Here is a 45,850-nt window from a genome sequence, read left to right as displayed (position 1 = left end):
TGCGGCGACGGCACCAACGATGCGCCAGCACTCGCCCAGGCGGATGTCGGCGTCGCGATGAACACCGGCACCCAGGCCGCGCGCGAGGCGGCAACATGGTCGATCTGGACAGCGATCCGACCAAGCTGATCGAGGTCGTCGGCCTCGGCAAGCAGTTGCTGATGACGCGCGGGGCACTGACGACCTTCTCGGTCGCCAATGACGTGGCGAAGTATTTCGCGATCATCCCGGCGATGTTCGTGGCGCTCTACCCTGGCCTCGGCGTGCTGAACGTCATGGGTCTTGCGACGCCGCAATCGGCGATCCTGAGCGCGATCATCTTCAACGCGCTCATCATCCCGCTGCTCGTGCCGCTGGCGCTGAAGGGTGTCGCCTACAAGCCGATGGGGGCGGGGCCGCTGCTGGCGCGCAACCTCGCCGTCTATGGCCTGGGCGGCCTGATCGCGCCATTCGTCGGTATCAAGATCATCGACCTGGTGGTCGGTGGCCTCGGCTTGGCGTGAGCTGACGATCATAGCCCCTCCCCTTCAGGGGAGGGGTAGGAGGTGGGGCGTCGCCGCGAACGAAGCGCGTGTGGAAAGGCCCCACCCCAACCCCTCCCCTGAAGGGGAGGGGCTTGAGGAAGGAAATATCATGAACACGGACATTACCTCCGCTTTACGGCCCGCGATCGTCATGACGATCCTGTTCGCGATCCTGCTCGGCTTGGTCTATCCTCTGGCGATGACCGGCATCGGACAGACGATCTTCCCGCATCAGGCCAATGGCAGTTTGGTGCGGGCTGGCGGCCGCGTAATCGGCTCCGAAGTCGTCGGCCAGGCATTCGTCAGCGACCGCTATTTCCAGACGCGCCTCTCGGCGGCGGGCAAGGGCTATGACGGGCTCGCCTCATCGGGCTCGAACCTGGGGCCGACGTCGCAGGCGCTGGCCGACCGGGTCAAGGCCGATGTCGCCAAGCGTCGTGCCGAGGGCGTGACGGGGCCGGTCCCCGCCGATCTCGTCACCGCCAGCGGATCGGGGCTCGACCCCGATCTGTCGCCCGAAGCCGCACTGGCGCAGATCGCCCGTATCGCCCGCGTCCGTGGCCTGGGCGTCGAGCAGGTTCGCGCGCTGGTCGTTGCGCATAGCGAGGACTCGGTCCTGGGCGACCCGCATGTCAACGTCCTCGCCCTCAACCGCGCGCTGGACGCCATACCCGCGCGATGACGGCAGGCGAGCCGCGCCCCGACCCCGACGCCCTGCTGCGCGCCGCCGAGCGCGAGGGACGCGGCCGCCTGAAAATCTTCCTCGGGGCAGCACCGGGTGTCGGCAAGACGTTCGAGATGTTGTCGGAGGGCGCGGCCCGCCGCCGCGACGGCGTCGATGTCGTCGTCGCGGTCGTGGAAACGCACGGCCGCGTCGAGACCGAGGCGCTCTTGCGGGGGCAGGAAGTGATGCCCCGCCGCGCCGTCCCTTATGAGGGGCGCACGCTGCACGAGATGGACCTGGACGCGGTCCTGGCTCGCGCGCCCCGCCTCGCGCTGGTCGACGAACTGGCGCACACCAACGCGCCGGGCAGCCGCCATCCCAAACGCTATCAAGATGTCGAGGAACTGCTGGCGGCTGGGATAGACGTCTATTCGACGGTCAACATTCAGCACATCGAGAGCCTGAACGACGTCGTCGCCAGCTTCACCCGCGTCCGCGTACGCGAGACGGTGCCCGACCGCATATTAGAGGCCGCCGAGATCGAGGTGGTCGACATTCCCCCCGACGAGCTGATCGAGCGGTTGAAGGCGGGCAAGGTCTATCTTCCGCAGGAAGCGACGCGGGCGTTGTCGCACTTCTTTTCCAAATCCAACCTGTCGGCCTTGCGCGAACTGGCGCTGCGGCGTGCGGCGCAGGCGGTCGATGCGCAGATGCTGGACCATGTCCGCAGCCTTGGCGTCGGCGGACAATGGGCGGCGGGTGAGCGGCTGGTCGTCGCGGTCAGCGAATTGCCCGGCGCCGACGAACTGGTCCGCGCGGCCAAGCGCACCGCCGACGCGCTGCGTGCACCCTGGACCGCGCTGTTCATCGACACCCCGCGCACCGCGACTTTGGGCGAGGGGGAGCATCGCCGGCTGGCGGCGACCATGACGCTGGCGACGCAACTCGGCGCGGCGGTCGCCACCGTACCCGCACCGAGCGTGGTCGAGGGCATCCGCGCCTTCCTGACCGACGCACGCGCCACGCAGCTGGTCGTCGGCAAGGCCAAGCGCTCGCGCTGGTTCGAGCTGCGCCATGGCTCGGTGGTCGACCGGCTGGTGCGCGAGACGCCGGGCGTCACCGTCCACGTCCTGCCCGTCGCCGAAGCGCCGCCGCGCCGCGAACGCGTCCGGCGTCGCGGCCAATGGGGGGCGCCCATCGGCTATGCCCTGACGCTGGCGGGCGTCACGGGCGTAACGGCGCTGGCGAGCGCGCTGTTTCATTTTCTCAATCTCGGCAATGTCGCGCTGCTCTACCTCCTTCCGGTCATGGCGGCGGCGAGCCTGTATGGCCTGCGCACCGGTCTGTTCGCCGGGATCGCATCGAGCCTGGCCTACAACTTCTTCTTTCTCCCCCCGGTGGGAACGCTGACCGTCAGCAATCCCGAGAATATCGTCTCGCTCTTCGTCCTGTTGGGCGTCGCCATCGCGACCGGCCAGCTGACCTCGCGGGTGCGGGCGCAGGCCGACCTGGCGGCGGCGAGCGCGCGCGACAATGCGACGCTGGCGGGCTTCCTCCACCGGTTGAGCGGCCTGGCCGACCCGGCCGGGGCGGCGCGGGTGATCTGCGAGGATATCGCCCGGTTGTTCGACGTGCAGGCCGTCCTGCTCACCCCGTCGCCCGCCGGGCTCGCCGTGCAGGCGGCGACCAGACCCGATTACCGGCTCGAGACGATGGAGATGGCCGCCGCCCATTGGGCGTTCGACACCGGCTCACCCGCCGGCCGGGGGTCGGCGACGCTGGCGGCGTCCGAATGGCTGTTCCAGCCGCTCAAGGCGGGCGACCGCACACTCGCCGTGCTGGGGCTGGCGCGCGAGACGGCGGGCGAGCCGGTGCGCGCCGACCGCCTGCCGCTGCTGACCGGGCTGATCGATCAGGCCGCGCTCGTGCTGGAGCGGCTGCGGCTGGAGGCCGAGGTGCGCGACGTCGATTCGGTGCGCACGCGCGACCGCCTGCGCGCCGCGCTGCTGTCCTCGGTCAGCCATGATCTGCGCACGCCGTTGACCGCCGTGATGGCCGCGACGGCGCAGCTGCGACAGGGGGCCACGCCGGAACTCATCTCGACGATCGAGGGGGAGGCGGTGCGGCTCAACCGCTTCGTCGCCAATCTGCTCGATATGGCGCGGGTGGAGGCGGGAGCCCTGAAGCTGAAGATCGAGGCGATCGACCTGAGCGACGCGGTGACCGGCGCGGCGCACGACGCCCGCCGCGCGCTGGAGGGGCATGCCGTGCGGCTCGACGTGCCGCCCGACCTGCCGCTTGTCCGGGCCGACCCGCAACTGCTCCATCACTGTCTGCTCAACCTGCTCGACAATGCCGGACGCTATGGTGATCCGGGGACCGAAATCGTGATCGAGGGGCGGCATCGGCACGGCAGTTTGCGGCTGTCGGTCCTCGACCGGGGGCCGGGCTTGCCACCGGGCCGCGAGGCGGAGGTGTTCGAGACGTTCCGGCGGCTGGAAGGCTCGGACCGGGCGGTCGGCGGCACCGGACTGGGCCTCGCCATCGTCAAGGCCTTTGCGGAGGCCATGGGGTTGAGCGTAGAGGCGGGCAATCGGGAGGATGAACCGGGCGCGGCCTTCACGCTCTGCTTCCCGCGCGATCATATCATGCGCGACCTCTTCATGTGTGATGGGGCGCCGGAGGGAACGGCCTGATGCCCACGACGATCCTGGTGGTGGATGACGAGGTCGCGATCCGCCGCCTGCTGCGCAATACGCTGGAACAGGCGGGGCATCTGGTGATCGAGGCGCGCGACGGACGCGAGGCGCTGGCGCGGGCGGCGGCGGAGCATCCCGACGCGGTGCTGCTCGACCTGGGCCTGCCCGACCGCGACGGGTTGAGCCTGATCCCGCTGCTGCTCGGGACCGAGCGGGTGATCCTGGTCGTCTCCGCGCGCGAGGCGACCGAGGAGAAGGTCGCCGCGCTCGATCTGGGGGCGGACGATTATGTCACCAAGCCGTTCGACAGCGAGGAGCTGCTGGCGCGGCTACGCGTGGCGCTGCGCCACCGACGCTCGGCGGGGGCGGCGCCGAGCGTGGTGCGGACCGGCGATCTCGTCATCGATCTCGACCGGCGGCTGGTGACGCGCGGCGGCGTGGAGCAGCATCTGACGCGCAAGGAACATGACGTGCTGGCGGTGCTGGCCCGACATCCCGGTCGCGTGGTGACGCATGACAGGATCATCGACGCGGCCTGGGGCGGGGACGAGGATCCGCGCATCGATTACCTGCGCATCGTGGTCCGCAACCTGCGCCAGAAGCTGGAAGCGCCGCAGCCGGTGGGCAGCGTCATCGCCAACGAACTGGGTGTCGGGTATCGGTTGCGGGTGGAAGCCTGAAATTCCTCCCCTGCAAGGGGAGGAATATACGTCAGCCGGGCTTCTCGCCGGTCCGCAGGGTCAGCACTTCGACTCCGGTCTTCGTCACCGCGACCGTATGTTCGAATTGCGCCGACAATTTTCCGTCATTGGTCACCACCGTCCAGCCATCCTCGGCGGTCGACACGCGGTGGGTGCCGGCATTGATCATCGGCTCGATCGTGAAGGTCATCCCCTCGCGCAGCGCGGGGCCGGTGCCCGGGCGGCCGAAATGGAGGATGTTGGGCTCCTCGTGCATCTCGCGGCCGATGCCATGGCCGCAATAGTCGCGGACCACCGAACAGCCATGCGCCTTTGCGTGCCGCTCGATCGCCGCACCGATATCGCCCAGCCGTGCGCCGGGGCGGACCTGTCCGATCCCCTTCCACATCGCGCCTTGCGCGACGCGCACGATCTTGCGCGCGGCCGGTGAAACCTCGCCGACCATGTAGGTCTTGCTAGAATCGGCGATGAAGCCGTTCTTCTCCAGGGTGATGTCGAGGTTCACGATGTCGCCGTCGCGGATGATGTCGTCGGCGCTCGGCACGCCGTGGCACACGACCTGGTTGATCGAACTGTTGAGCACATAGGCGAAACCATATTGCCCCTTGCTGGCGGGGCGCGCGGCCAGGTCGTGGGTGATATGGCACTCGACCAGGTCGTTGACCGCCAGCGTCGACATACCCGACAGGTTCACCCCGTCCAGCATCTCGAACACCTGCGCGAGCAAGCGCCCGGAAACGCGCATCAGCGCCAGCTCATCGGCCGTCTTGACCATGTCAGGCGACCAGTGGCTGTGGCAGGCGCGTGTCGGCGGCGGCCATCTGGGCCTTCACGATCTCATGAAAGCTCAAGGTCGGATTGGCCTCGGCCAGCATGCCCATCTTCATCCAGAACTCGGCCTGCGCGTTGATCGATCGGCACATGACCGTGCTGGCGCGGCGGATGTCCTCGTGAAGCTGATCGTCGATTTTCACAATGCCCATATATGAAGCGTATATGCTTCATATATGGATGGCGCAAGGGCGATCAGGCGGCGGGCCGGGTCAGGACGAAGGCGGCACAGCCGGCCATCGCGACGGCGACCAGCAACGCCAGTGGCCAATGCGGCCGGGCGGTGAGCAGGAACAGGCCATAGCCCAGCGCCATGCCGCCGCACGCCATGGCCTTGGCGCGCGGGCCGATCGCGCCGCTGTCGCGCCAGGCGCGCAAGGTCGGGCCGAAGCGCGGATGGTTCAGCAGCCATGCCTCCAGCCGGGGCGAGGAGCGGGCGAAGCATCCCGCCGCCAGGATCAGGAAGATGGTCGTCGGCATCAGCGGCAGAACGGCGCCGATCATGCCGAGCCCGACGAACAGGCATCCCAAAGTGAGCCAGCCGAGCCGTATCATCCCCGATGCCTATCGCGTCGCCACGCCCATGGCAAAGCCAAAGCCCGTGCGGCGGATCGGGCCGGTATCGCCCGTCAATCGCTCTTGCCCGCATGATGCCCGCTCATGGCGGCACCGGCATCGGCGGCGAACCGCCGGTTCCAAACGATCGCGGCGGCCGAAATCGTCGCGACGACGACGAAGGCGACCGAGAAGTCGGCAAGCGCAGGCTGGACCCGGCCGCCCGCCCAGCTTCCGAGCTGCAGGATGGTCGCCGCCGTGCAGATGCCGAGCGACAGGGTCAATTGCTGGAAGGTCGCGTAGAAGCTCGTCGCCGCGCTCATCCGATCCTTCTCGATATCGGCATAGGCGATCGCGTTATAGCCGGTGAACTGGAACGAGGTGAAGAAGCCCGACACGGCCAGCACCACCATGATCGCCGGGATCGACCAGTCGGGGCGGAACAGCGCGCAGGTGGCGTAGCCCGCGCTGCTGACCAGCCCCGAGACGATCAGACTGCGACGAAAGCCCCAGCGGCGCAGGACGCGCGGCGCCAGCGCCTTCATCCCCAATGCTCCGATCGCCCCCGCGATGGTGATGGTGCCCGTCTTCGCCGCGCTCAGCCCGAAGCCGATCTGAAACATCAACGGCAGGAGAAAGGGCTGTGCACCCTGGGTTATCCGGGTCAGCGAGCCGCCGATCACCGACAGGCGAAAGGTCGGCACCCGCATCAGGTCGGGGTCGAGGATCGGATCGCGGGTCCGGCGGGCGTGGCGGATATAGGCAATGCCCAGCAGGATGCCGACGATCAACAGGCCAAGGGCGACACGCCCCGCGCCCGGCCGGCTTGCCAGCTCGAACCCGAACAACAGGCAGCCCAGTGCCGCGCCCGACAGCAGGAAGCCGGATACGTCGAACCGGGCGCGGGGGTCGCCGCGCACATCGGGGATCAGAAAGATCGATCCCAATACGCCCAGGATCCCGAAGGGGATGTTGAGGTAGAAGATCCACCGCCAGTCGAGCCAGGTGACGATGAACCCGCCCAGCGGCGGACCGAGTATCGGCCCGGCGAGCGCCGGCATCACCAGCCAGGACAGCGCCTGGACCATGTCCTCCTTGGCGACGCTGCGCAGCAGGACGAGGCGGCCGACGGGGACCATCATCGCACCGCCCATCCCCTGGACGAAGCGGGCGGCCACCAGCACGGGCAGCGAACCGGCCTGCGCGCACGCCACCGATCCGAGCAGGAAGACCCCGATCGCCGAACAGAAGACGGTCCGCGATCCATATCGATCGGCCAATGTTCCGCTCGCCGGGATGAAGAGCGCGAGCGCCAGCAGATAGCTGGTCAGGGCGAGGCTCAACCCCGTCGCCGGCGTGCCCAGATCGCGCGCCATGGTGGGCAGCGCGACGGTCAGGACCGTACCGTCCAGCTGCTGCATGAACAGCGCCGACGCGACGACCAGCGCGATGACGCGGTATCCCCGCGACCGCGCCGGCTCGACCTTGCCGGACTGGCTGGTAACCGCCTCGACACCCGGTGCCAAACCATCGCTCACATCGGCGCTCATCGAGGCCAGATTACGCCGCCGCCACCGCATTCGCGTTTCGTCTTCCCATTATTCCCGCCCCTCAACGCCAAAAGGACGCGAGCGATCAATAACGCCGTCAATAAGTTGGCGGATCATCGTCGGACCAGTCCGCGTCGGAGGCGGACAGGTCGCCCGCCGGAAACGTCAGGCATGGCTTTTCAATGAACCAAGACTAGGCTAATGATAATCAGTCGCATGAATGGCGTGCGACGGAAGTTAAAGCAGGACGATCGAAATGAGCCCCACGTCATTCGATCCCAAGGCCGTTTCGCCCGGCATGACGCGCTTGGTCCGCGCGGCGATGTGGATATGGCGCGCGGCGCGTGACGAACACGCGCCGGTACAGCAGCGGCTCCACGCCATGCTCGCGCCGATCGGGTGCGACATATTGGCGCCGGTCTTCGACAGCCTGATGACGTTGTGCGAGGCCGCCTTGGCGCGACCGATCGTGGTCGGACATGGTGGACTTTCAAAGGATGAGCGGTTGTTGATCGGACTGCTGGATGGCAGCCGCTCACGCAAGGCGTGCGTCGACTGCCCGCGTGCCACGGCCTCGGCTCTCGACTGTGCGCTCTGCTCGACCCGCATCATGCTGGCGCTCGCCCCCTGACCGCCGGTGGGACATTCCCGCCGGTCGCGCGTTGGTGTCGGGTCATAAGGAGAGCGAGATGCGCGACGACCCCACCACCCCCGCCGAACCCCAGATCTTCGAGGATCTGCCCATCCAGCCCACCGGTTCGGGCGTGCAGGACCTGGAGATCGCCTATGAGCAGATGCGCCTTGCGGAAGGCCGGGGTACGACGGACGCGGCGACCATAACCCTCGACGGCAGCGACGCCGTCGCAGAGTCCGAAGCGCACCCCAGCTGACGGATCGATTATCGGCTTTCGTGGAAGCAGGTGCCGGGGCCGTCCCGACTTGGTCGGTTCCCCGGCACCGGATGGCATCCTGCCCCCGGACATCGGCGTTTTACCGAGACGTGCGACGGTAGGCATTCCGATCGTCATGCCGGATCATGTGCGGTCCAGGCTGCGCTCGACGAAGCGCTTTGCCGCAGCGGATCGGGGCTATACGTCACCACAGCGGGTTCTGCGGCACACGGCGGCCCTTGCCCCTTTCAAGGCAATGCCATTGCCGCCAGCATCCAACGACCCGGCCAAGGCCGGCACCCATGTTGTCAGCCGCTTCCGGCCACCCGGTATTTGACGGACTAAATGCCGCCGCCGTGACGACGGTTGACGTGGAATGACCACGTCGAAGGTGATCGTCCAGGCGCTGAAAAGCCAAACCTGATCGGCTTTCATGGGAGCGTTACCGTCGCTCGCCGCCAGAAAATTGCCAGTTGCGCACCGATTTAAGTGATAAGTGTCTGTTTTATAAGTCTAATTCCTGGTGCCCATTCGAAATGGCCCCGTCGGGAAAGCGGGAACCCGAACCCGCATCTCATGAAAATCTTTGCCTTCTGCGGCAGGCTATATAGACTGACAAAATAGCAAAAGGCGGGAGAGTTGGGTATGAAGACGACACGACGTGAGATGATCGGCGGGGGTATGGCGGCGGCCGCATTGGCACCGGCCGCGGTTTCGGCGGTGACGACCGCGCCGACGCCGAAGGGAGCGGGCCGTGCGCTGAAGGTGCCGGCACCGGCCCGTTTCACGCCTGATTGGGAGTCGCTGACGTCCGGCTACAGCGTGCCCGACTGGTTCCGCGATGCCAAGTTCGGCATCTGGGCGCACTGGACGGCGCAGTGCGTACCCGAGGCGGGCGACTGGTATGCGCGCGAGATGTATATGCCGGGCAGCCGTGCGTATAACCATCACCTGAAGCATTACGGCCATCCCGCCGATGTCGGCTTCATGGAAATCCAGAATTTGTGGAAGGCCGAGCGCTGGGACCCGGCGCGGCTGCTCGATCTCTACAAGCGCGCGGGCGCCAAATATTTCATGGCGCTCGCCAACCACCACGACAATCTCGACACCTATGCCTCGCCCCACCACCCCTGGAACACGACCCGGGTCGGGCCGCGCAAGGACATTGTCGGCACCTGGGCGAAGCTGGCACGCGAGCGTGGCCTGCGCTTCGCGGTGTCGAACCACTCGGCGCACGCCTGGCACTGGAACCAGCCGGCCTATGGTTACGATCCAGAGGGGCCGCGCGCGGGCGAGCGTTATGATGCCTACAAGCTGACCGCCGCGCAGGGTCGCGGCAAATGGTGGCAGGGTCTGGATCCGCAACAGCTCTATACGGGCCGCCACATGCCGATGCCCGACGGCATCCGCACGCTCGACGCGGCGAATATGTGGCATGAGTCGACCGATCGCCTGTGGAACGAAGGCGTGCCCGCCGGAAGCGACTTCGCCAAGAACTGGCTGCTGCGCTGTCAGGACCTGATCCAGCAATACCGGCCGGACATGGTCTATTTCGACAATTTCGACCTTCCGCTCGAGCAATATGGTCTCGATTTCACCGCCTGGTATTACAACCAGTCGATGAAATGGCACAACGGCAGTCTCGAAGCGGTCGTCACCGCCAAGATGACCCCGCCACAGCGGCGCATGGGTATTGTCGACGATGTCGAGCGCGGCGGCAAAAGCTATATCGAGCATTTCCCCTGGCAGACCGATACCTGCCTGGGCGCTTGGCATTACGATGCCGATCTCTATCGGCGCGACGGCTACAAGTCGGCGGCGACGGTGATCCACACGCTGTGCGATGTCGTGTCGAAGAACGGCAATCTCATGGTGTCGGTGCCCATGCGCGGCGACGGGACGATCGACGACAAGGAGGAGAAGATCGTCACGGAGATCGGCGACTGGATGGGCCGTTTCGGCGAGGCCATCTATGCCACGCGTCCCTGGAAGCTGAACGGCGAAGGGCCCACCCGTGGCAATTCGGGCCTGTTTTCCGAAGGCGGGCCACGATCGCCCTATAATGCGCGCGACATTCGCTATGCGACGCGCGACGGCAATCTGCATGCCTTCGTCCTGGGCTGGCCGGAAGACAACGTCGTTCGCATGGAATTGCTGGGACGCAACAATCCCACCCTGGTGGGGGACGTCCGCCGCGTCACCATGCCGGGGGATTCGACGCCGCTTGCCTTCCGCCGCACGGGCGAAGCGCTGGAGGTCACGCTGCCCGCCGGGGCGCGTCACCCGATCGGTGTCGCGCTGATCCTGTCGGGCGAAGGGCTGAACGCCTGACGGTGACGCCGCAGCTTCGACATTGACCGACGGACCCACGTGGCGGTCCCGCTCTGGCGGGGCCGCCATGTTTTTTGGGGAAGCGCGACCTGTTGCCCCTGACCAAGCGAGGCGGGTCGCATTAAAAAAAAGGCCCCGACTTGCGCCGGGGCCATAGTTCTTCGCGGCAGGAGGGGGATTAGAAAGTGCCGCGTAGACCGATCAGGAACTGACGACCCGGCTTGTACTGGTTGAAGGTCGCGTTCTCGAACTGGAAATAGGAGCGCAGCGTCGCGTTGGTGAAATTGGCGACGTTGATGGTCAATTGCGGCGCCCCCGGGATGCCCAGGATCTTGTCGAGATCGAACGCCGACGAGAAATCATAGGTGGTATAGTCGGTACCGAACAGCGCCGCCGCCGGGATGCCGTTCTGCGCCGCGCCGCTGTTCTGCGCGCCCTGACGCGAGGTGGTGGCGACACGCAGCATCACGCCGTTCTTCTCGTAATAGGCGGTGATGTTGTAGGTGAAGGGCGCCACGCCGAACGCGACGGCGGGACCGTCGCTGCGCTGGTCGACGATGGTGGCGTTGGCATTGAAGCCGAAGCCCGTGACGCCGATCGCGCGGGTCAGGAAATCGAGCGGCTGAACCCACTGGAACTCCAGGCCGTTGATGGTCAGCTTGTTGGCCACATTGACCTGCGACGTCACCTGCACCTGCGCGGCACTTGGCCCGCCACGCGCGTTGATCGCGATCTGCTGCGTGGGGTTCAGCGTGTCATAGGTGATGCCGTACTGCGCCAGGTTGGAGAACGGCACCGTGCTGATCGCGGTGGTGGTGAAGCCTTCGAGCGACTTGCGGAAGGCGTTGAAGCTGATCACGCCCTCGCGTCCGGTATAATATTCGAAGCCCAGGTCGAGATTGGTCGACAGATAGGGCGCGAGCGCCGGGTTGCCGATCGACGCCTGGTCGGCCGAGGGCGCGCCGAAGTTGATGCCGGGCAGCTGGGCCGAGGGATCGGGGCGGGTCATCGTCCGCGATCCGGCGACGCGCACCACCGCGTGTTCGCCGATGTCATAGGCGAAGGTCGCCGCCGGCAGCCATTCGGAATAGACGTTACGCGTCTCGGCGATGTTGATGATGCTGGGATAGCGGGCGCCATCGGGCAGCGTCCCGCCCGACGCGGTGGTGTTGCGCGGATCGGGCAGCGAGACGCGGCCAGCGATCGTCTGGATCGTGTTGACGTAGCGCAGGCCGACATTGAAGCGCAGCGTGTTGCCGCCCAGTTCCTGGGCGCCGTTGACGGTCGCGAAGGCCGACTTGACGATCTCGCGGATGAAGCCCGCGCTGGCGCCGGTGTTCGCGCCGCCATTCTCCGGCGCGTTGTCGTGGTAGAACTGGTAGTTGCTCGCCTTGGCGAAGGCCGGCCAGTTGACCGTCACGAACCCGGCGGGTCCAGGCGACAGGTAGCTGGGCGCTGCGCTGTTGGGGATCAGCGAGCCGCCATAGCTGACTGGGCCGCTCATGCCCGCGGTGAAGCCGGTGCCATAGCCCGGATAGGTGGGATAGCCTGCCGGTGCCGCACCGGGTGCGTTCAGCCCTTCGCACGGCGGCTGCAGATTGGGCGAGGGGACCGCAACATTGGGGTTGTTGCCGCAGACCGCATTCTGCCAGAACTGGCTGTTGTCGAAACCACGGATCTGGCGCGAGGTGTTGTCATAGGCGCCGCCAACCTTGACGTTCAGCGCGGTGTCGCCCCAGGTCAGGTCGCCGCGCAGCCCCTTGTTGATGTTCAGGCGCCGCTCGTCGGAGATGTTGACGCGGCTGCCCGCATACCAGCCGAAGTTCTTCGGATCGTTCAGGTCCAGCGCGCTGGTGATCGTCGGAATGCCGCCGGTGTTCGAATAGGTGACGGTGTTGCCGACGCCCAGCGGCGTGGTCATGCCCACGGTCGGGCTTTCGCGGTGGAAGGTCGACCGGGCGTAATTGCCCTGGAAGTTCAGCTTCAGCTTGTCGTTGATCTCCCACTCGCCGCCGGGATTGACGCTCCACAGATGCGTCGTTTCGGTATAGGGGCGGAATTCGTTGAAGAACTGCGCATTGGCGAAGGTGCCGCCGGTGACCGTGCAGCCCGCGCTGCAATCCGCCTTGTCGAAGGTCAGGTTGGTCGGGATGATCGCGCCGTTGCGCACGATCCAGGCCATGTTCTCGCGGGTCAGCTCGTTCTGCTTATAGCCGTACAGGCCGTCGACATAGAAATGCAGCGTATCGGTCGGGCGATATTCCGCGCTGACGATCGCGTTCACGCGGTCGCGCGGGCCGCGGATGCTGGTGAAGCGGCCCAGGCGCGGCAGCAGGCCGTTGTCGATCTGCTGGATGGTGGCGCCGGGATTGTTGGCGAGCAGGAAGTTGCGGTCGATGACGGTGCCGGGGACCAGGCCGGCGCCGGCGCCGACCGGTACGGTGGCCGGGATCGTCCAGTTGCCGCCGCCGGTGCCCGTGTTGCAGACGGTCCCCGTGCCGCACTGTGCGGCGGTCAGCGCCGGATTGGTGTAGCCGATCGTCTCATAGCCGCGCGTATCGGTGAACAGCCGCTGCGCCGACACGCCCGCCAGGATGCCGAAGGTATCGTTGCGCCAGCTGCCGATCAGCGAGCCGCGCGCGCCGATACGGTCCTCGGGCGTCTGGTTCGACCCCTGGATATTATAGGCGACGAACGACGTCTGGCGATCGAAGGGCCGGGCCGAGCGCAGGTCGATATTGCCCGCCGCGCCACCTTCGAGGAGGTCGGCGGTATAGCTTTTGTTGACGGTCAGCTTGGTGAACAGATCGGTGGGGAAGAAGCTGAGGTCGACCGACCGGTCGGTGCCCTGCGCATCGGTCGCGCCCGAGGACGCCACGGCGATCGGCGCGCCGTTCAGCGTGACGTTGGTGAAGTTGGACCCCAGGCCGCGAATGGCGACGTTGGTGCCTTCGCCGGTCACGTCACGGGTGATCGTCACGCCCGGGATGCGATTGAACGACTCCGCGATATTGGTGTCGGGGAACTTGCCGATATCCTCGGCGAAGATCGAGTCGGTGAAACCGGTCGAGGCGCGCTTGGCATTGGTCGATTTCGCCAGGCTCGAACGATAGCCGGTGACGACGATGTCCTCGCTCGGCGTGCCCTGGGTCTGATCGGTCTGGGGCGCGGGCGGTACGGACGGGCCATTGTCCTGCCCATCGGCGGGGGTCTGTTCCTGGGGCGGGGGAACCGCCTGCGCCAGCGCGGTGGATGCGCTCATCGCACCGGCCGCCGTGGCGCAGAGCAGGGCGATGCGGCAAAGGCGGAGTTTGGGCACGGTCGTCATGTCAGGTCCTCTCTGTCGGCCCGCTGCCGTTCGTCGCGGCATGCGGGAGCATTCGAATGTCGGGGAGAAGGAAGGCGGTTCAGGTCCGGGCGTCGTGGCGGTCGGCATGGTGGCAGGGTCGCCACCGCACCGGCCGAACGGGCGCACGACGGCGCGGCGCAATGCCGACCGGTACCCGATATGTCATAGCCATGGAGACCATTCCGCTTCCCCTCGTAACCGTCTGGTGCGGCTCGATGATAGCGTTATCTCCTGCGTATTGGTCAGCAAGTCAACTATAATTGGTTAGGCCGAAATTAAATGATCGTCATGAGGGATCTTCCGGCCACGCCTTGATCAATCCTCAGGAAAGCGGCCATATCGGCCCGACCAATATGCGGCACCCGCCATTTCGTCATCGGCCGCGCGCCCGGTTGCCGGTGCGCGGGCGCGACTTCGATATGGGGACGATCAGTGCGCTTGACCGGGGGCGTAGGGGAATTGCCGCGCCTTGTACCAGGACAGGTCGTGATCGGGCGGGCGCACGCCGGCGGGCAGGGGGCGGTGGTTGACCGACATCCAATAGGCCAGGCTGGCATCACGCCACCAGCGCGCTTCCTTCTCCTGGATGGTCAGATAGGTCGCGGTCTTCTGCCAGCGCTCGGCATCGATCTTCGGGCGCAGCGTGTCCCACAGGCGCTGCATGCCGGCCACATAGTCGACGCCGCGATCATAATGGGCCACCAGCTCCTCCCATAGGGTGTGGCCGCTTGCCATGCGGTGATCCCAGGGCAGGTGGTGGAACCACAGCAGCATCGATTCCGGCGTCGTCTCCGGCTTGGCGAAGGTTCGCGCGACGGAGGGCGCATATTGGTCGACCGCATCGCTTCCCCTGGCCGTCCGGTCGAAGCCGATGCCGGACGCGTCGGCGCGGTGGTAATAGGTCGGGTTCCATTCGGGTCGTGCCAGGTCGGACACCCACGGCCCCGGCCCGTAATGATGGCTGGTCGCCATCAGATGGGCGAGGCCCAGTGGACCGGTATAATCCACCACCGCCTCGCGCGAGCCCATCATCATCGCGGTCACCGTGTCGATCACCTGCGGGTCGGTGCCGAAGGTCTGCGCGGCCCAGGCGCGCGCGATCGATGCTGCCGACAGGTCGGGATCCCAGGCGAGCCGACCGAAGGCGTACCAATTGGCCTGGTTGAACGTCGATCCGCTCCAGTCGCGGTCACGGCCGATATTGGCGACACCCGCCATGCCGGTCAGCGCGTGATGCTCCGCCGAGCCGTCGACCACATCGGCGACCGTCTCGCCGGGCTTCCAGCCGGTCTTGGCGTCCAGTGTTTCGGTGAACAGCGGGCCGAGATAGGCGAGGTGGGTGGCGAAGCCCAGATATTCCTTGGTAATCTGGAACTCGATCATCAGGGGCGTGCGCGGCATCGCGCCGAATAGTGGATGAAAGGGTTCGCGCGGCTGGAAATCGATGGCGCCGTTCTTCACCTGCACCAGGACATTGTCGGCGAATGTGCCGTCGAGCGGCTTGAATTCGGTATAGGCCTGTTTGGCGCGGTCTTCGGGATCGGTTTCGGCATAGACGAAGGCGCGCCACATCACGATGCCGCCATGATCGCGCACGGCGGCGGCGAGCATGTTGGCGCCATCGGCATGGCTGGCGCCATAATCGCGCGGGCCCGGCTGGCCTTCGCTATTGGCCTTGACCAGGAAGCCGCCGAAATCGGGGATGGCGCGGTAGATTTCGTCGGCCTTGGCCTTCCACCAGGCGGCGACCGCCGGATTGCGTGGATCGGCGGTCTTCAGGCCGCCCAGTTCGATCGGTGCGGAAAAACGCACCGACAGATAGACCTTGATGCCCCACGGACGAAAGACATCCGCCAGCGCCGCCGCCTTGGCGATATAGGGCGCGGTCAGGCTGTCGGCCTTGGCGTTGACGTTGTTGAGGACGGTGCCGTTGATGCCGATCGACGCGTTGGCACGGGCATAATCGGTGTAGCGGGGGTCGCGAAAGTCGGGAAGGGTCCACCAGTCCCATAGGGACTGGCCCGCATAGCCACGCTCGATCGAGCCATCGAGATTGTCCCAATGGTTCAGCACGCGCAGCTTCACCTTCGGTGCCGAGCGTAACGAGATCGCATCCATGCGGCCCCCCGTCGCCAGTTTGCGCAGCAGCGCGAACGTGCCGTACAATACGCCCCGGTCGCCATTGCCGGCGATCAGCAAGGTGCGTCGGCCGTTCAGAGTGACGGTGCGGACCAGGTAGCCTTCATCCCCCAGCCCTTCGACATCCCGGCGAAACGCAGCGATCGCGGGAGCGGCGGCGGTCGCCAGCATGACCGGCATCGTGCCGGCCGGCAGCGACCGTCGCAATTCCCCCTCCGCCAGCATCAGGGTCGGGGAGTCACCTGACCGCGTAATATTGACCTGCCTGACCGATTGCGCTGAGGGGCGAAGCCAGAGTGCATAGCCGTCATCCGCCATGGCATGCGTCGGCAACCCGGCCAGGGATAGACCAATCGCGCTGACCAGTGCTCGCCAATTTCGCATGCTGCTTCCTCTCCACGACCCGACGATTGACAAGCGGGGCTTGGCTTATAATGGTAATGCTGTCAGACCAATTGGCAAGTCGATTGAACGGCTGTCTAACCAGGAGAGGCCGTCATGGCGAACAGCGCCACCCCCTCACGCCGCGCGCTTCTGCGCTGGACCGCCGGAGCCTCGCTGCTGGCGTTTCTGCCCGCCGCGCGGACGCCCGATCCCGTCTATCGCGATCCGCGCGCACCGATCGACCTGCGCGTCCGCGACCTTCTGGGCCGGATGACGCTGGACGAGAAGGTCGCCCAGCTCATCACCCTGTCGACCACCAAGCGTGACGTGATGGATGCCAGCGGTGCGTTCGACGCCGCACGCGCATCGGCGGCCTATGCCCATGGCGTCGGACAGATCGCGCGCCCCTCTGATCGCGGGGGTGCGGCGACGGCCAGCAATACCGGGATGGATGTCACGGGGCGCTGGCGGAACCCCGCCGATACCATCGCCTTCGTCAACGCCACGCAGGATTGGGCCCGCCGTCGCACCCGGCTGGGCATCCCGGTGCTGTTCCACGAAGAGTCGCTGCACGGCTATATGGCCCCAGGTGCGACCAGCTTTCCGCAGGCGATCGCGCTGGCAAGCAGTTTCGACCCCGCGCTGATGACGCGCGTACAGTCGGTGATCGGCCGCGAGGTGCGCGCGCACGGCACGGTGCTGGCGCTATCGCCGGTGGTCGACATCGCGCGCGATCCCCGCTGGGGCCGGATCGAGGAGACGTTTGGCGAAGACCCCTATCTTTGCGGCGAGATGGGGGTGGCGGCGGTGCTGGGCCTGCAAGGGCCGGGACGCGAACTGGCGCCGGGCAAGGTGCTGGCGACGCTCAAGCACATGACGGGGCATGGCCAGCCCCAGGCGGGCAACAATGTCGCCCCCGCGCAACTGGGCGAGCGCGAATTGCGCGAAAGCTATTTCCCGCCGTTCCGCGCGGTGGTCGAGCGGACGGGGATCGGGGCGGTCATGCCGTCCTATAACGAGATCGACGGGGTGCCGAGCCACGCCAATCGCTGGCTGCTGGGCGATGTGCTGCGCGGCGAATGGGGTTTCGACGGCGCGGTCGTCAGCGACTATGCGGCGATCCCCGAGCTTGCCACCTTCCACCACGTCGCCGCCGATCTGGGCGAGGCGGCGGGCGCGGCGCTGGCGGCGGGCGTCGACGGCGACCTGCCCGACGGTGTCGCCTATCGCACGCTGGCCGATGGCGTACGGCAGGGGCGCGTGCCCTTGGCGCTGGTCGACGCCGCATGCGCGCGGATGCTGACGCTGAAATTCCGCGCCGGACTGTTCGAGGAGGGGCCGGTCGATCCGCGCGCCGCCGCCCGTCTGACCGCCGATGCCGAGGCGCTGTCGCTGGCGCGCGAGGCGGCGGCGAAGTCGATCGTACTGCTGAAGAACGACGGCACCCTGCCGCTGTCGAGCGAACGGCATCGCCGCATCGCGGTGATCGGCCCGAACGCGGCTATTGCGCGGCTGGGCGGCTATTCCTCGATCCCGACCGCGCCCGTCTCGCTGCTCGACGGCATTCGCGCCAGGCTGAAGGGGCGGGCGGAGGTCGTCCATGCGCAGGGCGTGTTCATCACCCGCAGCGAGGATCGCTCCGCCAACGAGGTCCTGCTCGCCGATCCCGAGCGGAACCGCGCGCTGATCGCCGAGGCGGTCGAGGTGGCCAAGACCGCCGACGTCATCGTGCTGGCGATTGGCGATACCGAGCAGACCAGCCGCGAGGGTTATGCGAAAAACCATCTGGGCGACCGCACCGACCTGGACCTGCTGGGCGAACAGAATGCGCTGTTCGCGGCGATGAAGGCGACCGGCAAGCCGGTGGTCGTCGTCGCGATCAACGGCCGCCCGCCCAGCTGGCCCATGGTGGTGGCCGGCGCCAACGCGATGCTGGAATGCTGGTATATGGGTCAGCAGGGCGGTCATGCCATGGCCGACGCGCTGTGGGGCGACGTCAATCCCGGTGGCAAGATGCCGGTGACGGTGGTGCGCGATGTCGGGCAGCTGCCATTCTATTACGATCATCAGCCCTCGGCACGGCGCGGCTATCTGTTCGACGACGACCGGCCGCTGTTCCCGTTCGGCTTCGGCCTGAGCTACACCCGCTTCCGCCTGTCGCCGCCGCGTCTGTCCGCGACGCGGATCGGGGTGGCGGGCCAGATCTCTGTCGAGGTCGATGTCACCAATATCGGCGATCGCGCGGGGGACGAGGTCGTGCAGCTCTATGTGCGTGACGAGGTGTCCTCGGTCGCGCGACCCGTCAAGGCGCTGAAGGGGTTCGTGCGGGTCACGCTGAAGCCGGGGGAGAGCCGGACGGTCCGCCTGACGCTGGGCCCCGACGCCTTTCGCCTGTGGAATCGCGAGATGCGCGAAGTGGTCGAGCCCGGACGCTTTACCATCATGACCGGCCCCAACAGCCAGGACGTCCAGTCCGTCGCGCTCGATATCGTTTGAAGGACCCGCCGATGCCCAAGATCATAGCCGCCCGCCTGATCGTCACCTGTCCGGGGCGCAATTTCGTCACGCTGAAGATCGAGTGCGATGACGGCACCACCGGCCTGGGCGACGCGACGCTCAACGGTCGCGAATTGAGTGTCGCCAGCTATCTGCAGGACCATGTCATTCCCTGCCTGATCGGCCGCGACGCGCACCGGATCGAGGATATCTGGCAATATCTGTACAAGGGCGCCTATTGGCGGCGCGGGCCGGTGACGATGACCGCGATCGCGGCGGTCGACATGGCGTTGTGGGATATCAAGGGCAAGATCGCGGGGCTGCCGGTCTATCAGCTGCTGGGCGGGGCGGCGCGCGATGCCTGTCTGGTCTACTGCCATGCCAACGGCACGACCATCGAGGACACGATCGCCACCGCGATCCGCCATCGCGACGAAGGCTATCGCGCGATCCGCCTGCAATGCGGCGTGCCGGGGCTTGCCTCCACATACGGCGTCGCCAAGGCCGGGCAGCGTTACGAGCCCGCCGATGCCGACCTGCCCAGCGAAAGCGTCTGGTCGACCGAGAAATATCTGCGCATCGTGCCCGAACTGTTCGCGGCGGCGCGTGAGGCGCTGGGCTGGGACGTGCATCTGCTCCATGACGTCCATCACCGCCTGACCCCGATCGAGGCCGGCCGGCTGGGCAAGGATCTGGAGCCCTATCGCCCCTTCTGGATCGAAGATGCGACCCCGGCGGAGAACCAGGACGCGTTCCGCCTGATCCGCCAGCACACCACCACCCCGATCGCGGTGGGCGAGGTGTTCAATTCGATCTGGGATGCCAAGCATCTGATCGAGAACCAGCTGATCGATTATATCCGCGCCACCGTCGTCCATGCCGGGGGCCTCACCCATTTGCGGCGGATCGCGTCGCTCGCCGATCTCTATCAGGTGCGCACCGGTTGCCACGGCGCGACCGACCTGTCGCCGGTCACCATGGCGGCGGCGCTGCATTTCGGCCTGTCGGTACCCAATTTCGGTATCCAGGAGCATATGCCGCATACCGAGGAAACGGATGCGGTCTTCCCCCATCATTACCGGTTCGAGGACGGCATGATGCATCCGGGCGACGCCCCCGGCCTGGGTGTCGAGATCGACGAGGCGCTGGCGGCGGATTATCCGTACAAACGCGCCTATCTGCCGGTAAACCGTCTGGAAGACGGCACTTTGTGGAGCTGGTGATATGAGCGATCTGACCCAGGCCGCCGCGACCGCGCCCGAAACCGCCGCCCATGCCGTGCCGCCGCCCAGGGGGCGGATACGCTGGGTCATTTGCGGCCTGTTGTTCGCGGCCGTGGTCCTCAGCTATATCGACCGGCTGGTGCTGGGCGTGCTCAAGCCGCAGCTGACCGCGCTCTATGGCTGGACCAATAGCGGTTACGGCGACATCACCGGCTATTTCCAGGTCGCCTATGGCATCGGTTTCCTGTTGTTCGGTTGGTTGATCGACCGGATCGGGCCGCGCGCCGGCTATCTGCTGGCGATGGGCAGCTGGACGGTCGGGCATTTCGCGCAGACGCTGGTCACCTCGACCACCGGCTTCGTCATGGCGCGCATCCCGCTCGCCTTCGGTGAGGCGGGTACCTACCCCTCCGCGCTGGCCGCCGCCTCGCAATGGTTTCCCAAGAAGGAACGCGCGCTGGCGATCGGCATCTTCAACGCCGGGGCCAATGTCGGGGCGGTGGTCACGCCACTGTTGATCGGGTTCATCGTCTCCGACCTGGTACTCGACTGGCGCTGGGCGTTCATCATCACCGGGCTGTTCAACCTGGTCTGGCTGGCGGCGTGGTGGCGGCTCTATCACCCGCCGCACAGCCATCCGCGCATCACCCCCGAGGAGCGCAAATGGATCGAGGCCGAGCCGGCGGAGACGCGTGGCCGGGCCGGCTTCCTGAGCGTGCTGCGTCACCGTGAAAGCTGGTCCTACATGACCGGGCGCTTCCTGATCGACCCCGTCTGGTGGACGTTCCTGTTCTGGCTCCCCGATTTCTTCCACAGCCGTTACGGCTATGATCTCAAGAGCTTCGGGCCCCCTCTGGTCGCCATCTATATCATGGCCGATGTCGGGGCGATCCTGGGCGGGTGGTATTCGTCGCGGTTGCTGAAGCAAGGGGTCGCCGCGGGGCGGGCCCGCAAGCGGGCGATGTTCTTCTGCGCACTGTTCGCGCTGCCGGTGATGTTCGCCGCGCAGGCCGCCAGCATCTGGGTCGCGGTGGCGATGATCGGCCTGGCCTGCGCGGCGCATCAGGGCTTTTCGACCAACCTCTTCGCGCTGCCCGGTGACCAGTTCCCCCGCTATGCGCAGGGAACGCTGATCGGTCTGGGCGGCTTCGCCGGGGCGACGGGCGGGTTCATCGCGTCCAAGGCGCTGGGCGTCCTGCTCGACCGGGTGGGGAGCTATCAGCCCTTCTTCATCGCCTGCGGCCTGGCCTATCTGGTCGCGCTGCTGGTCTTCCACCTGCTCAATCCGCGCTATCGCAACGTGCAGATCGCGGCCGATGGCGCGAAGGGATAACGGACTGCGGCGAGCGGACAAACATCGCTCGCCGCCGCCGAACGGCGTCAGCCGATGGTCCGCGTGAGCCGGACCAGGGTCGGATCGCCCTCTACCGGATGCGGCTCGAACCCCATCTCCCGCTCGATGGTGATGGCGGACCGATTGGCGCGGTCCTCAATGGCCTCGATCGTGTGATAGCCCAGCCGCTTGGCATGGGCGACGAGGTGGTCGAGCAGCGTCCAGCCGATGCCCTGCTGTTTCATGTCGCTGCGGATCGCGATCGCCGCCTCGGCCGTCTTCGCCGCACGGTCGCCGGCCAGCATCGCCGCCGCCAGGATCGATCCGTCGTCGGCGAAGGCGATCAGGCTCTCGCCGCTCGCATCGTCGGCATGGATCATGCCGGCCAGCCGTTCCTGCGTGACCGTGCACACGCTGGTCAGGAAGCGGAAGCGCAGATCCTCGGGCGAAACCCGTGCGAAGAAGGCGGCCAGCTCGGCTTCGTCATCGGCCCGCACCCGGCGGACGTGCAGGCGGACGCCTTGGCGGGTGACGAGCAGGTCGGTGTCGGCGGTCATCATCATATCCTCCTGGATTGGCGTGACGATCGGCGGATCGGCCGCGCACGACATTGACGACGGTCAAGCCGGTCGCAAGTTCCGACCCCCGCGACGATGTTCCAAGACCGCCGCGGGAGTTGGACTTCGGACGCTTAGCGCGCCGGGCGCAGCCACCCCACGAAGCCGCCCTGGGTGCGCAGCCGGGTGTCGATCACGTCACCGGCCCGCACCATCCGCTCGGTCCGGGTATAGGCATCGGGGCGCGCGGGGTCGTCGGCCAGCGATACCAGCGACCATTGCCCGCGCCCCAAGAAGCGCAGATCGATCTTCAGCGGCTGCGCGTCCGTACCGTTCAGGACCGCGAGGAACCAGTCCTTGCCACGCCGCCGCGCCAGACCGGCCATCCGACCGGGCTCGCTGCCCGGAAGGACGATGGTCTCATCCCAGGTCGCCGGGATCGCCTTCAGGACGTCGACCGCCGGGTTTTCCAGATAGCTACGCGGATGCCCGCCCATCGACAGATAGGGCGACGTGAAGACGATCGCCTGCGCCAGCTCATGCGCCCAGCTATTGCCCTGCAGTTCCTTGGGCTCGAACACGGTCGGCGTATAATCGCCGGGCCCAACGACATAGCGGGTGAAGGGCAGGATCGTGTCATGCCCCGCCGGCAGGACCCGCTGGTAGCGGGTGATGTGCCACTCATGCCCGCGTACGCCCTCGCGCGTCAGGACGTTGGGCCAGGTGCGTTCGGTGCCGGTCGGCTTCATCGCGCCGTGGAAATCGACCATCAGCCGCTCGGCGGCGGCATCGCGGGCGAAATCCTCATACCATGTCGTCCAGACATGGTCGGGCTGTTCCGGGAAATCGACTTTTACGCCGACGATGCCCAGACCGGCATAGCGACGCAGCAGTGCGCGGCGGGCGGCGGGATCGATCGTCTCCTTGCTGTGGACCCAGATCCAGATGTCGACATGCTGCGACTTGGCATAACGGATCGTCTCGGCCAGCGATTCCCAGGGCTGTTTCCACTCCGCCCATCCCTCGTCGATGAGGTAATATTCATAGCCCAGCCGTCTGGTCCAATCGATCCATTGGTGCTGGTCGTTCTGTAACGGCGCGCCGATGGCCAGCCATTGCCAGGTCGAGCGGCCGGGCCGGATCCAGTCCGCCTTGGCCAAAGCGGGTGAGGGGGGCGGGTTCAGATTTTGCACCAGCGTCGAATTGACCAGCGCAGTCAGGTCGCGCGCCACGATCGTCACACGCCAGGGCTGCACCACCGCCGCATCGGTCCGCCAGCCCTTTGGTTCGGTATACAGGCTTCCTGCCAACAGGCCGTCGCGGTTCGGCGTGATCGCCAGGTCGCCATAATGAACGACGGCGGCTTCACTGATCGTCACCCAATAACGGTCGACCTTTGCGGTCAGCGGCATGTTGAGGCGTTTGCCGACCACATCACGCAAGCTCTTCGAGTCGTAAATCTCTTCATAGCTGGGCGCGCTGTTCGTGACCCAGACGCGTGGATCGGCGGCGGCCAGTTTCCAGCCGGATCGGTCGGCCTCGATCGTCCGTCCCGCCTTGGCGGGAAGGCGGAGCCGGACGCCGACCCCGTCATCGGCGACATGGACATCCGCCTCGAACCGCGTGCCGTGCGACAACAGGGTGACGGTGGCGATGTTGGCGCGATCGATTGCCTCGGCTTTTCCTCCGATGAACGGATAGCGCGTGTCTGTCTTGCGGCGCCGAACCGTACCGATCGCGGCGTCATCGCCCAGCTCCGCGCCGTCGACGCGCATCCCCAATGGCGAAGGGTCGAGCACCGGGCGGCCATCGACCGTCAGGCGGTACCGCAGCTTACCCGCATCGTCGGACAGAATGGCCTGAACCTTACCGTCTGGACTGGCGACTGCCACAGTCCGGGCCTCCGCCGCCGCGACGGGCGCCATGACCGCAACGCACGCCATAGCCCAGCCACATGCGTCCTGCCGAAAAATTGATCGCTTGAACATCGTCATTGGACGGCCCCTTTTTGCTGGACGGTGGGGCAAACCGGAACGGCTCCCCAACGCATCGTCTCTATTGTCGCGGTTCATGTCGCACGCGCTGCCCGAGTTTCCGCGCGATCCTGACCCCACCATGGCGTCGATTGCATATATGAAAAGGTGGAATGCTCTGCGCAAGTCATTCCTGAGGCAATGACAGGAACCGGCCGTATGTCAGCGCAGACGGGTCTTTCCGGCCGGGAAACAGGCGTAGGATGGCAAGCCAAATGGCAACGGCGCCACCCGATGGTGGCGCCGTTCCACATCATACCCTTCGCGCCCGCCCCGCCGGTCATCGGTGGAGCGTGCGCGAAGCGGTCGTTCGCAATCAGAAGGTCGTCGTGACCGAGAACTGAATGTACCGGCCGTACGTATCATAAAAGTTGACCGGCGAATTCTGCCATCCATTGATCGAATAGGCATTGTTGCCGCCGCGTGCCGGAATGATCGGCGGGTCCTTATCCAGCACGTTGTTGATGACGACGCCCAGCGTCAGGCGTTTCGCCACGTTCACGTTAGCGGCCAGATCGAAATAGCTATACACCGGGATTCGAGCGAAGGTGTTCTGCACCTGGCCCTTGAGCAAAGTGCCGCTCTGCGTCGCCGAGATATAGCGCCAGTTCGCCGAAATCTGGAAGCTGCCGTCCAGCCCCGTGAAGGTGGTGCGCAGGTTGTGGCGCCACTTCGGAATGGGGTTGCCGACGCCATCGCCGAAATAACCGACGCTGCCATTTTGGTTCGAGACCGAGGCCGCACTGGTCACGAGGCCGCCGTTGAAATCCGCAGCCAGATTGCCCGCAGATCCGACCGGCAGATCATAATGCGCCTGGAAGTCATAGCCGGTCGTGCCGATTTTGTTAGGCACGTTGAGCACCTGCGAGCTGACGAAGCCGCTGTCCGGGTTGTTGATATTGCCGAACAGCGTGCCGTTGCTGTTCCGAACAAATTGCTGGCACGAGATGCGATTGAGATCGGTCGGGTTCTTCGCAAAATCGATGCAGTTATTGACGATCGTATCCTGGTCCAACCCTACGATCTGATTGGTGTAGCGGATTTCGTAACGGTCCACCGAGAATGTGAAGCGTGGCAGAAAGCGCGGCGCCAATACGACGCCATAGGTCAGCGTGTTGGCGGTCTGGGGCCCCAATGCCGGATCGACCGCGCCGTTGCGATAGATGCAGCCTGCTTCCGGGCAATTGAGGGCGGCTGTGCCATAGGTTGCCGGCTGGAACCCGGGCTGGAGTGCGCAGGCCTCGCGGCTGGCGCTCGGCCCGCTGCCGTTGGTGCCGGGGCCGCATGGGTCGACGAAATTGATATTGCGGCTGAAGTTGATGTTCTGCGTGGCTTCGAAGACATTCGGCGCGCGCGAGGCGAAATTGCGCGCCACGCGGAACCGGATATCCTGAACCGGTGCCCAGTTGCCTTCCAGCTTCCAGGTGCTGAAGAAGGTACGCGACGACGTGCTGTAATTGGACGCGCGATACCCGCCGCTGAAGCCCAGCAGATGGGTCCAGGGCTTGTCCTGAATCAGCGGCAACTGAAGTTCTGCGGCCAGTTCCTTGGCGGTCTGCGTCCCGCGCGCGGACGATGACGGGTTTTCCGTACCCTGAATGATCGTATTATAGGCGGCGCTGGTGAAGTTGTTCGCGATATCGCGGCGCAGTTCCGCGCCGAAGCTGATCTGAACGCCGTCGGTCGCCAGGGGCGAGCGGATGCCGTAATGGCCCAGGTCGCCACTGATATTGGCCTGCACGTCGAAGAAATAGCTGACGTTGCGGGTGGGGCCGTTGGGCGCATATTGGAAGATATACTGATAGGCTGCCGGATCGCTCGAATCCCCCCGGAAGATGTCCAGCGGAACGCAGGACGGATCGGTCCCGTTGACCTTCGACACGCAGGTCGGCACGCCGTTGACGTTCACGACGTTGAGTGCCTTTGCGATGTTCTCGCCCGATGGCGCCCAGTTGCGGTTGATCGCGCTTTTGCTCAGGCTGTTGGCCCAGACGCTGCCGACATCATAGTGCCAGGCGCTGGCGAAATCGCCGCGCACGCCCAGCGTCGCACGATGATAAACCTGCTGATAGTCGATCGTGCGCGTCGGATATTGCTGGAACCGATAGCCGAAATCGATCGGCACCGTCGCCGATGTTCCCGCCCGCGCACCGCACAGCGCCTGTGCCTGTTGTGCCGACATCAGCGGATTGTTGCAGTTCAGCAGATAACCGCCATCGCCATTGAGCCCCTCGAAGATGGTGGCCGGCAGGTAGGTGCCCTGGCTGGTGTTGCGGGTGAACATGTAGCTACCGTAGATCTCGGCCCAGTCGGTCGCTTTGAACGACAGGAATCCCCCGGCATTGTAGCGTTCGTTGCCGCGCAGCATCTGATAGCTGTCGTCCATCCGGTTCTGGCGGTCGGTCGTCGCGTCCTGGGTATTGCGATAGGGCCGGAACACGCGGCTGCCATCGCTCGCGTTGATGAACGGCGTGCCGTTGTTCAGATTATAGATATAGCCGTAACGCGAATAAAGCGTGGTGTCGCAGCTGACCGCGCCGTCGATCCCCGCTTGCAGCAGGTGGCAGGCCTGAATGGACCGCGACGAATAGGGCAGGTTGTCGGTATGGCGATAGCTGAAATAGCTCGACAGCGACAGTCGATCATCCAACAGCTGGGTGCCGGCCGACACGTTGATCGTCGCGCGCGCGCCGTCATTGGTCATCCCCAGCGGCACCGAAAAGCCGCGTGACTGCGCGACGTCGGTGACGATGTTGCGTCGGTTGAGGTGATTGAAGAAGCCGTAATTGGCGTCGACTTGTACCCCCTTGAAATTCCTCTTCAGGACGAAGTTGACGACGCCGGTCAGCGCGTCGGGGCCATAGACGGCCGCAGCACCGCCGGTCAGAACGTCAACACGCTGCACCAGGGCGGGCGGGATGGAGTTGACGTCGGTCGCGACCTGACCACCCAGGCGCTGGCCATCGAGCAGCACGAGTGCGGCGGCGCCCGAACCGCCGATATTGCGCAGGCTGATGCGCGCGGTGCCATTGCCCTCGTCGTCCGCCTGCGGGTTGTATGGCACGACCTGCGGGAGTCGATTGAGGACGTCCTCGATGTTCACTGCGCCGCTCAGCTTGATTTCCTGCGCGGATACGGCCTGAATTGGCGCGGCGGAAGCGAGGTTCGGATTGACGATGCGTGAACCCGTGACCACCACGTCGTTCGAGGTCGCATCGTCGGATGGGGTTTGCGTGATCGAATCGGATTGCGCGTTCTCGCGCTCCGCATTTTTACGGCTTTCGCTCTTTGCGGATTCGGCGTCGCTGGTGCTGGTAACGGTTTGCCCCGACTGCGCGGCGACAGGCATGGCCCAAGCCATAGCGATCCCGCTGGCCGCCATCAAAAAAGCAAAGCTCTTCATCTCTTCCCCCCTGTACGACGGGTAATGTCGCCCGCCATTCGATTTCTGACGGGTGGCTCGATCGGCCCCCTTTCCCGTCGCGGAATCGTCACACCATGTTCGCGCAAGATTCGCAATGGTATGATACCAGTTTATACCGCGGCCCAATTGCCATGGTCGGCTTGGCGTTCGTATGTTTCTTGCGAATTATCAGCAGTTTGGCGGCGGAGTCCTGGCGCGGAATTACGTTTTGAAAATTTGTTTTTTGAATTGGGAGTAGATGGGCGGGGGCTACCGGTCGTGTCGCGCCGCTCGGGTGGGGGCATGGCGGTATGCGGTCGCGGTCGGCCCCCTGTTATGATTTCAGGCAGACGGCTGGTCGTCCATGGTCGTCACGAATAGGCTGGCGGCCTATGGCGCCCCGCCGGTGAGGCGGGGCGATCCCACAATTACCGCACCAGATGCCATTGCTGGTTCGGATGTCCGCCGCAGTCCCAGACGCGGATCGGCGCGCCGGCTCCGAGATTGCCGACATTGTCGAGGCATTTGCCCGTCTGGCGATTGCGCAACAGGAACCAGCCCGCATCGGTGGGCAGCACTTCCCATTGCTGGCCCACGGCCTGCGAGGCCGGGGCGAGGGTGGTGGCGTCTCCGTTACCGGTATTGCCGGCGGCATCGATCGCGCGGCCATCGGCGCTGATCAGAGTGATGAAGCCGTCCGCATAGCGTACCTTCCAGGTCAACGACATGGCGGTGCCGCTTCCGGCGACCGGTTCGGTCCCGGTTCCGTTGAGCAGCAACATGCTCGACCTGCTCACGAACCGGCGGTCGCCCGCGAACTGGGCGGCCGCATCGCCGAGCCCCATGTCGCTCAACTGTGAGGACACCAGCTGCACGTTGCGCTGGGTCTCGTTGAACTCATTGTCGTAGTTCAGGCCATAGGGCCAGAAATGGATGTTATCGCCCCATTGCACGGCATCGGGGCCATCCAGTGCCTTGATGCGCGCATTGGTGACCGCCCCGGTCCAGCGCCCATTGACCATATAGCGCCCCCATTCGCCATAGGTGCCCGAACCCAGCCAATGGGCCAGCTCGTGCAGCGCCACGCGTCGGCCGATCGACCCGCCGAACTGGATGCGCCAGCGATAGCCCGCCTCTGCGGTCGGCGTACCCTGGTTGTAGGTAACGCTAACGTTCCCGCTATGGCCGGCCAGGGTATTTGTATGATTTATCGTCCAGTCCATCGAGTCGGTGATGCGACCGCGGATATCGTCCGACACGGCGGTATCCATCGACCATGTCAGCTGGCCGATCGTATAGAGTTCCAGTTCCGCAGGCGCGGCGGCGATGGTGCCGGTGGTGCCAGTGGCGGGAGCCGGCACATCCTTCTTGGCGGGCGTTTCGGCCGTTTTGGTGGGGGGCGTGGCGAGTGCCGTCGCCCCCGGCACCACCGCAATCGCATCGGCGGCGCTCTCCCCGCCGCATGATGCCAACAGCACGCCCATCACGCTCGTGGCCAGTGCGATCGCCAACGTCGATGATCCTGCAGACCTGTCCTTTCGCATGTTACTCTCCCATTCTTCGTCGTTTATGAAATTTCTTTCATGGTCGTCGATATCTGATGAACGGGACATGACTGGACGAAGATTGTAAGACAAATAGTGGGGCTATTGAACGGTGGGTTGGATCGAAGCCTGATGCGCGCCGATGCCGGCCATCACGCCCGCGGCCGACGCCAGGGTGGCGTTGTGCATGGGGCTTGCCGCATCACCGGCCGCCCAGACGCCTGGTACCGATGTCGCGCCCCGGGCGTCGACCTTGACATGAGGGCCGGTCAATCCGTCCTCATGTGCGCAACCCAGCATGGCGGCGAGCGCGGTCGCGGGGCGGGTACGCGGCGCGGTGAACAGCGCCGCCAGTTCCACGACGCGCCCATCGGCGAGCCGGACACCGGCCAGCGCCGGCGCCTTGCCGAGCAGCGCGATGACCGGGGTCCGCTCGATGGTCACGCCGCGATCGGCAAGGGCGCGGAGCTGATCGGGATCGGGCTCGAACGCGCCTTGCGTGAAATAGGTGGTCGGCCCCCAGTCGGGAATCAACAGGGCCTGGTGCGGCGACATCGTATGCGCGGCGAGTACGCCGAGCGGCAGGTCGCGCATCTCATAGCCGTGGCAATAGGGACAGTGCAGCACGGTCGCACCCCATCGCTCCATCATGCCCGGAACGGCGGGCAATGCGTCGGTCACGCCCGTCGCCAGAACGAGGCGGGCCGCCTGCCGCTCCCCGCCGACGCCCAGGTGGATGGTGAAGCCATTATCGGCCGCCTCGGCACCGATGGCCTCGCCCGAGAGCAATTCGACGGTCGGATAGCGGCCGAGTTGGCGACGGGCGTCGCGCATGATCGCGGCGGGGGCTCGGCCATCCTGTCCCAGAAAGCCGTGCGCTTCGTCGGCGAACCGGTTGCGAGGAAGCCCGGCGTCGATGACGAGCACCTTTTGCCTTGCGCGGGCGAGTTGGGTCGCGGCGGACAATCCCGCGAAGCTGCCGCCGATCACGATCACGTCGTACATGGGTCATCCTTCATGAAACTATGGGGGTTACATGAGGTAGTGACGGCAGTTTTGCAACATCAAAAGTGACGTGATAGGAGCGTGTCCTGTGAGGGAGCAAGAGTATGGACGCACGCTTGTCGAGAATGCTGCACCTGCTGATCCATATGGGGCGTATGGAGGGGCCGCTGACATCGGGCGATGCCGCGACGATGCTGGGCACCAATCCGGTGGTGGTGCGCCGGACCATGGCCGGCCTGCGCGATGCGGGCTATGTCCGGTCGGAGAAGGGCCATGGCGGCGGGTGGTCGCTGACCCGCCCCCTGGAGGGTATCACCATGCTCGACGTGCACCGCGCGCTAGGGGAGAACCGCATCTTCGCGCTGGGGCCCGCCGACCCCGCACCCGCCTGCCTGGTCGAACAGGCGGTCAACGGGTCACTGGAGGAGGCGCTGGCCGAAGCCGAAGCGCTGTTGTTTCGCCGCCTGGCCGAGGTGACGCTGGCTGATATCGCGGCGGACTTCGATCGGCGCATGGCCGCCTTGCCGGCCAGCGAGATCGAGGCCAGACGAGGGAAAGGCCCGCACCACGCCTGACGAGCAGGGTGATGCGGGCCTTTGATCGGTTGGTCATCGCCCCGGCCTGGGACCGGGGCGACGGTCGGATCAGAAGTCGAAGCGGACCGAGGCGGCGATGGTGCGGCCGTTGATCGAGCGGGCGCGGACCAGCTGGTTGGCCGGGATCGCGGCGTCCTCGGCTTCGGTGATGCCCTTGACGTTGAAGATGTTGTTGGCGTTCAGGTTGAAGCTGATGTTGTCCGCCGCGCGCACCATCACGAAGCCGTTGACCTGCGTATAGGCGGGCATCTTCAGCTGGTTGACCGGCTGGGTATAGCTGGACGTCGTGCCGATCACGTTCGCGCCGAAGCTGACCGGGTCGAAGTCGAACTGCGGCGTCGCCTGATAGACGAAGGCGGCCTGGCGCTGCGGGCGGTTGCCGTTCAGCGTCGGATCGGTCGCGTCGCTGGTGATCTTGGCATCGGTGTAGGTGCCCGCCGCGCTCAGCGAGAAGGGACCCGCGCGGAAGCGGCCTTCCAGCTCGACGCCGGTCGCCTCGTAACGGCGGCTGGTGAACTGCTGCTGCGAGAGCAGATAGTTGGTTTCCTCGGTGCGCGCGTTGAACACGGTGGCGAACAGGCCGATCGGGCCGGCCGAATATTTCAGGCCGCCTTCGGCCTGGCGCACGAAGTCATAGGGCTTGGCGCCATTGACCAACCCGCCGGTCTGCAGGTTGATGGTCGGGCCGAACAGCAGGCGATCGGCATTGACGCGGCCGCCCCGGCTGTAGCGCGCGAACGCCGCCAGCGTCGGGCTCAGGCGATAGTTGACGCCCGCCGAATAGGACAGATAGCTATAGTCATAGTCGATGCCGGTGCGGTTGTTCGGCAGGAACGCGACGTTGCGCTCGGCCGCCGAGATGACGCCGTTGCCGTTGATGTCCTGCGCCCGGGTCGTCACCGCGCCGGGCAGGTCGCCCGCGATGCTGCCCTTGGCCGAGCCGAAGTCGTAGCGCAGGCTGCCGTCGATGTTCAGGCGGCCGATCTCGAAGCCCAGCTGCGCGAAGGGCGCATTGGTCGTGTAGCGTATGTCATAGCTGCGGCGGCAGCAATTGCCGAAAAAGGCCGCCGAATAGAGCGTGCCGCCCGCCGTCTGCGACACGCCGGCCGCGTTGCGGATGTCGACCAGCACCGAGCGGCCATCGCCCTGCACGGTCTGGAAGAACGAAGTCCACAGCCAGTCGGTCTTCACGTCCTGGCGCGAATTGTACATGCCCGCCGCGATCGACAGCTGGCCACCGCCCAGATCGACCTTGCCGTTGATGCGCAGGTCGTTGGTGATGTTGTTCAGGCTCTTGAGGTCGACATCGAACAGCACGACGCTGGCGAGCAGGCCGTTGCCGCCGAGCGCCCCCGGATTGGCGATCCGCTGTCCCGAGAGCGGGCCGCTGGCGTAGAAGAGCTGCGCGCCCGCGCCGGCAAAGCCGTTGGCGGTGGTCTGCGCATCGCCGACCGAGGCGGGGAAGGGCGAGACGAAATCGCCCGAAATGTCCGAATAGCGGAACCGCTCGGTGACGTTCCAGCCATCGGCGATCTCATACTGCCCCTCGAAGCCGACCGACTTCACGTCCGGGTGCATGCCGTCGCCGATGTTGCGGCGCACGACATTGTTGTTGCCGTCGAGCGTCTGGACCGAACGGATATAGCGGCTGTGCAGCGTATCCTCGTTGATCGAGAAGCCGGGGATGTTGATATAGCTGGGGTCGCCGTTGCTGCCGGTCACGCGCACCGGGTTGGGCAGATAGGCGATGCTGCGATCGTCCAGATACTTGCCATAGACGCGGATATAGCCGCCCTCGAACTCGCGGGTGATGTTCGCCTTGATCTGGCCGCCGCGCATCGCGTCGTAGCCGACGTCGCGCGGGCCGTCGCCCAGCCGGTAGAAGCCGCTCAGTTCATAGCGGGTATTGGCGTCGATGCGGCCGCCATAGGCGAAGTCGGCGCGATATTCACGGTAGTCGATGCCCGACGACAGCTGGAACGAGCCGCCTTCCTGCTCGCCGGTCTTCGAGATGAAGTTGATGATGCCGCCCGGCGAGTTGCTGGCGAAGGTCGAGGCCGAGCCGCCACGCACCGACTCGATGCGCGCGAGCGACAGGTCGTTGCGGATGAAGATGTCGGCATTGCCGAAGATGATGTCGCCGAATTCCAGGACGGGCAGGCCGTCCTCCTGCAGCTGCAGGAACTTCGAGCCGCCCGACGCGACGGGCAGGCCGCGCACCGAGATATTAGCGTTGCCTTCGCCGCCCGAGGCCTCGACGCGCACGCCGGGCAGGTTGCGCAGGATCTCGGCGGTGTTGCGCGGCGGGATCTTGGTGGTGAGGTCGGCGTCGAGCGAGCTGACCGAGACCGAGGTGTCGAGGCGGTTGCGCCCCTGTGCCAAGCCGGTGACGACGATATCGCCCGAGGCGGCATTGTCGGTGGACTGCTCGGTCGCGGCGTTGGCGGTGTCCGCCGTCTGCGGGTCCGACAGCTGGGCATGCGCGGCGCTGGCGATCAGCAGCGCGGGAATGGAAGCGAGCAGACGAAAGCGCAGCGACATCACGAAACCTCTCCTGGACCGGCCACCTCTATGGGGGCTGCCGACGCCTATATGGCCTCTTGCAAACCATTGCAATCCAAAATCTGCAATCGTTTGCATGACGCTCTCGATGATAAGGCAGGACTGTAGCATGTGTTCGGGAACAGGCACCTGCGATCGACTCCGTTTGACGATCGTCAATGCCGCCGGTCGACCGGGTCGCCATGATAGACGTCATGGAGGTTTGCCGATGAACGATAGCCGGTTGGAGATCAGGGTCGTGCCGTTCGCCCGGCGATGGCATGTTATCCACGAGATCGATCTGGTTGGCATGATCGCGGAGCATCGGCGCCGCGCGGCGATATGCGCCTGGGCAGAATTAATCGCCGACGGCTTGCCGAACCGGCCGGATGACGAGGGGCTGGGGAGGTTCCTTGGCACCCTCGACGACATGGCGACGCGTATCGAGACGGGCGGTCCACCCCTATGGGACACGACGCTCCGCCATGGCGACCGCGACCCGCTCGGCACCATCCTGCGCGATCATGTCCGCGACCGCCATATGGCGGATGCGGCGGCGGCGCGCGAGGTGATCGCGGCGTTCGATGTCGAGGCGGATACCGCGTCCGAAACGCTGGGGTATATCCTGCGCGGCTTCTTCGCCGCCTGTCGTGGCGGGGTCGAGTTCGAGCAACTGGCCGTCCTGGCGCTGGCGGGACACCGCCTGACCCCCGATGCGCGCGCGGTGTTGACCGACGCGCTGGCGCAGGGCTTCGCGCACTGAGTTCTCAGGCCGCCTCGGCACGCGCGGCAAGCGCGGCGCGGTCGCTGATCGTCACCGCGCGTCCGCCGGGAAGGCCGATGACACCGCTCTGTTTCATCCGGGTCAGCTGACGGCTGACCGTCTCGATCGTCATGCCCAATATGTCGGCGATCTGTCCGCGCGTCAGTGGTAGGTCGAACGTCACGGGGCCATCGGCGCTGGCCCGACAGCCCGATGCGCCCGCGCGCGCCGCCATGTCGAGCAGGAAGCCGGCCACCTTCTCGCTCGCCGATTTGCGCGCCAGCACCAGCATCCGCCCGCGCGCTTCATTGAGCGACTCGAATGTCCGCTGGAGGAGCAGCCGCTCCATGCGCTGGTGATCGTCCAGCACCCGCTCGAAGGCGGCGCGGGGAAACACGCACAGGTCGGCGTCGGTCAGCGCGGTCAGCGTGAAGTCGACCTCCCCGGCATAGGGCTGGCCGAAGAAATCGGCCGGGTAGAGCAGGCCGACCGTCTGTTCGCGACCATCGGCGGTCGCCGCCACCAGCTTGAGCACGCCCGACAGCAGGTTGCCGCAGATCACCGCCTCTTCACCAGCCCAGGCGATCGTCTGGCCGCGCGCGACATGGCGCTTTTGACCGAGGGTGTTCAGCGCGCGCAGTTCCCGGTCGTCCAGGCTGCCGCACAAGGCCCGGTCGCGCACCGCACAATCGGCACAAATGACGTTGGGGATCATGGCCGTGCCATATAGCGCGGCGATAATCCCCTGTCGTCGGACGGATTGTCCTATCTGTCACCGACGCGACGACGCGTCATCCTCCTGCGGCAGATGGAATTCATGCCAGATGCCGTTGAGGATGCCGAAGCCGATGGCGAGGCCAAGGCCCAGGACCCAGGAGAAATACCACATGGCTCGTTCCCTTCTCAGTAGAAATCGGGGTTGGTACGGACGTCCTGGGCGGTCACGCGGCCGAACATCACCCGGTATGCCCAAGCGGTGTAGGCGAGCACGATCGGCAGGAAGACCAGCGTGACGAACAGCATGATGCCCAGTGTCTTGGCGGTCGAGGATGCGTTCCACACCGTCAGGCTGCTATGCGCGTCGATGCTGGACGGCAGGATGAAGGGGAACATCGAACAGCCGACCGTGGCGATGATGCCGATGGCGGCCAGCGACGATCCGGTGAAGGCCAACCCCTCGCGCCCCGCCCGGATACCGACCAGCGCCAGCGCGGCCCCGGCGAAGCCCGCCACCGGCAACGCGGTCATCCAGGGATATAGCGCATAGTTGCCGAGCCACGCCCCGCCGGCATGCGCCGCGGTCGTGCGCAGCGGATTGGACGGTCCGAGCGGATCGACTGCACCAACGATGCGATAGCCGATGTCGCCCCACGCGACGAAGGCGAAGCCGACCGCGAACAACAGGATGGAGGCGATGGCCGCCACCGTGCCGAACGTCCGCGCACGGTCATGGACGGGACCATGTTCGACCTTGATCGACAGCCATGCCGCGCCGTGCAGCACCAGCATCGCGACCGAGAGCAGCCCGCAGACCAGTGTGAATGGCGTGAACAACCCCAGCAAGGTGCCGTCGTAAAAGGCGCGTAGATCGCCATCCAGGCGGAAGGGCGCGCCCAACAGGACATTCCCGACCGCGACCCCGGAGACGAGGGCGGGCACCAGCCCCCCGACGAACAGCGCCCAGTCCCAGCGAGCGCGCCAGGCGGGGTCGGGCTTTTTCGAGCGGTATTTGAACCCCACCGGCCGCAGGATCAGCGCGGCCAGCACCAGGAACATCGCGAGGTAGAAGCCCGAAAAGCTGACCGCATAGACGAAGGGCCAGGCGGCGAAGATCGCGCCGCCGCCCAGGATGAACCAGACCTGGTTTCCCTCCCAGGTCGGCCCGATGGAGTTGATGACCATCCGCCGCTCGGCATCGTCGCGCGCGACGAAGGGCAGGAGGGCGGCGACGCCGAGGTCGAACCCGTCGGTCAGCGCGAAGCCGATCAACAGCACGCCCAGCAGCGCCCACCAGATCAGGCGTAATATCTCATAATCGAACATGTCCCACTCCTTCTGCTCAGGCGGTGACGGGAATGGCGGCGGGGATCGGGCCGCGTGCGGGCTGGTCGTCCCGTTCCTCCGGTCCGTGCGCGATGGCGGCCAGGATCAGCCGTATCTCGATCACCGCCAGCACGCCGTAGAGCGCGGTGAAGCCCGCCAGCGTGGTCCATAGCGCGCCGCGCGTGAGCGAGCTGCTGGCCAGGAAGGTCGGCAACACGCCCTCGATCGCCCAGGGCTGCCGCCCCAGCTCGGCGACGACCCAGCCCAGCTCGATCGCGATCCAGGGCAGGGGGATCGCCGCGACCGCCAGGCGCAAGAACCAGCGGGCGTTCACGTGCATCCTGAGCGAACAAAGGATGAAGGCGGTGGCGAACAGCGCGATCATCGCAAAGCCGATCAGCGCCATGATGCGGAAACTCCAGAACAGCAGGCCGACATCGGGCACCGTGTCCCATGCCGCCGCCTCGATCTGCTGCGGGGTCGCGGCGCGCGGGTCCGCCATCTGGCGCTTGAGCAGCAGGGCATAGCCCAGGTCGCGCTTGTGCGCCTCGAACCGCGCGCGTTGGGCCATGTCTTGCGGGTTCGCCTTCAGCCGCTGGACCGCGTCATAGGCGATCACGCCCGAGGCGATCCGCTCCTGCGCCTTCAGCACGAGCTCGGACATGCCCGTCACCGTGCCGTCCAGACTGCGCGTGGCGATCAGGCCCAGCAGCCAGGGAATCTCGACCTTGTAGCGCGTCTCGCGCGCGACGGTGTCGGGATAGCCGAACAGGGTCAGGCCGGAGGGGCCGGGTTCGGTGTGCCAGACCGCCTCGATCGCGGCGAGCTTCATCTTCTGGTTGTCGGTCAGCGCATAACCGCTTTCATCACCCAGCACGACGACCGACAGCGAGGAGGCGAGGCCGAACGCCGCCGCCACCGTCATCGACCGGCGCGCGACGGGCAGGAACCGGCCCTTGAGCAGCCAGAAGGCCGATACGCCCAGCACCACGACCGAGGCGCAGACATAGCCCGCGCTGACCGTGTGGACGAACTTGGCCTGCGCGACCGGATTGAACAGCACCGCGCCGAAGTCGGCGACCTCCATGCGCATCGTGTCGGGATTGAAGCTCGCCCCGACCGGGTTCTGCATCCAGCCATTGGCTATCAGGATCCACAGCGCCGACAGGTTCGTGCCCAGCGCCACCATGAAGGTGACGATCAGATGGCCTAGCTTGGAAAGGCGATCCCAGCCGAAGAACATCAATCCGACGAACGTCGCCTCCAGAAAGAAGGCCATCAGCCCTTCGATCGCCAGCGGCGCGCCGAAGATGTCGCCGACATAATGCGAGAAATAGGACCAGTTGGTGCCGAACTGGAACTCCATGGTGAGGCCGGTCGCCACACCCAGCACGAAGTTGATGCCGAAGATCTTGCCCCAGAAGCGCGTGGTGACGCGCCATACCGGGCGGTTGGTCATGACATAGACCGATTCCATGATGACCAGCATCATCGACAGGCCCAGTGTCAGCGGCACGAATAAAAAATGATACAGCGCGGTAGCCGCGAATTGCAGCCGCGACAGGTCGACGACCCCCGGATCCATATGACGCCTCCATCGAAGGCCATCCCCGGCCTTCCCGGCAAAGGGGGTAGGTTCTGGGGGCGGTCGAAACATTGACCGCGGTCAAAGACCCGGGCGATCGCCCCGGCGAGTGTGCCGGCATGACGACGATCACGCATGACCGCAGCGCCGCGAGGGCGCGTACCCGCTGGCTGAACCGGGCGGCGGGCCGGCGCGATGGCGCGGCGGGGCTGCTCCTGCTCGACACGATGGCGGCGATCGGCTTCGCGGTCGCTATCGCCGGTGGCGTCGCGGCAATCGCGGCGGAGGAAAGCGCCTGGCCCTGGGCTATGTTGATGCTCGGGGCAGGGTCGCTGCGCGGGCTGTTCGCCGCCGCCGCGATGCGGATCGGTGCGCGGCGCGCTGCGGCGGCCAAGCGGGAACAGCGCGGGCGCGTGATCGCCGACGCGTTGTACCGCACCTCCGGCCGGCCGATCGACGCGGGCCTGCTGGCGGCGCAGGCGGTCGATGCGGTCGAGGCGCTGGATGGCTATGTCGCGCGCTTCCTGCCCGCCCGGAGTGCCGCCGCGATCGCCCCGATGCTCGTGCTGGCCGCCACCGCCTGGGCCAGCTGGTTCGCGGCCTTGATCCTGGCCGCGACGCTGGTGCCGTTCGTCGCCGCAATGATCCTGGCCGGCGGCGCGGCGGCGGATGAGTCGCGTCGCCAGTTCGCCGCGCTCCACCGCCTGTCGGCGCGCTTCGGCGACCGGGTGCGCGCGTTGCCCGTAATCCTCGCCTTCGGCGCCGAAGCGCGCGAGACGGAGGCGATCGGGGCGGCCGCCCGCGAGCTGGCCGAGCGCACGATGCGGGTGTTGCGCATCGCCTTCCTGTCCTCCGCCGCACTGGAATTCTTCGCGGCGTTGTCGGTCGCGCTGGTCGCGGTCTATTGCGGCTTTTCGGTTCTCGGCCTGTTGCCCTTCGCCGCGCCCGAGAGCCTCGATCTTACGCACGCCTTTTTCGTCCTGGCGCTCGCACCCGAATTCTATGCGCCGATGCGTCGGCTGGCCGCCGCCTATCATGACCGGCAGGGTGCGGAGACCGCCGCCGACACGCTGATGGCGATCCCCGCGCCCGTCGCGAACGCGCCCGTTGTCCTGACCGCGCCGTTGGTCTTGCACGACGTCACCATCCGCTACCCGGACGCTGACCGGCCGGCGGTGGCGGGACTTTCCCTGCGGATCGCACCGGGCGAGATCGTCGCGCTGCTCGGCCCGTCGGGCAGCGGCAAGACGAGCGTGCTGCATGCGCTGCTCGGCCTGGCGCCGCTGTCCGCCGGCACCATCGCGGCGAACGGTACGCCCATCGCCTCGATCGCCGGGCAGGCGAGCTGGGCCGGGCAGCATCCGCTGCTGATCGCCGGTACGATCCGTGAGAATCTTTTGCTGGCATATCCAAGCGCGGACGACGTCGCGCTGGCACGGGCCATCGCGCTGGCGGGGCTGGGGCCGATGCTGGCGCGGCGGGAGGGCGGGCTGGACCACCGGCTCGACGCGCGGGGCAGCGGCCTGTCGGGCGGCGAGCGGCGACGGATCGCGCTCGCTCGCGCGCTGCTTAAACCCGCGCCCTTTCTGCTGCTCGATGAGCCGACCGCGCATCTCGACGCACAGGCCGAGGCGGCGCTGATCGCCACCATCGCCCAGGCCGCGCGCGGACGCACCACCCTGATCGCCACCCATAGCGAAGCGCTCGCCGCCATCGCCACCCGCATCGTCCGGCTGGGAGACGCCGCATGACCATGTCCTCGCCGCTCGCCCGCCTGCTCGCCAACGAACGCCGGGTAGAGCGCCGTCGCTTGCGACAGGCCGCCATCTGCGCCGCGCTGGTCGCGGCGGCCTCGGTCCTCCTGCTCGGTCTGTCGGGCTGGTTCCTGACCGCCGCCGCGCTGGCGGGAAGCACGGGTGTCGTGGCGGCGCAGGCGTTCAACTATATGCTGCCCTCGGCGGGCATCCGGCTGCTCGCGATCGTGCGTACAGGCGCCCGCTATGGCGAGCGGCTGGCCGGCCACGCCGCCGCCTTCGGCGCGCTCGCTCGGTTGCGGCCCGCGCTTTACCACGCCATCACGACTGCCCCGCCCGAGGACGCGCTGGCGCTCGGCCGGGGGGAGGCGACCGCGCGGCTGATCGGCGATGTCGATGCGGTGGAGCTGCGCTTCGTCCGCCTCTCGGGGCCCTGGGGCGTCGCAGCGGCACTGGTTTCCGGGATGGCGCTGGCCCTGCTGGGGGGATGGTCGGTCGCGGGTGTGACCCTGGTCTGTGTCGGCGCTGTGCTGTTGATCGGCCATGGCCTTGCCCGGCGGCTCGACGTCCCTGGCCGTGCGGTGCAGCGCGCGACCGGGGATCTGCGCGAAGAGGTGGCGATGCTCGGCGACGCGGCGGCGGAGCTGCGCTGCTTCGCGCTGGAAGACTGGGCGATCGATCGTATCGAGCAGGCCGGGGATCGGCTGGCGGCGGCGCAGCGTCGGCAGGCGGCGGTGGCGGCGGGGTTCGAATGGCTGCATGCCGCCGGCGTTGCGTTGGCGGCGGCCTTGGCGCTTACAATGGGGGCGCATGCCGGGGCGGCGATCGCGGCGCTGGCCGCGCTGGCGGCGGCGATGACCGTCGATGCCATCGCCCCGGTCCTGCGCGCGATGACCGAGCGGGGACGGCTGGCCGAAGCCGAGGCGCGGCTGAACAGCGTGCTGACGGCGGGAGCGGGCCGGCCCCATGCGACCGCGCCCGCACCGATCGACCCGGCATCGCTGGTCCTTGATGGTCAGCGGGTTGCGCGCGGTACGCGGATCGCGCTCACGGGGCCGTCGGGCTGCGGCAAGACGACGCTGGTCGAGGGGCTTCTGGGTCTGCGCGCCTTGGCGGCGGGCCGCGTCCTGGTGGATGGGCGGGATGCCGCCACCCTTCCGGCCACGGTACGACGCGCGACCTTCGCCTGGGCGCCGCAGGACGCCGCGTTGATCGCGGGCACGGTGCGCGACAATCTGCGGCTCGCCGATGCCCTCGCGGACGATGACCGGCTGTGGCAGGCGCTGGCCGATGCGGCGCTGGACGGGGTGGTGCGGGCATTGCCGCACGGGCTCGACGCATGGCTGGGCGACGATGGCGCACGGCTGTCGGGCGGTGAGCGGCGGCGGCTGTCGCTGGCGCGCGCCTATCTGGTCGCCGCGCCATGGCTATTGCTGGACGAACCGGTCGAGGGGCTGGACGGCGATCTGGCGGCGTTGGTGGCCGCGCGGCTCGATGCGCGGCTGAAGCGCACCGGGCAGGGCCTGATCGTGGTCAGCCACCGAGCGGTCCTGACCAGCTTGTGCGATCGGCAATGGCCGGCATGCCCCACGCCGCGCCGGTCGGTCGCCTGACGGATCAGCCCGCCACGGCGGCAAGGCGCGGCGGGTCGAGCAGGCGAACGCCGCGCAGACCGGACAGCGCGATCAGTCCGGTGTCCTGAAACAGCGTCATGTGCCGGCTGACCGTCTCGATGGCGAGGCCTAGCGCCTCCGCCATCGCACCGCGCGACAGCGGCAGGCAGAACGCCTCCCGGTCCCGGCATCCGCTTCGTCGCGCCATATCGAGCAGCAGCGCCGCCACCCGTGCATCGGCGCGTCCCCGCGCCAGCATCGGCATCCAGCGGCGCGCCTCGGCCAGTGTCGCCATCGTCCGGCGCAGCATCAGCCGGCGCGCGGCCGGATGGTCGGCGAGGACGGCCTCCAGCGCGGGACGCGGATAGACGCACAGATCGGCGTCGCTCAACGCCGTGATCGTGTCGGCCGCGCGCGCGACGAACAGGCTACCGACGAAATCGCCCGGATAGAGCAGTCCGACGATCTGGACCCGGCCATCGGCCTGCGCCCGCGTGACCTTCAGCACACCGCAGACGAGGTTGGCGCAGATCGGCGACGGCTCTCCCGCCCAGCATATGATCTGTCCGCCTACGATGCGGCGGCGGCGCCCGATATGGTGCAGCGCGGCCAGCTCGTCGTCCTTCAACCCCACGCACATCGCCGTCGCGCGCACCGGACAGGCGGAGCAGCGCGGCGGTGGATCAGACGGCATGGCTGAAGCGCGTATCGTCGACCGCGCGCCAGGCGTCGATCGCGGCGGCGATGCTGCGCGCATAGGGCAGGGCGGCCTCCGTCAGATGCAGCTCGCTACCCCGCCAGTCGATCAGACCGACCGTCGCGAAGGGGTGGAGACGGGCCGCGACCATGTCCCTCTCAGGCAGGAAGGCGAGGTCGGCCACGCCCCGGCACAGCAGCGCCTCGATCGCGCGCGCGCGTCGCTGCTCCAGCGGCCCGCGCCGGATACCCCGCGTGATGGCAAAGCGCCCTTCGGCGATCGCGCCGTGCCATTCGCCGGCCTTCTTGGCATTCTGAAGCAGGCGGTCGGGGAACTGGCTGATCGCGCTGGCGCCCAGGCCGATGAGGATGTCGGCGGGGTCTTCGGTGAACCCCTGGAAGTTGCGGCGCAGGGTACCATCGTCGGCGGCGCGCGCCAGCGCGTCGCCCGGCCTGGCGAAATGGTCGAACCCGATGGCGCGGTAGCCCGTCGCGGTCAGCCGGTCATGCGCCAGCGCCGCCTGGCGAAAGCGCGCCGCCGCATCGGGCAGCGCGGTGGCGTCGATGCGGCGCTGGCGCGGGATCATGTGCGGGACATGGGCATAGCCGAAGACGGCCAGGCGTTCCGGCGCCAGTTCCAGCGTGGTCTCGATCGTCGCGGCCAGTGCGGCATCGTCCTGTCCCGGCAGGCCGTACATCAGGTCGAAATTGATCGACGCCACCCCGGCGCCGCGCAGCAGGTCCACGGTACGGACGATGTCGGCCAGCGGCTGGACCCGGCCGATCGCGGCCTGAAGCGCGGGGTCGAACGTCTGCACGCCCAGGCTGACGCGGCCGACGCCGCATCGCGCCAGGGCCAAGGCCCAATCGGCATCGAACCCGCGCGGATCGATCTCGACCGACAGGACGGCCCCGGTACAGGAGAAGACGGTGCGAAGATGCGCGACCAGTGCGACCAGGGCCTGCGGCGGGATCGCATTGGGACTGCCGCCCCCTAACGCGATCCGCCCGACCCGGCCCCGCCCGCCGAGGCGAGCCGCGACCAGATCGATTTCCGCATGCAATCGCGCGAGATAGCCATCCAGCCGCGCCGTCCGGTTCGCGGCACCCGTGTTGCACCCGCAATACCAGCAGATCGTCCGGCAATACGGGATGTGCAGATACAGCGATACCGGCGTATCCGCCCCGATCCTGTCGAGCGCCGCACCCATGTCATCCGGGCCGACGCCATCGCCGAACTCGGCGGCGGTCGGATAGCTGGTGTAGCGCGGCACGGGCCGGGCGAGCAGGTCGGGATGATAGGGCCACATGCCGCATCTGGTGCCCCGATCCCGTCGCTCCGCCTTTGACCATGGTCAAAACCGCCCTTGTCGATGGTCAAGGCGGGGCCGTGCGCCGGCGCCTAACCCGGCCCCCATGACCATCAGAGGAGATTGGGGATGACGATCATCAGGACCAGCATCGGCCTGCTCGCGATTGCCGCCGCCGCCATCGGCGCACCGGCATCGGCGCAGGATGTCGCGCGCGTCGGCGTGAAGGCGGGCGACGTGTTGCTGCGGGCGCGTGCGATCCTCGTGGCGCCCAACGAGCGGTCAAGTGCCATCCTGCCCGGCCTGCCGGGCGAGACGGTCCGTGTCGGCAACAGCGTCATGCCGGAGGTCGACGCCACCTATATGGCGACGGACAGGATCGGCTTCGAACTGATCGCCGCCACCACGAAGCACAAGGTGGGCGGAGTGCGGGGGACGACCGGCGCGATCGGCGACCTCGCCTCGACCTGGGTGTTGCCGCCCACGCTCACCGTCCAATATCATTTCCGGCCCCGGGCGCATGTCCGCCCCTATGTCGGCGCAGGGGTGAACTACACGATCTTCTGGAACGAGAAGGCCAGCGCGGCGCTCCGCTCGGCCGTCGGCCCGACCCGCGTGCACCTGAAGGACAGTGTCGGCTGGGCCGCACAGGCGGGCGTCGACGTCGACATCTCGCGCACGCTGTTCCTGAACCTGGACGTCAAATATATTGACATCGATACACGGGCGCGTCTGGATACGACGGCGCTCGGCCGGCAGCGGGTGCATGTCGCCCTTGATCCGTTGGTGTTCGGCGTCGGCCTGGGCATGCGCTTATAGCCCGCACGGCCCCTCGATAGGGCGGCGCCATGGCGGAGGGCGATGCGCGCGGGGTCGACAGCCGGGCACCGCGCGATGATCGTCCGGGATGACATCGGTCGCAAAAGGCGACAAGGGTGGCCGATGATCTCCAAGGCCCGCATCGGATGGCTGCTTCGGCGCATTGTCCGGCAAATATGGTTCCGCGCCGCGCTCATCAGCGTGATGAGCGTGGTGGTCGCGGCCTTTGCCGGCATCGTCGCGCGCCTGATCCCCTATCACTTCACCGGCGACATCGGCCAGGATGCCGTGGGCACCGTGCTGGAGATCATGGCGTCGTCCATGCTGGCGGTGACGACCTTCTCGCTGACCGCGATGGTCAGCGCCTATTCCTCCGCCACGCAGCTGGCGACGCCGCGCGCGACGCAGCTGATGATCTCCGACCGGATGTCGCAGAATGCGCTCTCCACCTTTCTGGGGGCCTTCATTTTTTCGGTGGTGGGCATCATCGGCCTGCAGACGCGCCTGTACGGCGGGCAGGGTCGGGTGCTGCTGCTGATCGCGACCATCCTGCTCGTCACGCTGGTGGTCATCACGTTGTTGCGCTGGATCGCGCATCTGGCGTCGTTCGGGCGGATGTCGGACGTGATCGACCGGGTCGAGAATGCGGCGTGCTCGGCCATGGCGGCGTTCGCGGCGGACCCCTATGGCGGCGGGCGGCCGGCCGGCCCGGTCCCGCCCGGCGCCCGCGCGCTCCCCGCCAAGTCGATCGGCTATGTCACCCATGTCGATGTGGCGCATCTGGCCGCACAGGCGCGGCAATATGACGTCGCCGTTCATGTCGGCGCGATCCCGGGCACGATGGTGCACAAGGGGCGCCCGCTGCTCCATGTGATCGGTGGCGAAGGCGAGGAATGCCTGGACGACGCGCTGGCGGCGGCTTTCTCGATCGAACGGCACCGCAGTTTCGACCATGATCCGCGATTGGGGCTGATCGCCTTGGGCGAGATCGCGGGTCGGGCCCTGTCGGCCGCGGTCAACGATCCGGGCACGGCGATCGAGGTGCTGAACGCCCTGTTGCGCAGTCTGGCCGAGCTGCCCGCGCAAGCGCCTTCGTCAGACCAGGACCTGCCGCAGGTCTATGTCCCGCGCCCCACCGTCGACGAACTGGTGCGCGCCGGCCTGTCCCCCATCCTGCGCGACGGGGCGGGGGACGAGGAGGTGGCGATCCGCACCTTCAAGACGCTGGCGGCGCTGCGCGAGACGCTGCCCCACGCGGCCGCGACGATCCGGGACTTGGAGGCCGAGCTGACGGCGAATGTCGAGCGCATGATGGCCGACGAGGCGGCGCTCGCCCGAACGTTAAAGGCCAAGCCCGACCGCGCGTGACGGCGCGGGCCGCGTCGCGGGGCGGGTGAAGGCGGGGGTCACCAGCAGATGCGGCATGGCGAGCGCCGCGATCGCCGCGAAAAGCCCGCGAACGCCGCTCGTCTCGATCCGCAGGAACAACAGGCCGACGAGCGATCCGATCAGAAGCGCGGCGATCAAGACGGGCGCGATGGCCCGCAGATAGGCGCGCTGGCTTGCGAGGGCCATGTGTCGGCGCCGCGCCTCAGTCTGCGGCAGGGCATGGAGGATCAGGAAGCCGACCGAAAATCCGACCAGCGGCGGCAGGAGCAGCAGCGCCGCCGTACCGACCGCCAGCGTTCCGTCCCGTCGGCGCCCGGCGCGAACGATCATCATGACACTCGCCACGCCACCGACGAGACGAAGCGCGGTGACGATCGCCGGCGGCGTCGTGGCCCCGGCGGCCAAATCGAGCAGCGCCGCATATTCACCCGGATGAAACAGGGCCGGCGCGGCGATCAGCCCGGTGCCGAGCGCGCAACGCTCCGGCCATGAGGTATCGGGCGCGTCCTCGGCGGCGAAATGCAGGGCCG

Annotated in this window: 35 protein-coding genes and 1 pseudogene (1 of these 36 running past the window's edge); 17 read left to right on the top strand and 19 right to left on the bottom strand. The window is 66.9% G+C overall.

Features of this window, described 5'->3' with window-relative positions; all coding sequences use genetic code 11:
* The 4 genes and pseudogenes from ACQKJZ_RS00415 to ACQKJZ_RS00400 form a co-directional block, all read left to right on the top strand.
* Positions 1 to 503, top strand: a pseudogene (locus ACQKJZ_RS00415) (potassium-transporting ATPase subunit B); the annotation flags it as partial.
* Positions 504 to 633: 130 nt separating this feature from the next.
* Complete coding sequence (gene kdpC / locus ACQKJZ_RS00410; protein WP_427729575.1) at positions 634 to 1,206, top strand: potassium-transporting ATPase subunit KdpC; 573 nt, start codon at positions 634 to 636, stop codon at positions 1,204 to 1,206.
* Positions 1,203 to 3,884, top strand: coding sequence for a DUF4118 domain-containing protein (locus ACQKJZ_RS00405; RefSeq protein WP_427729574.1), 2,682 nt, complete (start codon positions 1,203 to 1,205; stop codon positions 3,882 to 3,884). The genes kdpC and ACQKJZ_RS00405 overlap by 4 nt, the downstream gene beginning before the upstream one ends.
* Positions 3,884 to 4,567, top strand: a complete 684-nt coding sequence (locus tag ACQKJZ_RS00400; RefSeq protein ID WP_427729573.1) for a response regulator transcription factor — start codon at positions 3,884 to 3,886, stop codon at positions 4,565 to 4,567. Before ACQKJZ_RS00405 ends, ACQKJZ_RS00400 begins: the two co-directional genes overlap by 1 nt.
* Before the next feature lie 31 nt (positions 4,568 to 4,598).
* On the opposite strand, the gene map is transcribed toward ACQKJZ_RS00400, so the two are convergent.
* From map to ACQKJZ_RS00380, 4 genes are all read right to left on the bottom strand, one after another.
* Complete coding sequence (gene map, locus ACQKJZ_RS00395; RefSeq protein ID WP_427729572.1) at positions 4,599 to 5,363, bottom strand: type I methionyl aminopeptidase; 765 nt, start codon at positions 5,361 to 5,363, stop codon at positions 4,599 to 4,601.
* A 1-nt stretch (position 5,364) separates the two neighbouring features.
* On the bottom strand, positions 5,365 to 5,571 hold the full coding sequence (locus ACQKJZ_RS00390) for a ParD-like family protein (RefSeq protein WP_312488398.1): 207 nt from the start codon (positions 5,569 to 5,571) through the stop codon (positions 5,365 to 5,367).
* 43 nt (positions 5,572 to 5,614) lie between these two features.
* On the bottom strand, positions 5,615 to 5,974 hold the full coding sequence (locus ACQKJZ_RS00385; RefSeq protein ID WP_427729571.1) for a YbaN family protein: 360 nt from the start codon (positions 5,972 to 5,974) through the stop codon (positions 5,615 to 5,617).
* Positions 5,975 to 6,048: 74 nt separating this feature from the next.
* Entirely contained in the window at positions 6,049 to 7,554 is a 1,506-nt protein-coding gene (locus ACQKJZ_RS00380; protein ID WP_427729570.1) for an MDR family MFS transporter, read from the bottom strand.
* Positions 7,555 to 7,780: 226 nt separating this feature from the next.
* Here ACQKJZ_RS00380 and ACQKJZ_RS00375 point away from each other — a divergent pair, with 226 nt between their 5' ends.
* The 3 genes from ACQKJZ_RS00375 to ACQKJZ_RS00365 all read left to right on the top strand — a co-directional run bounded on the left by ACQKJZ_RS00375 (position 7,781) and on the right by ACQKJZ_RS00365 (position 10,745).
* Positions 7,781 to 8,155 carry a hypothetical protein gene (locus ACQKJZ_RS00375; protein ID WP_427729569.1) on the top strand — a complete coding sequence of 125 codons (375 nt, stop codon included), beginning with the start codon at positions 7,781 to 7,783 and terminating at the stop codon, positions 8,153 to 8,155.
* Between the two features lie 58 nt (positions 8,156 to 8,213).
* Complete coding sequence (locus tag ACQKJZ_RS00370; RefSeq protein WP_427729568.1) at positions 8,214 to 8,414, top strand: hypothetical protein; 201 nt, start codon at positions 8,214 to 8,216, stop codon at positions 8,412 to 8,414.
* A 645-nt stretch (positions 8,415 to 9,059) separates the two neighbouring features.
* Complete coding sequence (locus ACQKJZ_RS00365) at positions 9,060 to 10,745, top strand: alpha-L-fucosidase (protein ID WP_427729567.1); 1,686 nt, start codon at positions 9,060 to 9,062, stop codon at positions 10,743 to 10,745.
* Positions 10,746 to 10,923: 178 nt separating this feature from the next.
* On the opposite strand, the gene ACQKJZ_RS00360 is transcribed toward ACQKJZ_RS00365, so the two are convergent.
* Complete coding sequence (locus tag ACQKJZ_RS00360; protein WP_427729566.1) at positions 10,924 to 14,073, bottom strand: TonB-dependent receptor; 3,150 nt, start codon at positions 14,071 to 14,073, stop codon at positions 10,924 to 10,926.
* 450 nt (positions 14,074 to 14,523) lie between these two features.
* Complete coding sequence (locus ACQKJZ_RS00355) at positions 14,524 to 16,617, bottom strand: alpha-glucuronidase family glycosyl hydrolase (protein ID WP_427729565.1); 2,094 nt, start codon at positions 16,615 to 16,617, stop codon at positions 14,524 to 14,526.
* A 114-nt stretch (positions 16,618 to 16,731) separates the two neighbouring features.
* Between ACQKJZ_RS00355 and ACQKJZ_RS00350 the strand changes: the two genes are divergently transcribed.
* From ACQKJZ_RS00350 to ACQKJZ_RS00340, 3 genes are read left to right on the top strand one after another with little or no spacing between them, the layout of a single operon-like run.
* Positions 16,732 to 19,113 carry a glycoside hydrolase family 3 N-terminal domain-containing protein gene (locus ACQKJZ_RS00350; protein ID WP_427729564.1) on the top strand — a complete coding sequence of 794 codons (2,382 nt, stop codon included), beginning with the start codon at positions 16,732 to 16,734 and terminating at the stop codon, positions 19,111 to 19,113.
* A gap of 11 nt (positions 19,114 to 19,124) precedes the next feature.
* Positions 19,125 to 20,336, top strand: coding sequence for a D-mannonate dehydratase ManD (gene manD / locus ACQKJZ_RS00345; RefSeq protein WP_427729563.1), 1,212 nt, complete (start codon positions 19,125 to 19,127; stop codon positions 20,334 to 20,336).
* Position 20,337: 1 nt separating this feature from the next.
* Positions 20,338 to 21,669 (top strand): MFS transporter, encoded by a 1,332-nt coding sequence (locus tag ACQKJZ_RS00340; RefSeq protein WP_427729562.1) that lies wholly within the window; start codon positions 20,338 to 20,340, stop codon positions 21,667 to 21,669.
* Positions 21,670 to 21,716: 47 nt separating this feature from the next.
* Here ACQKJZ_RS00340 and ACQKJZ_RS00335 read toward each other — a convergent pair whose 3' ends face one another.
* The 3 genes from ACQKJZ_RS00335 to ACQKJZ_RS00325 form a co-directional block, all read right to left on the bottom strand.
* On the bottom strand, positions 21,717 to 22,232 hold the full coding sequence (locus ACQKJZ_RS00335; RefSeq protein ID WP_427729561.1) for an N-acetyltransferase family protein: 516 nt from the start codon (positions 22,230 to 22,232) through the stop codon (positions 21,717 to 21,719).
* A 128-nt stretch (positions 22,233 to 22,360) separates the two neighbouring features.
* Positions 22,361 to 24,151 carry a glycoside hydrolase family 97 catalytic domain-containing protein gene (locus ACQKJZ_RS00330; RefSeq protein ID WP_427729560.1) on the bottom strand — a complete coding sequence of 597 codons (1,791 nt, stop codon included), beginning with the start codon at positions 24,149 to 24,151 and terminating at the stop codon, positions 22,361 to 22,363.
* A gap of 424 nt (positions 24,152 to 24,575) precedes the next feature.
* The gene (locus tag ACQKJZ_RS00325; protein ID WP_427729559.1) at positions 24,576 to 27,455 is read right to left on the bottom strand and encodes a TonB-dependent receptor plug domain-containing protein; all 2,880 of its coding nucleotides are present in this window, start codon (positions 27,453 to 27,455) and stop codon (positions 24,576 to 24,578) included.
* On the opposite strand from ACQKJZ_RS00325, the gene ACQKJZ_RS00320 reads away from it, so the two are divergent.
* Positions 27,436 to 27,687 (top strand): hypothetical protein, encoded by a 252-nt coding sequence (locus tag ACQKJZ_RS00320; protein ID WP_427729558.1) that lies wholly within the window; start codon positions 27,436 to 27,438, stop codon positions 27,685 to 27,687. The two genes, ACQKJZ_RS00325 and ACQKJZ_RS00320, sit on opposite strands and share 20 nt — an antisense overlap.
* 403 nt (positions 27,688 to 28,090) lie before the next feature.
* On the opposite strand, the gene ACQKJZ_RS00315 is transcribed toward ACQKJZ_RS00320, so the two are convergent.
* Entirely contained in the window at positions 28,091 to 29,173 is a 1,083-nt protein-coding gene (locus ACQKJZ_RS00315; protein WP_427729557.1) for an RICIN domain-containing protein, read from the bottom strand.
* 135 nt (positions 29,174 to 29,308) lie between these two features.
* Entirely contained in the window at positions 29,309 to 30,211 is a 903-nt protein-coding gene (locus ACQKJZ_RS00310) for an NAD(P)/FAD-dependent oxidoreductase (RefSeq protein WP_427729556.1), read from the bottom strand.
* A 104-nt stretch (positions 30,212 to 30,315) separates the two neighbouring features.
* On the opposite strand from ACQKJZ_RS00310, the gene ACQKJZ_RS00305 reads away from it, so the two are divergent.
* Positions 30,316 to 30,786, top strand: coding sequence for an Rrf2 family transcriptional regulator (locus ACQKJZ_RS00305; protein ID WP_427729555.1), 471 nt, complete (start codon positions 30,316 to 30,318; stop codon positions 30,784 to 30,786).
* A gap of 69 nt (positions 30,787 to 30,855) precedes the next feature.
* Here ACQKJZ_RS00305 and ACQKJZ_RS00300 read toward each other — a convergent pair whose 3' ends face one another.
* A complete protein-coding gene (locus tag ACQKJZ_RS00300) occupies positions 30,856 to 33,348 on the bottom strand; it encodes a TonB-dependent receptor domain-containing protein (RefSeq protein ID WP_427729578.1) in 2,493 nt (830 codons plus the stop codon).
* Between the two features lie 229 nt (positions 33,349 to 33,577).
* On the opposite strand from ACQKJZ_RS00300, the gene ACQKJZ_RS00295 reads away from it, so the two are divergent.
* The gene (locus ACQKJZ_RS00295; RefSeq protein WP_427729554.1) at positions 33,578 to 34,111 is read left to right on the top strand and encodes a hypothetical protein; all 534 of its coding nucleotides are present in this window, start codon (positions 33,578 to 33,580) and stop codon (positions 34,109 to 34,111) included.
* 4 nt (positions 34,112 to 34,115) lie between these two features.
* Here the strand turns inward: ACQKJZ_RS00295 and ACQKJZ_RS00290 are convergent, their stop codons facing one another.
* Genes ACQKJZ_RS00290 through ACQKJZ_RS00275 form a run of 4 tightly spaced genes read right to left on the bottom strand, consistent with a single transcriptional unit; the run spans position 34,116 to position 37,739 of the window.
* Positions 34,116 to 34,826 carry a Crp/Fnr family transcriptional regulator gene (locus ACQKJZ_RS00290; RefSeq protein ID WP_427729553.1) on the bottom strand — a complete coding sequence of 237 codons (711 nt, stop codon included), beginning with the start codon at positions 34,824 to 34,826 and terminating at the stop codon, positions 34,116 to 34,118.
* A gap of 57 nt (positions 34,827 to 34,883) precedes the next feature.
* Positions 34,884 to 35,000 (bottom strand): cytochrome bd-I oxidase subunit CydX, encoded by a 117-nt coding sequence (cydX, locus tag ACQKJZ_RS00285; RefSeq protein ID WP_427729552.1) that lies wholly within the window; start codon positions 34,998 to 35,000, stop codon positions 34,884 to 34,886.
* A 14-nt stretch (positions 35,001 to 35,014) separates the two neighbouring features.
* Positions 35,015 to 36,154 (bottom strand): cytochrome d ubiquinol oxidase subunit II, encoded by a 1,140-nt coding sequence (gene cydB / locus ACQKJZ_RS00280; protein ID WP_427729551.1) that lies wholly within the window; start codon positions 36,152 to 36,154, stop codon positions 35,015 to 35,017.
* A gap of 16 nt (positions 36,155 to 36,170) precedes the next feature.
* Positions 36,171 to 37,739: a cytochrome ubiquinol oxidase subunit I gene (locus tag ACQKJZ_RS00275; protein WP_427729550.1), complete on the bottom strand. Its 1,569-nt coding sequence runs from the start codon at positions 37,737 to 37,739 to the stop codon at positions 36,171 to 36,173.
* Between the two features lie 119 nt (positions 37,740 to 37,858).
* On the opposite strand from ACQKJZ_RS00275, the gene cydD reads away from it, so the two are divergent.
* Entirely contained in the window at positions 37,859 to 39,490 is a 1,632-nt protein-coding gene (gene cydD, locus ACQKJZ_RS00270; protein WP_427729549.1) for a thiol reductant ABC exporter subunit CydD, read from the top strand.
* Positions 39,487 to 41,106, top strand: a complete 1,620-nt coding sequence (locus tag ACQKJZ_RS00265; RefSeq protein ID WP_427729548.1) for an amino acid ABC transporter ATP-binding/permease protein — start codon at positions 39,487 to 39,489, stop codon at positions 41,104 to 41,106. Before cydD ends, ACQKJZ_RS00265 begins: the two co-directional genes overlap by 4 nt.
* A 4-nt stretch (positions 41,107 to 41,110) precedes the next feature.
* Here ACQKJZ_RS00265 and ACQKJZ_RS00260 read toward each other — a convergent pair whose 3' ends face one another.
* Positions 41,111 to 41,800, bottom strand: coding sequence for a Crp/Fnr family transcriptional regulator (locus ACQKJZ_RS00260; RefSeq protein WP_427729547.1), 690 nt, complete (start codon positions 41,798 to 41,800; stop codon positions 41,111 to 41,113).
* Positions 41,790 to 43,112, bottom strand: a complete 1,323-nt coding sequence (gene hemN / locus ACQKJZ_RS00255; RefSeq protein ID WP_427729546.1) for an oxygen-independent coproporphyrinogen III oxidase — start codon at positions 43,110 to 43,112, stop codon at positions 41,790 to 41,792. The genes ACQKJZ_RS00260 and hemN overlap by 11 nt, the downstream gene beginning before the upstream one ends.
* A gap of 129 nt (positions 43,113 to 43,241) precedes the next feature.
* Between hemN and ACQKJZ_RS00250 the strand changes: the two genes are divergently transcribed.
* Both ACQKJZ_RS00250 and ACQKJZ_RS00245 read left to right on the top strand, forming a co-directional pair.
* Positions 43,242 to 43,931: an OmpW/AlkL family protein gene (locus tag ACQKJZ_RS00250; protein WP_312490955.1), complete on the top strand. Its 690-nt coding sequence runs from the start codon at positions 43,242 to 43,244 to the stop codon at positions 43,929 to 43,931.
* A gap of 123 nt (positions 43,932 to 44,054) precedes the next feature.
* On the top strand, positions 44,055 to 45,299 hold the full coding sequence (locus ACQKJZ_RS00245; RefSeq protein ID WP_427729545.1) for a DUF2254 domain-containing protein: 1,245 nt from the start codon (positions 44,055 to 44,057) through the stop codon (positions 45,297 to 45,299).
* Here the strand turns inward: ACQKJZ_RS00245 and ACQKJZ_RS00240 are convergent.
* A protein-coding gene (locus tag ACQKJZ_RS00240; RefSeq protein ID WP_427729544.1) for a beta-carotene 15,15'-dioxygenase, Brp/Blh family crosses the window boundary here: on the bottom strand, positions 45,273 to 45,850 show its 3' portion. 265 nt of this gene lie beyond the right edge of the window; the window shows 578 of its 843 coding nt (coding positions 266-843); its start codon lies beyond the right edge, outside the window; it ends in the stop codon at positions 45,273 to 45,275. The two genes, ACQKJZ_RS00245 and ACQKJZ_RS00240, sit on opposite strands and share 27 nt — an antisense overlap.

It is taken from the genome of Sphingomonas sp. NPDC019816, from assembly GCF_050274375.1.
Taxonomy (GTDB): Bacteria; Pseudomonadota; Alphaproteobacteria; order Sphingomonadales; family Sphingomonadaceae; genus Sphingomonas.
This window is presented reverse-complemented; position numbering and strand designations above follow the sequence as displayed.

What these genes read in the sequence shown, in the direction of transcription:
- ACQKJZ_RS00265 (WP_427729548.1), top strand. Translation starts at nt 39,487, where the DNA reads ATGACCATGTCCTCGCCGCTCGCCCGCCTGCTCGCCAACGAACGCCGG.
- ACQKJZ_RS00245 (WP_427729545.1), top strand. Translation starts at nt 44,055, where the DNA reads ATGATCTCCAAGGCCCGCATCGGATGGCTGCTTCGGCGCATTGTCCGG.
- hemN (WP_427729546.1), bottom strand. Translation starts at nt 43,112, where the DNA reads ATGTGGCCCTATCATCCCGACCTGCTCGCCCGGCCCGTGCCGCGCTAC.
- ACQKJZ_RS00375 (WP_427729569.1), top strand. Translation starts at nt 7,781, where the DNA reads ATGAGCCCCACGTCATTCGATCCCAAGGCCGTTTCGCCCGGCATGACG.
- ACQKJZ_RS00295 (WP_427729554.1), top strand. Translation starts at nt 33,578, where the DNA reads ATGAACGATAGCCGGTTGGAGATCAGGGTCGTGCCGTTCGCCCGGCGA.
- ACQKJZ_RS00310 (WP_427729556.1), bottom strand. Translation starts at nt 30,211, where the DNA reads ATGTACGACGTGATCGTGATCGGCGGCAGCTTCGCGGGATTGTCCGCC.
- ACQKJZ_RS00405 (WP_427729574.1), top strand. Translation starts at nt 1,203, where the DNA reads ATGACGGCAGGCGAGCCGCGCCCCGACCCCGACGCCCTGCTGCGCGCC.
- ACQKJZ_RS00365 (WP_427729567.1), top strand. Translation starts at nt 9,060, where the DNA reads ATGAAGACGACACGACGTGAGATGATCGGCGGGGGTATGGCGGCGGCC.
- ACQKJZ_RS00380 (WP_427729570.1), bottom strand. Translation starts at nt 7,554, where the DNA reads ATGCGGTGGCGGCGGCGTAATCTGGCCTCGATGAGCGCCGATGTGAGC.
- ACQKJZ_RS00330 (WP_427729560.1), bottom strand. Translation starts at nt 24,151, where the DNA reads ATGGCGCCCGTCGCGGCGGCGGAGGCCCGGACTGTGGCAGTCGCCAGT.
- ACQKJZ_RS00340 (WP_427729562.1), top strand. Translation starts at nt 20,338, where the DNA reads ATGAGCGATCTGACCCAGGCCGCCGCGACCGCGCCCGAAACCGCCGCC.
- ACQKJZ_RS00290 (WP_427729553.1), bottom strand. Translation starts at nt 34,826, where the DNA reads ATGATCCCCAACGTCATTTGTGCCGATTGTGCGGTGCGCGACCGGGCC.
- ACQKJZ_RS00360 (WP_427729566.1), bottom strand. Translation starts at nt 14,073, where the DNA reads ATGACGACCGTGCCCAAACTCCGCCTTTGCCGCATCGCCCTGCTCTGC.
- ACQKJZ_RS00335 (WP_427729561.1), bottom strand. Translation starts at nt 22,232, where the DNA reads ATGATGATGACCGCCGACACCGACCTGCTCGTCACCCGCCAAGGCGTC.
- ACQKJZ_RS00370 (WP_427729568.1), top strand. Translation starts at nt 8,214, where the DNA reads ATGCGCGACGACCCCACCACCCCCGCCGAACCCCAGATCTTCGAGGAT.
- map (WP_427729572.1), bottom strand. Translation starts at nt 5,363, where the DNA reads ATGGTCAAGACGGCCGATGAGCTGGCGCTGATGCGCGTTTCCGGGCGC.
- ACQKJZ_RS00400 (WP_427729573.1), top strand. Translation starts at nt 3,884, where the DNA reads ATGCCCACGACGATCCTGGTGGTGGATGACGAGGTCGCGATCCGCCGC.
- ACQKJZ_RS00260 (WP_427729547.1), bottom strand. Translation starts at nt 41,800, where the DNA reads ATGCCGTCTGATCCACCGCCGCGCTGCTCCGCCTGTCCGGTGCGCGCG.
- manD (WP_427729563.1), top strand. Translation starts at nt 19,125, where the DNA reads ATGCCCAAGATCATAGCCGCCCGCCTGATCGTCACCTGTCCGGGGCGC.
- ACQKJZ_RS00250 (WP_312490955.1), top strand. Translation starts at nt 43,242, where the DNA reads ATGACGATCATCAGGACCAGCATCGGCCTGCTCGCGATTGCCGCCGCC.
- ACQKJZ_RS00355 (WP_427729565.1), bottom strand. Translation starts at nt 16,617, where the DNA reads ATGCGAAATTGGCGAGCACTGGTCAGCGCGATTGGTCTATCCCTGGCC.
- kdpC (WP_427729575.1), top strand. Translation starts at nt 634, where the DNA reads ATGAACACGGACATTACCTCCGCTTTACGGCCCGCGATCGTCATGACG.
- ACQKJZ_RS00300 (WP_427729578.1), bottom strand. Translation starts at nt 33,348, where the DNA reads ATGTCGCTGCGCTTTCGTCTGCTCGCTTCCATTCCCGCGCTGCTGATC.
- ACQKJZ_RS00275 (WP_427729550.1), bottom strand. Translation starts at nt 37,739, where the DNA reads ATGGATCCGGGGGTCGTCGACCTGTCGCGGCTGCAATTCGCGGCTACC.
- cydB (WP_427729551.1), bottom strand. Translation starts at nt 36,154, where the DNA reads ATGTTCGATTATGAGATATTACGCCTGATCTGGTGGGCGCTGCTGGGC.
- ACQKJZ_RS00350 (WP_427729564.1), top strand. Translation starts at nt 16,732, where the DNA reads ATGGCGAACAGCGCCACCCCCTCACGCCGCGCGCTTCTGCGCTGGACC.
- cydD (WP_427729549.1), top strand. Translation starts at nt 37,859, where the DNA reads ATGACGACGATCACGCATGACCGCAGCGCCGCGAGGGCGCGTACCCGC.
- ACQKJZ_RS00320 (WP_427729558.1), top strand. Translation starts at nt 27,436, where the DNA reads ATGCGTGAACCCGTGACCACCACGTCGTTCGAGGTCGCATCGTCGGAT.
- ACQKJZ_RS00305 (WP_427729555.1), top strand. Translation starts at nt 30,316, where the DNA reads ATGGACGCACGCTTGTCGAGAATGCTGCACCTGCTGATCCATATGGGG.
- ACQKJZ_RS00390 (WP_312488398.1), bottom strand. Translation starts at nt 5,571, where the DNA reads ATGGGCATTGTGAAAATCGACGATCAGCTTCACGAGGACATCCGCCGC.
- cydX (WP_427729552.1), bottom strand. Translation starts at nt 35,000, where the DNA reads ATGTGGTATTTCTCCTGGGTCCTGGGCCTTGGCCTCGCCATCGGCTTC.
- ACQKJZ_RS00385 (WP_427729571.1), bottom strand. Translation starts at nt 5,974, where the DNA reads ATGATACGGCTCGGCTGGCTCACTTTGGGATGCCTGTTCGTCGGGCTC.